Origin of the sequence: Bradyrhizobium sp. WSM3983, assembly GCF_000473045.1 — a bacterium.
GTDB lineage: Bacteria > Pseudomonadota > Alphaproteobacteria > Rhizobiales > Xanthobacteraceae > Bradyrhizobium.
On sequence record NZ_AXAY01000046.1, the window covers coordinates 1 to 48,882 of the forward strand.

Genomic DNA, 48,882 nt, shown 5'->3' on the forward strand with positions numbered 1-48,882 from the left:
AATCGCATATGACTCGTTGCGGCGACCTGCGCGCACGCCTCGTCCTTCGAGACGGCGCTTACGCGCCTCCTCAGGATGAGGCTAACCAGCGTCAGTGCCCCTTTGAAACTGCTGCCGCATACTCCGCCCTCATCCTGAGGAGCCCGCCCAAAGCGGGCGTCTCGAAGGATGGCCGCAGGGACAAGTTTTCATATGCGATTGCCCTGCCGCAAGCGGGGAGAGGGAGTGGAGGGAGCGCACCATGACCGCGTTCCACTCCGTCGCGGTGATCGGCGCGGGTGCCTGGGGTACGGCGCTGGCGACGGTGGCCGCACGCGCCGGACGGAACGTGACGCTGTGGGCGCGTAATGCGGAGCATGCCACACGGATCGCCGCGACCCGTGACAATCCGCGACTGCCCGGCGTGCGGCTCGCGCCGGAGATCGTCGTGACAAGCGAGCTGTCGCTCGCCGCGCGTGCCGACATGCTGCTGATCGCAACCCCGGCGCAGCATCTGCGCGGCGCGGTCAACATGCTGGCCTCGCACGTCACAGGGCCTTTGCCGGTGATCGCCTGCGCCAAGGGCATCGAGCACGGCACCCACAAGTTCATGACCGATGTGATCGCGGAAGCCGCGCCGCATGCGCAGCCCGCAATCCTGTCGGGTCCGAGCTTTGCCGACGACGTCGCGCGCGGCCTGCCGACGGCGGTGACGCTGGCGGCGAAGGACGAAGCCCTGGCCAGCAGCCTGGTGCAGGCATTGGGCTCGGCGACCTTCCGGCCCTATCACACCACGGATGTCCGCGGCGTCGAGATCGGCGGCGCGGCCAAGAACGTGCTCGCGATTGCAGTCGGAATCGCAGTCGGACGCAAGCTCGGCGCTTCCGCCCAGGCGGCGCTCACGACCCGCGGCTTTGCCGAACTGGCACGTTTGGGTCGCGCGCTCGGCGCACGCGGTGAGACGCTCACGGGCTTGTCCGGCCTTGGCGATTTGATCCTGACCTGTTCGAGCCCGCAGTCGCGTAATTACGCGTTGGGGCTGGCGCTCGGACGCGGCGAACAGCCGCCCATGGGCAAACTGGCCGAAGGCGAATTCACGGCGCCAGTGCTGATCGAGCTCGCAGCTTCGCAGAACATCGAGATGCCGGTATCAGAAGCAGTCGCGTCGATTCTGAGCGGGAAGAGCACGATCGACGCCGCGATCTCGGGGCTGATGACGCGCCCCTTCAAGGCAGAGGAATAAACATGGCGTACTGGCTGGTGAAATCCGAACCATCGGTGTGGTCCTGGGACCAGCAGGTCGCGAAGGGCGCCAAGGGCGAGGCCTGGACCGGCGTGCGCAATTACACAGCACGCATCAATCTCGTGAACATGAAGAAGGGCGACAAGGCGTTCTTCTATCATTCCAACGAGGGCAAGGAGATCGTCGGCATCGCGGAAGTCATCAAGGAGGCCTATCCCGATCCGACCGACAAGACCGAAAAGTTCGTCTGCGTCGACATCAAGGCTGACAAGCCCTTGAAGACACCGGTGACGATGGCGGCGATCAAGGCCGAAAAAAAATTCGCCGACATGGCGCTGGTGAAATATTCGCGCCTGTCGGTGCAGCCGGTGACGGCGGAGGAGTGGAAGCTCGTCTGCAAGATGGGCGGGCTGTAAGAGCGCCAAGGCCGACTTGTGACGGCTTTGTGATAGCGCGTCAGGCTCGTCACAACCATTGATATCCGCCGACAGAATTCCTAAATTTGGCGCAGGAATGGACGTTCAACAGGTCTTCTCGCGTCATGGCGATGCAGGAAAGGGACGGCGGCGAGCAATCGCCAGGGTCCACAGACGGCTCCACAGGGGCCTTTCCATTCCGTCCCCGAAAAGATGTTTCATCGATGCTGGCGATGCTGCTGGCCGGCGCGGCGATGATCGGGGCCATCATGGGATGGTTCTTGACCACGCGCGCGGAGCCCGACGCACCCGTCATCGCGCTGGTGCCGCAGGAGCAGGTGGCCGATGCCATTCCGACCCTGACACCGGATGGCCAACGGATCGCGCAATCCGACAACCGGCAATGCCGCTACCCCGTCGCATTCATCACGGTGTCGACGCCGGGCAATCCTGCCGGCGGCACCGTCACGTTCCGCACTAGCAAATACCGATCGCCTTCGTTCCGCGTCACCGACCAGCCGCAGAGGATTGCCCTGCCAAACCCGCTGCCTGACAGCGGCGGGCTCGACCCGCTGACCGCGGACGGCGACGCCAAGGGTTTGCTCGTATCCCTTTATCCGACGGCACGGATGGAGCCGCTAAGCGGCTCCAGCACCGTCACGGTGCGATGGCCTGCGCGCCCGCCGTGCAAGTGAGATTTACGCGCAGGTGAGAGCAGGTGAGATTTGCAAGTGAGTCTTGAATGCAGAATTTTCTGAACGCGCGCTTCATCCTCGCCTTCATCCTGATCGGCGTGGTGACGGCAGGGGTCAGCGCGCTGCTGTTCAATCCGCAGGTCGGCTTTTTCGGCTGGATCGGCTCGCTGCTCTCCGAGATGACCGCGCTGCGCTTCGTCGGCGTCGCGCTGACGATCATCTCTGCGACCGGCGTCGGCTATATCGCCTCCCGCCTCGGAGCCGACCCCACGGCATCGGGCTTCGTCCCGATCGGAAGCGGCTACACCTACGGCCGCAGGCTGACGACCGATTCCGCGACCGGCGAGACCCGGATGGTGACACGCACCGCGGACGATGCACTTGACGACCTCGACATGATGGTCGGGCTCGTCTCGGTCAAGACCGAGATCAACAAGCTGCTCGCGAGCCTGGAGGTCGAGCGCCGGCGGCGCGAGCAGGGCCTGCCGGTGTTCGCCACGAGCCGGCATATGGTGTTCACCGGACCTCCCGGCGTCGGCAAGACCGTGGTCGCGCGCGCCATCGGCGACATCTATCGCTCGCTCGGCGTGCTGCGCAAAGGACACCTGATCGAAGCCGACCGCAGCCAGCTCGTCGCAAGCTATGTCGGCCAGACCGCGCCGAAGACGCTCGACGTCTGCCGCTCCGCGCTCGACGGTGTCCTGTTCATCGACGAGGCCTACAGCCTCAGCGCGGCGGAATGGAAGGGTGATTTCGGCCGCGAGGCCATCGAGGCGCTGCTGAAATACATGGAAGATCACCGCGATCGCTTGGTCGTGATCGTCGCCGGCTATCCCGCCGAGATGCACCGGTTCATCGCCAGCAACCCCGGGCTTGCCAGCCGCTTCACCAAGACGATCGACTTCCCGCCCTACGACGGTATCGAGCTCTGCGAAATCTTCCGTACCATGGCGTCCGAGCAGCAATACCTGCTGCCGATCGGCTTCGAAGCGGCGCTCGCGCCATGGGTCGACGCACAACGCGACGATCCGCAGTGGGGCAACGCACGCTCGATGCGAACGCTGCTCGAAAAGACCCGTGAGGCGCATGCCCTGCGCACGTCGCGAGATCCCAATGCGAGCGTCGCCGAGTTCGAGCTCGGCGACATTCAATCAGCGATCCGGGACAGCTGACCATGAAGCCTGCAGCCCGTATCGTTGCGTTGCACGGCGCATTGTGGAGCATCGATCCCTGGTATCGGTGGTCGTGGTATGCATGGCCCACCGCGATGGCCGTGCTGATCACGGGCTGGATCCTGATCAGCAAGCCGGTCAACACCGGCGCCTGGGGCAACGCCGGAGCCTGGGCCAAGCCGATCGCGCAGAGGGCTACGACAACAGCCCCCGCAACGCCCATCAAGACGACGACCGTCAATCCGGTTGACCTCGAAGTGATGAGCTGCTTTGCCAATCGTGGCGAATCTTCGGAGAGCGCCTGCACGAAGGTGATCGATGACGGCAAGATATCCGGCTCGAGGCTGGCATCGGTCTATACGCAGCGGGGCTTCATGCGACGCGACAAGCAGCCGGACAGCGCGATATCCGACTTCAATGCCGCACTGAAGATTCAGCCTGATTATGCCCCAGCCCTGAACGACCGCGCCTGGATCTACATGAACCGCGGAGATTACGACGCGGCGCTTCTGGACTTGAACAAATCGGCCAGTCCGACCACACCTTGGCTGCAAGCGGCCGTCGCATACTATTATCGCGGCTTCGCTTACCTGCGGCAGAAGGAGTACGCGAAGGCGCTCTCCGATTTGAACGAAGCAATCAGGCGGCAGGCCAACAATGCCGACTACTACCTGGCGCGCGGCGAGGCCCAGCAGGCTCAGGAGAACTATGACGCCGCCTTGCGCGATTTCGACGAATTCGGCAAGCGCGCCCCGAAAGATCCGCGCGGCCTGCTGGCGCGGGCCGTGATCTTCGAAACCACGGGCAAGCCGCGTGACGCCCTGGCGGCACTGGAAAGCGCGGTCACGCTGGCGCCCGACAACGATTTCGCAAGGTCGGAACGCGACCGGCTGCGCGGGCAGGTGAAAGACAATGATCCTGCGAAGAGCAATCCCGGCGAGCTGCCGCCGACCTGATTTCTAGACCGCCGCGGTCGCGACGACCTGCCGAAAAGCTGCTCCGTCCCGGCTACGATGTCCGCCCCTGTATCTCCGGCAACGCGAGGACCTCGCAAGGCGATGCAATGCCGCGCAGCTTGTGCAGTCCGAGCGCGATCAGAGGCATGTCCGTCTCGGCGGCGAGCGCGCCCGACACCAGCACGGTCCTGCCGAGCGGCTTGCACAATCCCTCGAGCCGGCTGGCGAGGTTGACGGCGGGGCCGATCGCCGTGAAATCCAGTCGATTGGCGGCGCCGATATTTCCCCAGAGCATCTCGCCGAGATGAAGCGCGGCACCGAATGCGAGCAGCGGCAGTCCTTGCGCGCCGCGCTCCGCGTTGAGATACGCCATCCCGGCTTCGGCTGCGCTTGCGGCACGCAGAGCAGCATCGCACGCGCGGCGCGGTGATGCCTCCACCACCGGAAAGATCGCGAGCACGCCATCGCCGATGAACTTCAACACCTCGCCGCCGAAGGCGTGAACGGCACCGGCGATTCGATCGAACCAGGCATCGAGCGCGGCGATGACATCGGCCGGCGGACTTGTCTCCGACAAGGTGGTGAAGCCGCGCAGATCGGCATAGAGCAGTGCGGCCTGAATGGTCTCGCCGAGGTCTCGCCGCAACGGCGCCGCCAGCACACGCTCGGCGCTACGCTTGCCGAGATAGGCCTCCAGGGTCGCCCGCAATGTGGCGCGCGCGGCCAGTACGGCAAGGGGCGTTGCGCCAAATCGCGCGGCCTGGCGCAATTGCTCGATTTCGTCGGCGGTGAACTGACGCGGTCCGATCCAGCCGAGGAGCGGGCCGCCGGGCCTGCCGACGATGTCTTCGTGCACCTCGCCGCCTGCGATGTCGCGCAGCCAGCGGCGCCCGGCATCGGTCGGCAGATCCGGTGCCAGTCCGCCGGGTGCGAAGCCGAGCGCCTCGATCACCCGGCCATTCTCCGCGCGCCACAGCCATGTCCGCTCCGCGATCAGCGGATGCGGCACCTCAAGCGTCAGGCTACCTGCCGCAAGCGGCACGCCATCGGCGAGCAGATGGGCACCGAGGTCCGCGAGCAGGCGATCGGCGCTGGGACTGGCCGAGGCGGCGTCGACAAGCCAAGCGAGGGTCGGAGAGAGTTGCATGATCTTATGATGGCGAAAGAGGGCCGCCTTTGTCACGGGCAATCCTTGACGGGCTGCTTTGGCGCCGCCATGTGCCAGTATCAGAGCGTTTTCAAGCGAAGTGGATACCGGTTCGCGTAAGGAAAACGCGTCAAAACAAGAAGCTAGAGCGTCGTTCCGACTCCGTCGGAACGGGGCTCACGCCCAGGGATGATCGCCGATGACCGAGCCGTTCGTATTGCGACGCGAAACCCAGATCGCAGCCCCGCGCGCCACCGTCTTCGCCTATTTGACCGATCCCGAGAAGATCCTGAGCTGGATGGGCTCGGATGCAACCACCGAGCCGCATCCCGGCGGGCTCTATTTGCTGAAGGGCATCGGCCCGCGGGGCGCCGTGGCCCGCGGCGCCTTTCGCGAGGTCGTGCCGGTGCATCGCCTGGCCTACACGTTCGGCTGGGACGGCGGCCAGGAAGTGCCGCCTGGATCGAGCCTGATCGAGATCGACCTGATCGAGCGCGACGGCGGCACGTTGCTGCGCATGACCCATAGCGGGCTGCCGAACGAAGAGCAGGTCGCTGCGCATAGCAAGGGTTGGGCGCATTATCTGGGCCGGCTCACGGTCGCTGCCGGAGGTAGCGATCCCGGTCCCGACAACGGCGTTTCAGACAAAATGTAGCAATGCGGCGGGTTACACCGCCGCGGTCGCGACGACTTGCTGCAGAAGCTGCTCGCGCCGGGCCTGCGATCGCTGGCCCTTCATGGTCGCGGCGAAGCGTTCGAGGATGCCGTCCTCGAAGGCGGTGACGATGGTGTCGTGGACATAGCTCTTGCGGCAGATTGCCGGCGTGTTCGAGAGTTTGTCGGCGGCGGCGCGGATCGCGTCCAGCACCTGCTTCTTGCGGCCGCGCTGGCTGGTTGCCGGCGTAATCCGCGACAAGGATTCGACGACGACGGCCGAGGCCATCAGCGTGCGAAAATCCTTCAGCGAAATCTTGATGCCGGCGATCTCGCGCAGGAACGCGTTCACCTGCGTGGTGCTGACCGCGCGCACGATGCCGTAGGCATCGCGATACTGGAACATGCGCTTGCCGGGAACGCCCTGCAAAATGCCGATGGCGCGCACCAGCTTGGCGGCATCGCACACCTTGCGCACGGCCTTGCCGCCCTTCGCCTTGAAGGTCAGCACGAAGCAGTCGTCTTCCAGCGTGACGTTGGACTTGAGCAGCGTGGTCGCGCCGCGGGTGCCGTTGAGGCGGGCATAGGATTCGTTTCCGGGACGGATCGCGGTGCGCGCGATCAGCTCGATCACCGCCGAGAGTGCGAATTCGCGCGTCGGCTCGTCACCCGACAGGAACGCCGAGACCTTGCGCCGGATTTTGGGCAGCGCCCTGACGAGCTTTTCCAGGCGATGCGCCTTACGGTGCTCGCGGACCTTCTCCCAGTCGGCGTGATAGCGATATTGCAGCCGGCCCGCGGCATCGCGACCCACTGCCTGGAGATGCGTGCTCGGATCGGCCGAATAGCGCACCTCGCGATAGGCCGGCGGCACCGCCATGGCGTGGAGCCGGCGAATGGTGCGGGCGTCACGGATATGGGCGCCGTTCGGGCGGACGAAGGAATAGCCCTTGCCCCGGCGGATGCGGCGGATGGTGAGCTCGTTTTGGTCGCCGAGCCGCAGGCCAAGCTCCTTGGCAAGGGCCTCGACCGTCGCCGCCGGCGCCGAATCGAACATCTTTTTCGGGCTGGGACCGTTGGAACCGGCCGGTTTCGGCCATTGTCCGAGGGCTTTGGCCAGCGCAATGGCAGCAGGATCGGCCGAAGCGGGCCGCATCGTCCCGAAATTCTGCTGATCCATCATAGGTTTAAGCCTTAGCCCTGTCTGTTGCCGGTCAATGCCGCTGTTCTGATTTTTGTTCCAAGGGGTCTCTATGGACCCGGGTTGGCCATTTAGGGTGTTCCGAACCGCATTGCGAGTCCCGAATGAGTGAAAGCGGTTTCTGGATACCTCCTGCGACGCATGGGCGTCCTGCATGGGCCTATTCCGGAGATTTGGGTAAAGAGCCGAATGCCGCCTTCCGGCCTGTTTCAGATTTGCGACAGCCGGCCCGCGCAGCTTGATTCTTCGCATGGCCGGCTGCTCACCGAAGGTCCAGCTTGTGCACCTTGTCGGGCCCGGTTAGCCCGACGCATAATCGGTTCAACGATCAAGTCGGCTTGCGCGTCGCCAGCGTTGGCTTGCCGTATGTGGAGGGAAACATGTCCGAGAAAATTTACGACGTCCCCGCGGAATGGGCCAAGCGTGCCTGGGTCGACCAGGCCAAGTACAAGGACATGTACGCCCGCTCGATCGGGGACCCGAACGCGTTCTGGGCCGAGCAGGCCAAGCGCATCGACTGGATGCACGCGCCGACCAAGATCGAGAACGTCTCGTTCGCGCCCGGCAACATCTCGATCAAATGGTTCGAGGACGGCATCCTCAACGTCGCCCACAACTGCATCGACCGGCATCTTCACAAGCGCGCCAACCAGACCGCGATCATCTGGGAGGGCGACGATCCCACGCAGTCCAGGCACATCACCTACAAGGAGCTGCATGACGAGGTCTGCCGGATGGCCAACATCCTGCGCACCCGTAACGTCAAGAAGGGCGACCGCGTCACCATCTACCTGCCGATGATTCCGGAAGCGGCCTATGCGATGCTGGCCTGCGCGCGGATCGGCGCGATCCACTCGGTGGTGTTCGCGGGCTTCTCGCCGGACTCGCTCGCGCAGCGCATCAACGACTGCCAGTCCAAGGTCATCATCACCGCGGACGAGGGCCTGCGCGGCGGCAAGAAGGTGCCGCTGAAGGCCAATGTCGACGCAGCGCTCGCCAAGGCCGATGGCGTCGACTGGGTCGTCGTCGTCAAGCGCACCGGCGGCAAGATCGACATGAACCCGACGCGCGACCTCTGGTACCACGAGGCAGCGGCGATGGTGACGACCGAATGCCCGGCCGAGCACATGCACGCCGAGGATCCGCTGTTCATCCTCTATACCTCTGGCTCGACCGGCCAGCCCAAGGGCGTGCTGCACACCTCGGGCGGCTATCTCGTGTTTGCGTCGATGACGCATCAATACGTCTTTGACTATCACGACGGTGACATCTACTGGTGCACCGCCGACGTCGGCTGGGTCACCGGCCACAGCTACATTCTCTACGGGCCGCTCGCCAACGGCGCGACCACGCTGATGTTCGAGGGTGTGCCGAATTACCCGGATAATTCGCGGTTCTGGAACGTCATCGACAAGCACAAGGTCAACATCTTCTACACCGCGCCGACCGCGATCCGCGCACTGATGCAGTCGGGCGACGAGCCCGTGAAGAAGACCTCGCGCGCCTCGCTCCGCCTGCTCGGCTCGGTCGGCGAGCCCATCAATCCGGAAGCCTGGGAGTGGTATCACCGCGTCGTCGGCGATGACCGCTGCCCGATCGTCGACACCTGGTGGCAGACCGAGACCGGCGGCATTCTGATCACGCCGCTGCCGGGCGCGACCAAGCTCAAGCCGGGCTCGGCGACGCAGCCGTTCTTCGGCGTGGTACCTGAAATTGTCGATGCCGACGGCAAGGTGCTGGAGGGTGAGACCACCGGCAACCTCTGCCTGACCCGTTCATGGCCGGGCCAGATGCGCACCGTCTATGGCGATCACGCACGCTTCGAGCAGACCTATTTCTCGACCTACAAGGGCAAATACTTCACCGGCGACGGCTGCCGGCGCGACGCCGACGGTTATTACTGGATCACCGGCCGCGTCGACGACGTCATCAACGTCTCCGGCCATCGCATGGGCACCGCGGAAGTCGAGAGCGCGCTGGTCGCGCATGAGAAGGTGTCGGAAGCCGCCGTGGTCGGCTTCCCGCACGACATCAAGGGCCAGGGCATCTACGCCTATGTCACCCTGATGGCCGGCGTCGAGCCGACCGACGATCTGCGGAAGGAGCTCGTCACCTGGGTGCGCAAGGAGATCGGTCCAATCGCCTCGCCCGACCAGATCCAGTTCGCACCCAGCCTGCCCAAGACCCGCTCCGGCAAGATCATGCGCCGCATCCTGCGCAAGATCGCCGAGGACGAACCGGGCAGCCTGGGCGACACCTCGACCTTGGCCGACCCCGCCGTGGTCGACGATCTCGTGAAGAACCGGCAGAACAAGAAGTCGGCGTAGAGCCCGCGCTCGTGCCCGGACGCAGCGCAGCGCACTTAGCGGTGCGCTGCACCGCGTCCGGGACACGAGACGCCCTCCGCCTGCACCACATCCCCACAACACCCCCCGTTCACAACCTCACGCACTTGTCAGGGCGCGCGGCTGCATCTTTCCCCCGAGTGTTGTTTTCAAGTCATTTACTTTATTTCGAACATTTCCTTTGTTCCCCCTGCTGACTGACCCTCTGCGGCCACGCGTGGAAACCATCCGGTTAACAGGCGCGGTTAAGAATGTCTGGGCGAGGCGGCGATTGCCGGTTCCGCGTGAATTTGGACGATCCGTTTTGGGGCTGAGGGGAAAATTGATGTCGATGAAGATTGCACTGGCGCTGGCCGCCACCATCGGGGTCTTGATGTCGACGGCGGCCGAGGCCCGGCCGGAAATGGTGGGGACGCACGTCGCCAACTACTCGCCTGGCACCATCGTGGTCAGAACCAGCGAGCGGCGGCTCTATCTCATTCTCGATGACGGCCACGCCGTCCGCTATCCGGTCGGCGTCGGCAAATCCGGCAAACAATGGGCCGGTACCACCCGCATCGACGGCAAGTACCGCAATCCGGCCTGGTCACCGCCCGCCGAGGTGAAGCGCGACAAGCCGCAGCTTCCTGACGTGATCCCGGGCGGCTCGCCGCGCAACCCGATGGGCGTTGCGGCGATGACGCTGGCCGGCGGTGAATATGCCATCCATGGCACCAACGTGCCGGGCTCGGTCGGCGGCTTCGTCTCCTATGGCTGCATCCGCATGCTCAACGACGACATCACCGATCTCTACAGCCGCGTCTCCGTCGGCACGACGGTGGTCGTGGCGCGCTGATCGAAGGATCAGGGATGAACGGCGAAAGCCGCGCTTCGACGCGGCTTTCTTGTTACCAGAAGCGCCAGCCCCGCGCGCACCAGCGGTCGCGGTGGCCGCCATTGTAGCTGCGCGCGTAGCCGCCCGCGAGCATCGCCGCCGAAACGTTGGCGGTCCGTTTGGTTGCGACGTCGGCGAGAACGCGCCCGTATTTCTCCGAGCCGAGATTGTAGATGATGACGCCGCCCTGGCCGAGCAGATTGCGCAGCGCCCCGGTGGCTGCCTCCGCCTTGTCCAACTCGTCCTGACAGGACGCCTTCATCTCAGGCGCATCGATGCCGCGCAGACGAACCCGCGCCACAAGATCGCGCCCGTCTTGTTGATGCACGCGCGCAAGAAAGGTGTCGCCGTCGATGGTGCGGATGACGTCGACCGGCTGGCGAACGTCGGGACTGGTCGTCTGTTGCAGGATGATCTCGGCATCCCGCGCGCGCTCGTCGGCTGGATGCAGAACGGGCCAGGTGGTGCCATGCCGGACGGTGAGCACCACCGCCGTCACGATGCCGACCACGAACATCCACGGCAACAGTCCGGAGAACCGCCGGCCAAATGGCGAGCCGCCGTACGACGGCCGATAGGAGCTATCTGGGTCGAAGCGCGACATCCGCGCACGCTATGGCTGAGTCGGCCAGATCGGCAAGTAAGCTTGAAAAAGCTGAGCTTGAAAAATCCGAGCCTCAAAAATCCGAGGCGATGCCTTTGCGCTCCCAATCGCCGTAGCGCGTGGGCTCGGGTCCCTTCGGCCCCTGCACTTCCTTCGGTGCCGGCTTTGCATCGTCCTTGGCATTGGCCGCGGCGGCTTGCCGGCGCGCCTCGGCTTCGGCCAGCGCGCGCTGGGCGGCCGGCGGCAGGGGCTTGCGATCGGGATCGGGAGGCTGGTCACTCATCGTCGGCTGTCCTAGCGCAGGATCGAAGGTGGCGCGACGTCCAATTGCGCATTGCTGAAATGGCCGCGACGGACTGAAATCGCCAGAGGCCATTCTTACATTTGGCATATTCGCATGTCACAGCTGGTGTTCTTAAGGCATGCGCCCATATTGGCGGAACTGCCGCTCGCTCAGAACCTTACTTCCGCATGCCATCTCAACGTTTCGCCCCTCCATCCGAAGTGCCCGGTCTCGCGGCGCGGCGGATCGCTGCCGACATCGTCGACGGCGTCTTGCACAAGCACCGCACGCTTGACGACCAGCTCGACGGCTCCGGCGCCCATCCCGGACTGAAGACGCTTGCCGACCGTGACCGCGCGCTGATGAGGCGCCTGGTCGCAACTATCCTGCGCCGCCTCGGCACGCTCGGCCATGTGCTGTCGCGCCTGCTCGACAAGGGAATCCCATCCGACGCACCGCGCGCGCAAAGCGCGCTCCTGATCGGCGCCGCCCAGATCCTCTGGATGGACGTGCCCGATCACGCCGCGGTCGATCTCTCCGTTCGTCTGGTGCAATCCGATCGGCGCGCCGCGCGCTATGCCGGCCTCGTCAACGCCGTGCTGCGCCGCTGTGCGCGCGAGGGCCAGGCGCTGGTCGAGGAGGTCGCGACACAATCGCTGGACCTGCCGCCCTGGCTACTGGCGCGCTGGAGCGCGCATTACGGCGAGGCGACAGCACGGGACATGGCGCTCGCGCTCGGCCACGAACCGTCGCTCGATCTCACGGTGAAGTCCGACGCCGCGCAATGGGCGAGCCGGCTGCACGGCGAAGTGCTGCCGACCGGATCGGTGCGCACGGTCCTGCACGGTGCGGTGACGATGCTGCCCGGCTTCACCGAAGGACAATGGTGGGTGCAGGACGCCGCCGCCGCGCTGCCGGTCCGGCTGTTCGGCGATGTCTCGGGCAAATCCATTGCCGATCTCTGTGCCGCGCCCGGCGGCAAGACCGCGCAGCTGGCGCAGGCTGGCGCGCAAGTCACCGCGATCGACCGCTCGCCCGCCCGGGTGGCGCGTCTGCGCGAAAACCTGAACCGGCTGTCGCTCCAGGCCGAGACCGTTGTCGCCGACGCCGTGGAATGGGCGGGCCCAGCGGATGGCCTCGATGGGATCCTGATCGATGCGCCCTGCACCTCGACCGGGACGATCCGTCGGCACCCGGATGTTGCATGGCTGCGACAGGACTCCGACGTCGCCGCGATGACCGTTCTCCAACAACGGCTGCTGCGCAAATCCGTCTCGCTGCTCAAGCCAGGCGGGACTTTGGTCTACTGCACCTGTTCGCTGGAACCCGAAGAAGGCGAGCAGGCCGTCGCCACGCTGCTGGCCGCGGAGCCTGCGCTTCGCCGCGTGTCGGTCGAGGCCAGCGAGGTCTCCGGGCTCAGCGAGATCATTACCACTGAGGGCGATCTCCGGACGCTGCCGAGCCACCTGCCGCACGCCGACCCGAAGCTCGGCGGGCTCGACGGATTTTTCGCGGCCCGGCTCGTTAAATCCTGATTTTGCACCGGATTTTGCTACCGCTGGACTGATTCGAGGTCATTCAAGGTGGTGTCAGCCGGCCGATTTTGGGATTAATAAGGATTCGTCGGAATCCTCTCCCCTTCAAGGCAAGGCGTGTCGGTCGCTCAACGCAGACGTATCTCGACGCTGGTGATGAACCGCTTCGCGCGGAACATGCTCGCGCGCGCGAGCGGCGGTTCGGTTGCGCTGTCGCGGGTCTGGCCCGGCCGGACCGATCGGCTGATCATCGCGCCGCATGATCTGCGTACCGCGGATGCGACGCGCGCCGCCGAGATCTATGCCGGGCGCTTCGTCTTCGCCGGCAAGATCGTCAACTGCCACGGCCGCTCGATCTTCGATCTCGATCCGCCTTCGGAGGATTGGGAGGTCGCGCTGCTCGGCTTCGGCTGGCTGCGGCACCTGCGCGCCGCCGACACTGCGCTGACCCGGGCGAATGCGCGCGCGCTGGTCGAGGACTGGATCAGCAATCCCGCGAACAAGCGCCGCCCCGTCGCCCGTCGCGCCGACGTGCTGGCGCGGCGCGTGATCTCGCTGCTGTCGCAGGCGCCGCTGGTGCTCAACGACACCGACAACAAGTTCTACCGCCGCTATCTGCGCGCACTGGCACGCGAGATCCGCTTCCTGCGCTACACCATGGTCAATATTCCGGATGGAGTGCCGAAGCTCCAGGTGCTGATCGCGCTGTGCTACACGACGCTCTGCCTCGCCAATCGGGCCAGTCATATCCGCAGCGCATCGAAAAAGCTCTCCGACGAGTTGCAGCGGCAGATTCTCCCCGACGGCGGCCACATCTCCCGGAACCCCGGCGCACTGATCGAGCTCCTGATCGACCTGTTGCCGCTGCGGCAGACCTTTGCCGCGCGCAACATCGCGCCGCCGCCGGCGCTGCTCAATGCGATCGACCGCATGATGCCGATGCTGCGCTTCTTCCGGCACGGCGACGGCAATTTCGCGTTGTTCAACGGCATGAGCGCAACGCCGTCGGACCAGCTTGCAACGCTGCTCGCCTATGATGACGCCCATGGCGCGCCGATGGCGAACATGCCGCATACCGGCTTCCAGCGCCTCGATGCAGGCCCGACCACGCTGATCATCGACACCGGCCCGCCGCCGCCCCCTGGCGTCAGCCACGACGCACATGCCGGCTGCCTGTCATTCGAATTGTCCTCCGGCATCAGCCGGATCGTGACCAATTGCGGCATGCCGACCACGGGCCGCGACAATTGGCGGCCGTTCGCGCGCGGCACCGCGGCGCATTCGACGCTGACCTATCACGAGACGTCGTCCTGCCAGTTCGTCGAGATGTCAGCGATGAAGCGGCTGCTGCGCGGCGCGCCGATCACCAGCGGACCTCATGAGGTTGAAAGCTATCGCGAAATCGTGCAGGATGGCACGCTGCTCACGACCTCGCATGACGGCTATCTCGCCAAGTTCGGCGTGATCCATCGCCGCGTCCTGATGGTCGCCAATGACGGCGCGCGGATCGACGGCGAGGATACGCTGTCGCCGCCGCAGGGCGCGCGCCTCAAGGGTGCTAACGCCGAATTCGCGCTGCGCTTCCATCTGCACCCGGCAGTGAAGGCGAGCCGGCTGTCGGATGCCCGCGGCGTGATGCTGGTGCTGCCGAACCGCGACGTCTGGACCTTTGAGGCCCTCGACGACAAGGTCGATCTCGAGGACAGTGTGTTCCTGGCCGGCAATGACGGCCCCCGTCGCACCGCCCAGATCGTGATCCGCCAGGATGCCCGCCAGGCGCCCTCGATCCGCTGGAGTTTTGTGCGTTCCACGGCCTCGCCGGCGGTCACCAATGCCCGCAGAAATGCGCGGCGCGAGCCGGAACTTCCGCTGTAAACAGGCGCGATCCGGCCCTATCTAGCCGTTGAGGCGAACGCGGAAAGCTGCTATCGAGCGCTCGTTCGCGCGACTGGCGACCTTGGATGGAGCACCATCGGGAAGCGCGAGACATACAAGCCGCGCGCCTGGGCATAGACACTCCTTAAGACAGAGGATCTTGCTCATGACTGACCATCCCCGCCGCGTCACCCGCGCTCTGCTTTCCGTCTCCGACAAGACCGGCCTGATCGAGTTCGCCAAGGCGCTCGCCGCGCATGATGTCGAGCTGGTCTCGACCGGCGGCACCGCGAAAGCAATTGCCGCCGCCGGCCTGAAGGTGAAAGACGTCTCCGACCTCACCGGCTTTCCCGAGATGATGGACGGCCGCGTCAAGACGCTGCATCCGAAGGTGCATGGCGGCCTGCTCGCAATCCGCGACAACAAGGAGCACGCGGAGGCGATGAAGGCCCACGGCATCGCGCCGATCGATCTGCTCGTCGTCAACCTCTATCCGTTCGAGGCGACCGTCGACAAAGGCGCGGGCTTCGAGGACTGCATCGAGAATATCGACATCGGCGGCCCCGCGATGATCCGCGCCGCCGCCAAGAACCACGACGATGTCGCCGTCGTGGTCGAAGCCGACGACTACAAGGCCGTGCTCGACGAGCTCGCCGCCAACAAGGGCGCGACCACGCTGAAGCTGCGCCGGCGGCTTGCCGCGAAGGCCTATGCGCGCACCGCTGCTTACGACGCCGCGATCTCGAACTGGTTCAATCGCCAGCTCGAAATCGATGCGCCTGATTTCCGCGCCTTCGGCGGCAAATTGATCCAGTCGCTGCGCTACGGCGAGAACCCGCACCAGACCGCGGCGTTCTACGCGACGCCCGACAAGCGTCCCGGCGTCTCCGCCGCACGGCAGCTCCAGGGCAAGGAGCTCTCCTACAACAACATCAACGACACCGATGCGGCCTATGAGTGCATTGGCGAGTTCGACACCAAACGCACGGCGGCCTGCGTCATCGTCAAGCATGCCAACCCCTGCGGCGTCTCAGAGGGCTCGAACCTCGTCGACGCCTATCGCAAGGCGCTCGCCTGTGACTCGACCTCAGCCTTTGGCGGCATCATCGCGATGAACCGTGCACTCGACGCCGACACCGCACGCGAGATCACAAAAATTTTCACCGAAGTGATCATCGCCCCCGATGCCAGCGAAGAGGCAATCGCCATCATCGGCGCGCGCAAGAATCTGCGCCTGCTGCTTGCCGGCAGCCTGCCCGATCCGCGCGCACCGGGCCTGAGCGCCAAGACTGTCGCTGGCGGACTTCTGGTGCAGAGCCGCGACAATGCCGTGGTCGACGATATGACGTTTAAGGTCGTGACCAAGCGTGCGCCCAGCGATGCCGAGATGCGCGACCTGAAGTTTGCCTTCCGCGTGGCCAAGCATGTCAAGTCCAACACCATCATCTATGCCAAGGATCTCGCCACCGTCGGCATCGGCGCGGGCCAGATGAGCCGCGTGGATTCGGCGCGGATCGCCGCGCGCAAGGCGCAGGATGCGGCCAACGAGCTGAAGCTCGCCGAGCCACTGACCAAGGGTTCGGTCGTGGCGTCTGATGCGTTCTTCCCGTTCGCCGACGGCATGCTCGCCTGCATCGAAGCCGGCGCCACCGCCGTGGTGCAGCCCGGCGGCTCGATGCGCGATGACGAGGTGATCAAGGCCGCCGACGAGCACGGCATCGCCATGGTGTTCACCGGCACCCGGCATTTCAGGCACTAGAAGCGATCGTGCACTGAACTCTCAACCTGTCGTCCCGGCGAAGGCCGGGACCCATAACCACAGGGAGTAGTTTGGTGCGCGGTACTAGCTTCGTCCCGCCAACGATAGATCACGCGGTATGGGTCCCGGCCTCCGCCGGGACGACGGCGGAGTTTTATTCTTCTCGCACCCGCATCAGCAGCGCGAAGCCAGTCACGAAAAACACGACCAGCACGGCCATGCCGGCCTTCTGGCTCACGGTTGCTGCGGTGATCACGCCGATCAGCAGCGGCCCGATGAAGGACGTCACTTTTCCCGTCAGCGCGAACAAGCCAAAATACTGCGCGATGCGATCCTTCGGCGCGAGGCGGATCAGCAGCGTGCGCGAGGCCGCCTGAAGCGGTCCGCCGGCCGCGCCGATCAGGCAGCCGAGCACGATATAGGCACGCTCGGCAGCGGCAGCGAACATCGGCCCGCCCGGCTGGGGTGGTGCGACCTTGATGAACAGCACACTGTCCTTATCGACCAGAAGGATCGCCGCCACCGAGAGCAGCAGGATCAACAAGCTGCCGGCGATGACGCGCCTCGGACCGAGGACATCGTCGAGCTTGCCGCCAAGCCAGGCACCAAAGGTGCCGGCAATGGCGAGGATGATGCCGAACGTGCCGATCTGGATCGTGTGCCAGCCGAAGGTGCCTGCGGCATAGATGCCGCCGAACGCGAACAGCGACACCAGGCCGTCGGTGTAGATCATGTTGGCGAGCAGAAATGCCGCGAGCGATTTCTGCTGCGGCAAGTCCTTCAGCGATCGCTTCAGATCGGCCAGGCCTTCGTGCAGCGCTTCGTGCATCGGGCGCTTCGCTGGATAATCCGGCGTGAACAAAAACATCGGCGTCACGAAGATGATGAACCACAGCCCGGTCAGCGGGCCGGCAGCACGGTCACCTTCATGGGTGGCAGGGTCGAGCCCGAACAGCGGCGTGAAGCCCAGCAACGTGCGGCCGGTCTCTGGATTGGCGGCGAGGAAGCCGAGCACGATGATCAGGCTGACGATGCCGCCGATGTAGCCCGTGGCCCAGCCGGTGCCGGAGAGCCGGCCGATGCGCTCCGGCGGCACCAGGGTCGGCATCATCGCGTTGTTGAAGACCGTTGCGAATTCCGCGCCGACGCTTGCCAGCGCGACTGCGGTAAGCAGCGGCGGAATGATGGCTTGATCGCCGGGCTTGCCGATCCACAACGTGCAGGAAGCTACCACCAGGAGTGCTCCGAACACGGCGATCCAGGGTTTGCGGCGGCCCGAGGCATCAGCGATGGCGCCGAGCACGGGTGACAACAGCGCGATCGCCATGCCAGCTGCTGCCATCGCAAAACCCCAGAGCGACTGGCCCGTGGCGGGATCCGGCGCGATGCTGGTGGCGAAATAAGGCGCGAACACGAAGGTTGTGATCAGCGTGAAATAGGGCTGCGCGGCCCAATCGAAGAAGATCCAGCTGACGACGGCGGCGCGCGGCGGATAGGTCCGCGGGGCGACGGCCATGCGCGCATCCGGGGCGATCGTCGTCATCACGCAGTCCTCATCACAAACAGTTTTGCCTCTCTTAGCGCAAACCGTATAGCATTACTGCGACGCGTTTGAATTGGCCTGAAGGCCCGGCGGAAATTTGATGATGGCGTCATTTTCGACACGGCGGACTTTTTTCGCACTCATCGCCACTCTGGCGTTTGGCCTTGTATCAGCAACCGCGCAGGATGCGCGGCGGGCTTATGTCCCGCCGACGCTCGACACAGTGCACGCTATCCCCGCCGAGCATGGCATTGTGGTGGCGCAGGAGAAGATATCGGCGCAGGTCGGCGCCGATATCTTGCGGCGCGGCGGCAATGCGGTCGACGCGGCCGTCGCGACAGGCTTTGCGATGGCGGTGACTTATCCGCGCGCCGGCAATATCGGCGGCGGCGGCTTCATGGTGATCCACTCCACCGAGCGCAATGAAGACGTCGCGATCGATTATCGCGAGACCGCGCCGGCGGCGACCACGGCGCAGATATTCCTTGGAGCCGACGGCAAGCCCGATCCCGCCAAGTCGCGCGATTCCGGACTTGGCATCGGCGTGCCCGGCACGGTCGCAGGCCTGGCGCTGGCGCTCGAGAAATACGGCTCAGGCAAGTTCACGCTGGCGCAATTGCTCGAACCTGCGATCGCCCTCGCCCGCGATGGATTTATCGTCACCGACGACATCGCCGATACCCTGCCGGGCTGGTATCCGCGACTCGCTCGCTGGTCAACCTCGGCCAAAGTTTTCGCAAAGCCCGATGGCACGCCGTTTGGCGAAGGCGACAGGCTGGTGCAGAGCGATCTCGCCGACACGCTGGCGAGTGTCGCAGCACAAGGACCGCGCGGCTTCTACGAGGGGCCGGTGGCGGAGAGGATCGCCAAGGCCGTGTCCGACGCCGGCGGCATCATGACGCCGGCCGATCTGAAGGCCTATCAGGCGGTGATCCGCACGCCAGTGCGCGGCACCTATCGCGGCTATGACATCGTCTCGATGCCGCTGCCATCATCCGGCGGGGTGGTGCTGGTGGAATCGCTCAACATCCTCGAAGGCTTTCAACTCGCCGATCTGAAGCAGGGCTCGCCGGCATCGCTGCATCTGCTGATCGAAGCCATGAAGCGCGCCTATGCGGATCGTGCGCGCTATCTCGGCGATCCCGCCTTCGTCAACGCGCCGATCGAAACGCTCACGGCGAAGAACTATGCGACCAAACTGCGTGCGAGCATCTCGACCGATCGCGCGACGCCGTCGAAAGAGATCGTTTCCGCACCGCCCGCGCCGCGCGAAGGCAGCAACACCACGCACTATTCCGTCGTCGATGCCCGCGGCAATGCCGTCAGCAACACCTATACGCTGAACTTCAGCTACGGCGTCGGCCTCGTCGCCGATGGCACCGGCGTGCTGCTCAACAACGAGCTCGACGATTTCACCGCCGCCGTCGGCGCCTCCAATGCCTATGGCCTCGTCGGCTACGAACCCAATCTGCCCGGGCCCGGCAAGCGGCCACTGTCCTCGATGTCGCCGACCATCGTGCTCCGGGGCGGCAAACCGGTGCTGGTGACGGGCTCGCCCGGTGGCAGCCGTATCATCTCGACCGTACTCCAGGTGATCGTGAACGTTCTCGACTACAAGATGGACGTAGCGGCCGCAGTGGCCGCGCCGCGGCTGCATCATCAGTGGCTGCCGGACGAAGTGCGCGTCGAGCGCGGCTTTCCCGACGATGTGCTGTTCGAGTTGAAAGCGAATGGTCACCTCATCGTCGAGCCGATGGGACAAACCTCCGCCAACTCGATTCTCGTGACGCCGAACGGCCCCCTCGGCGCGCCGGATCCGCGCTCGCGCGGCGCGGAAGCAGCGGGGCAGTAGCCCGTCCGCTGCATCCGCGTGTTGTTTCCTGCGACGGGTCCGCGTGACCAGCAATGGCGGCGAAATAGCTATCGTCCCACCTCGTACGGGCCGCCCTTCTCGAGCGCGTGGCTGTACGCCGGCCGTGCATGGATGCGTTCGAGGAAGGCCATCGCCTTGGGATGGCCCTGCTCGAGCCCACCGCGCGCTTGCGCTGCTTCAAGCGGAAAGCTCATCTGGATATCGGCCGCGGTGAACTCGCTGCCGGCGAACCACTCGCTTTTTCCCAGCTCGCCTTCCCAATAATCCATGTGCTGCTTGAGCTGCGGATTGACCAGCGCGGTGAGCGCCTGGTTCGAGACCTTGCGCACCAGCGGACGAAGCAGCGCCGGTGCGCGCTTCGGCATCAGCGTGAACAGCAGTTTTAGCAGCAGCGGCGACATGGCGGATCCTTCCGCATAATGTAGCCAATACGTGAAGCGCAGCCGCTCCGGCGTGTTCGGCGGCGGAATCAGCCGGCCATTGCCGTATGTCGCGATGAGATATTCGATGATCGCGCCGGACTCAGCGACGGTGTTGCCGTTGTCGGTAATGACGGGCGACTTGCCGAGCGGATGGATGGCGCGCAGCTCCTTCGGCGCACGCATGTCCGGCTGACGCTGATAGCGCACGATCTCATAGGGCACGCCCAACTCCTCGAGCAGCCACAATACCCGCTGCGAACGCGAATTGTTGAGGTGGTGGACGGTCAGCATCGCGAGATCCCCAAGGCTAGGCGTGGTCGGTCGATCGCGTACGTGCCAGCCCGGCAACGCAATGTCGAGCCATCCGGATGGATATTTTCACCCGGGCATATTGACGCTGCTAAATTACCCGGGTATTAAATTGACCACTGTCATCAAATACGGCAATGATTTCAATGCAAAAGACTTTCACCGCCTTCCAGGGACAGCGCCGTCTGGTGTCCGGGCCGGCAGGAGAGGTCGCGCTGGTCGTCAAGCGGGTGGCGGCACGGCCAGACGAGCCCACCATCATCTTCGAGGACACCACGGGCCGATCGATCGACTTCGATCTGCGCGGCGGGGATCGCGAGGTGCTGGCGCGTCTGGCGAAGCTGATCCCGCCGCCGGTTGCGGAGACCGCGCCACCGGCCGAGCCGCGCGGCCGCGGCCGGCCGAAACTCGGCGTGGTCGCGCGCGAGGTGACGCTGCTGCCGCGGCACTGGGAGTGGCTCGGCGCGCAGCCCGGCGGCGCTTCGGTCGCGCTGCGAAAACTGGTCGACGAGGCGCGGCGCGCGAGCGGCGACAAGGATCGCGAGCGGCAGGCGCGCGATGCGGCCTATCACTTCATGTCGACCATGGCCGGCAATCTGCCGCAGTTCGAGGAAGCTTCGCGCGCACTGTTTGCAGATGACCGGCGGCGCTTCACCGGACTGATCGCCGACTGGCCGGCCGACATCCGCGACCACATCGTCAAGCTCGCCTATAGCGACCGCGCCTAGGCGCGATCTCCAACAACCCATCAACGGCCAGGCCGCGCGTGCTTCGCGCGGCAACGGCTCTGCTCGTCCTGATGAAAGGCACATCCATGTCCGCTCCAAAACCGCTCTGGAAAACCTTCCAGCGCTTTCTCGCACCGTTGATGCTGGGCAACGCGCTGCAATCGCTGTTCGGCACCGTCAGCAATGTCTATCTCGGCCAGATGATCGGCGTGGACGCACTGGCGGCTGTCTCGACATTCTTTCCGGTGGTGTTCTTCCTGTTCGCCTTCGTCATGGGTCTGAGCACCGGCGCCACCGTGCTGATCGGCCAGGCCTTTGGTGCGGGCGAGCACGGCAGGATCAAAATCGTCGTCGGCACGACGCTCGCGGTCGGCCTGCTGCTCTCGATGTCTGTCGGATTGATCGGCGGGCTCTTCAGCCGGCAATTGATGATGGCGCTCGCGACGCCCGCAGACATTCTCGACCAGGCAAGCCGCTATGCCCGCATCATGCTGCTGACGATGCCGCTCGGCTTCACCTTCCTGCTGATGACGGCAATGATCCGCGGCGTCGGCGACGCGGTGACACCGCTGCTGGCGCTGGCATTGTCGACTGCGATCGGCCTGATCCTGACGCCGATGCTGATCCGCGGCGCGTTCGGATTGCCGGCGCTCGGCATCACCAGCCCGGCCTGGGCGGCCGCGATCTCCAACGCGGTGACGCTGGTCGCGCTGGCCTTCTATTTGCTGCGGAAGAAGCACGCGCTCGCGCCGGACGTCGCATTGCTGCGCCATGTGCGGCTCAATCGTGCCGTAATCGGACAGATCCTTGGCATTGGATTACCCAGTGCGGTCGGCATGGTCGTGATGGCGATCGCCGAGCTGGTTTTGCTCGGCCTTGTCAACGGCTTTGGCTCGAACGCAACGGCGGCTTACGGCGCGGTCAATCAGGTGATGGGCTACACGCAGTTCACGGCGATCTCGATCTCGATCGCGGTCTCGATCCTCGGCGCGCAAGCCATCGGCGGTGGCGATAGAGGCCGGCTCGACGGCATCGTTCGCACGGGCCTTGCGTTCAATCTCGTGCTGACTGGCGGGCTCGTGGCGCTGATCTATCTCGCGCCGCGCGCCGTGCTCGGCATCTTCATCACCGATGGCGCCGTGCTCGATTTGGCGAAAGGTTTACTCTTTGTCGCTTTGTGGAGCTCGGTGCCGTTCGGCCTTGCGACTACGTTTTCCGGCGCGATGCGTGCCGCCGGCGTGGCGCTGACGCCGATGCTGCTGTCGATCTTCGCCATTGTCGCGATCGAGCTGCCGTCGGCAATGATCCTGAGCCGCACGATCGGCCTTGAAGGTGTATGGGCGGCCTATCCGATCGTGTTTTGCGCCATGTTCATTTTGCAGATGGGCTATTACTTGCTGGTGTGGCGCAAGAAGGCGATCCGGCGCCTGATCTGATCATCAAGATATTATGACCGTCATTAAACGGTGGACCTGTGGCGCGCCCTGCGCCACAATGGATGAAAAGCCAGATCAGGGAGAACGATTTTGAGCCGCACAGCCCCGCAATTCCTGTTCGACTTCGGCAGCCCGAACGCCTATCTCAGCCACCTGGCAATTCCGGCGATCGAGCAGCGCATCGGCGTCAAATTTGAATATGTGCCGATCCTGCTCGGCGGCATCTTCAAGTCGACCAACAACAAGTCCCCGGCCGAGATGCTCGCCGGCATCAAGAACAAGCGCGAATTCCAGCAGGTCGAGACCGAGCGCTTCATCAAGCGCTTCAAGGTCCAGCCTTACGTCTTCAATCCCAACTTCCCCGTCAACACACTGAACCTGATGCGCACCGCGATCGCGGCGCAGCTCGAGGGCGTGTTCGAGAAATATGTCGATGCCGCCTTCCATCACATGTGGCGCGAGCCGAAGAAGATGGACGACCTCGAGGTCGCGGCGAAGGCGCTGGCGTCCTCGGGTCTCGATGCCAAAAAGCTGTTCGCCCGCGCCCAGGAGCCCGAGGTGAAGGGCAAGCTGATCAAGAACACCGAGGAGGCGGTCGCCCGCGGCTCGTTCGGCTCGCCGACCTTCTTCGTCGGCAACGAGATGTTTTTCGGCAAGGAACAGCTGCGCGAGGTCGAGGAGATGGTGCTGGGACAATAATCCCGCATCTCCGGCGACAGAATGTGATCGCGGTGACATTCCGGGTTGCTTCGCTTCGCGCGCAAGGGCGACTATAGATAGACCGCCAATAGCAACAATAAGGACTTGCCCATGCGTATCCTCGTGGTCGGCGCCGGCGCCATCGGCGGCTATTTTGGTGGCAGGCTGTTACAGGCCGGCCGCGACGTCACTTTCCTGGTCCGGCCGCGCCGCGCCAGCGAGCTCGCGAGCGACGGCCTCGTCATCAAGAGCCCGAATGGCGACGTGACCTTGAAGAATCCGCCGACCGTGCAGGCCGACGCGATCGAGGACAAATTCGACGTCGTGCTGCTCAGTTGCAAGGCGTTCGACCTCGACGATGCCATCAAATCGTTCGCAGCCGCGGTCGGCCCGAACACTGCGATCATCCCGATGCTCAATGGCATGAAGCATCTCGACACGCTCGATGCGAAATTCGGCAAGGAGCGCGTGCTCGGCGGTCTCTGCGCCATTGCCGCGACCCTGAACGAGAAGCGCGAAGTGGTGCAGCTGCAGCCGATGCAGTCGATCAATTACGGCGAGCGTGACGGCAAATTGTCGGATCGCGTCAAGGCGATCGACGAAGCCTTCAAGAGCGGCATCGTTGGCGCCACTGCCAGCCAGAACATCATGCAGGACATGTGGGAGAAGTGGGTATTCCTGTCCTCGCTCGCCGCAAGCACCAGCCTGATGCGCACCTCCGTCGGCAACATCCTCGCTGCGCCCGGCGGCCGCGACTTTTTGCTCGGCATGCTCGATGAGACCAGCTCGATCGCCACGGCGTCGGGCTACACGCCGGGCGGTCCGTTCTTCGAGCGCGTGAAGGGCAACCTTACGACCGAGGGCTCGCCGATGACGGCCTCGATGTTCCGCGACATCAAGGCAGGCTTCCCGGTCGAGGCCGACCACGTGATCGGCGACCTCATCGCGCGCGCCGATGCCGCCAAAGTCCCGGTGCCGAAACTGCGCATCGCGTACACTCATCTCAAGGCGTATGAGAAGCAACGCGTGGGGTAGGTAGCAGCCCGCATTCCGCTGTCGTCCCGGCGAAGGCCGGGACCCATACCGCGTGATCTATCGAGTACGGACGATAGAAGTACCGAACAACGAGTCTTCGCCAAACCACTCCCTGTGGTTATGGGTCCCGGCCTTCGCCGGGACGACAGCGGAGTTTGCAGCTACACTTCGGCTACTTGAAATATGCGAGGTAGTGCGAGACGGCGGTGATTTCCTCATCGCTCATGTGATAGGCGACATCGGCCATCGCGGCGACGCCGCCGCCGACGCGCTGGCTGCTCTTGTAGTCTTGCAGCGCCTTGACCAGATATTCCTCGCGCTGACCCGCGAGCCGCGCGACGGCCTTGGTGCCGGCGAAGCTATCCGTGTGACATGAGGCGCAGCGGCGGCCGACGGCAACTTGCGCGCCTTTTTTCGACAGGTCCGGATCCTTGTCCTCCGCTGGCTTTGGCGGTGTCATGGCCGCGAAATAAGCGCCGAGACTGCGGACGTCCTCGTTGGTGATCTCCGCGGCAATCGGCTGCATCTGCTCGTTCTTGCGCGAGCCGGCGCGGAAGAAGACGAGCTGCCATTGCAGGAATTGATCGGGCTGGCCCGCCAGCGAGGGGATGTTCTCGGTCTGCGAGATACCGTTCTCGCCGTGACAGCCGGAGCAAACGGCAGCCTTCTCCTGGACGGCAGTATTATCGGCGGCGCTTGCGGAAAGGGCACCAAGCGCGAGGAGCGCAGCCGTGCTGATTGCGTGCGAGATGAACTGCCGGCGCATGGTAGGAATTCCGGATTTGCGCGCAAGTGGCGCGGAACGACAGCGTGAGACTTTGAAATGAAAGAGGCTGCGGCGCCTTGCGGGCCACCGCAGCCTCGTGTCGTCGTGCGTCACTTCTTGCTGTAGCTGATGCGGTAGATCGCGCCGGCCCAGTCGTCGGCGACGAGGATCGAGCCGTCCTTGGCGAGGATGATGTCGTCGGGACGACCGAGATAGCCCTGGTCACCCTCGATCCATCCGGAGGCGAACACCTCCTGCTTGGGGTTCTTGCCGTCTGGTCCGACGATCACACGCATGATGCGGCCGCCCTGGTACTTGTGACGATTCCAGGAGCCGTGCTCGGCGATCAGGATGTTGTTTTTGTACTCGGCGGGGAATTGGTCGCCGGTATAGAACTTCATGCCGAGCGGAGCGACGTGGGCCCCGAGGTTCAGCACGGGCGGCGTGAACTCGGAGCATTTGTGGCCCATCGCGAACTTCGGATCGGGCAGGTCCCCCTGGTGGCAGTAGGGATAGCCGAAATGCTCGCCCATCTTCGAGATCATGTTCAGCTTGTCGGAGGGCAGATCGTCGCTGACCCAGTCGCGGGCGTTCTCGGTGAACCAGTACTTGCCGGTGCGCGGATCGACGTCGCCGCCGACCGAGTTGCGGACGCCGAGCGCCACGGTTTCGGCATTGCCGGTCTTGGGATCGACGCGCCGGATCTGCGAGACGCTGGTCGGCGGGATGCCGACATTGAAGGGCGGTCCGAACGGAATGTAGAACCAGCCGTCCTTGTCGGCCGCGAGGTACTTCCAGCCGTGCGCGGCGTAGGACGGCATGTCGTCATAGACGACCTTGCCCTCGCCGAGATTGTCGAGCTTGTTTTCGACGTCGTCGTAACGGATCAGCTTGTCGACCGCGATGACGTAGAGCGCACCGTCCTTGACGGCCAGACCCGTGGGCATGTTGAGCCCCTTGAGGATGGTCTTGACCTCTTTCTTTCCGTTGTTGTCCTTGATGGCATAGACGTTGCCGAGGCCGAACGAGCCGACGAACAGCGTGCCCTTGTCACCCCAGGCCATCTGTCGCGCGGCCAGCACGTTCGAGGCATAGACCTCGATCTTGAAGCCCGCCGGCAGCTTGATCTTCTTCATCATCGCCGCGAGCTCGGCATCCGAGGCGCCGGTCGGCGGACCCGACGGCGGCGCGAGGCCCTTCTGCGCCTCGGTCTCGTCGCCGAGGAACCAGTCATCCGGCGGATGGGTCCAGAATTCCTTGGTGCCGGATTCGTACTTCTTCAGCGCCCGGCCTTGGTCTTGTTGTGCGTTGACGACGCTGGTCCCGGCAAGAAGGGCCACGGCTGCAAGCGCCAACACGGATCGATGGATCATCGATTTCATCGCGTCACTCCCCTAAGGCAGCCGTGAGGGCTGCGCGTTATTTTGTTTTGCTGTTCGAGTAGGCGAAGTTCGGAGTCTGTCGAGGTGGCAGACGCAAAAAGGTTAGCACATCTGCGAGCCGTGAGAAGCGCGTCGCAGGGACTGCAGTCACGCTGCAACGCGGTATCGCGATCAAGCGCGCCGCATTTGCAGGCAGCAAAATGGTCGACCAATACAAAACCGCGAAAACAACCCCATGCACCGTAGAACGGTCGAGGCCGGATGGTGCGCGGCGACAACGGCCACACGCTTGAAACATCGTGCGAATTGACAAAAGCAGCGGCTAATTGGCGACGGGATACGGTCCATCGTCAAACAGCATGTCGTGATAGAATTTCGCTCCCACCTCGCGCGCCAGGGAGCTGCGGAAATCCTGCCCTTCACGAAGGCTGCGCAGCACATGGGCGAAATCGAATTCCGGATGCCAGCCGAGCTCGCGCCGCGCGCGGGCGTTGACATAGACGCGATCGATCTCGGGGAATAACAGCCAGCCGCGCGCCGCATAGAGCTGCGCACAATCCGGATAGAGCTCGCGCACGACACCGGCAGCATCTTGCGCGAGCGCCGAGAGGTGGCGTTGCGCGAACGGGCTCGTCGCCGAGACGATGTAACGGCCAAAGCCGATCTCCGGCGCGCGGTCGACCGCGAGCAGATGGGCGCTGACCGCGTCCGCTATATCCAGCCGTCTATAGAGCAGCTCATTGGCCTGCGCATTGTCCAGCGGGTAAGCCGACCGCATTGCAGGATCGTCGTCGTCCTCCGGAAAGAACCGCGAGGTCCGCAACACCACGACCGGCAAGCCCCGCTCGCGAAAGAACAGCTCGCACAGATTTTCCGCCATCCATTTTGTGGTGCCGTAGATGTTCTTCGGGATCGCCGGCAGATCCTCGGTGACCCACACCGCCGCCTGCCCGGCCCCGGGGCGGAGCTGCGAGCCGAACGCGCTCGTGGTGCTGGTGAAGACAAAACTCTTCACGCCGGCCGCGACGGCCGCCTCGAGCAGATTGAGCGTGCCAGTGACGTTGGTGTCGACAAAGGCTTGCTTGCTGTGGGTCGCCACATGCGGCTTGTGCAGCGTCGCGGTGTGGATGATCGCGGTGACGCCGTCCATCTGCGCCCGGACGAAGCCGGGATCGACGATCGAGCCAACGGCTTCGGTGAAGGGCGATGGCTTCAGATCGATTCCGCGCGCGGGCGATCCGCGACGCCGGAGCGTCCGGAGAATGGCCTCGCCAAGGTGGCCGGCACTGCCCGTGACCAAAATTGTCATGTGAGATCTAAATGTAACGGCCCCAAGGGGGCGGAGGTGACGGTCCGTCTGAGGTATTTTAGGTAATGCCTACTCCGAATCCGAAGAGCCTTGCCCGCCCCTACGCTTGACTTCTTGCGCTTCGTATTGCGCCTTGAGCATTGGATTGCTCGTCTCGCCTGCGACCGAGTCCGCGTTGCCGCCGTCCAGCCCCGGCGCCGCCTTGATCGCATTCGCAATGCCTTTCATCTCCGAGCCCTTGCGAGTGAATGGCTTGAGGTAAGCGTCAAGTTTACCCTTGCCCGGTTCTTCGAGTTCCTGCGTCAGGGCTGCGAGATATTGGTCTTTGTCCGTGGCGGCCCAGTCGATGCCGATATTTGCCCGGCGTGCAAGCTCCGCATGGATCAGCATGATGGTGCGACCATTGCCGTCGAGGAACGGGTGGCCATAAGCGAGATAGCCCATCACTTCGCCAGGCTTTTCCACCATGAATGCCTTGTCCTGTCCCTTTTCCAGCGCGTAATCGATAGCTTTGCGGATGTCATTGGGGTGGGCGAAGATCACGGCGCCCTTCTTCACGAAGATATGGGACGCGTTCACAAGGCGATCCTCTCCAGCCCACGGGAACATCCCTTCGAAGAGCGTTTTGTGTGTTTGCAGGACGTCGGCGTAGCATAAGGAAGGCCGCGCCTTGAGATAATCCAAGGCTGCATCGATGCCAGTCAGGAAGGAATTGTGCAGGAGACGCTGAACGATTTCGGAATCTTTGGCCTTTGCGACGTTGCGCAAATAGCCGCGCGCTGCGAAATCCCCGAATGGATCAAACGTCACGGACGGCTTTCGCGCAGATAGCGGGCCTGAAGGCGCACTGCCTGAACACGATCCAAAATCCCGGCGCGCTGAAGCGCAATGATCGTATTCTCAATAGGATCGAAATTCACGTCATCGCCGGAGAGCCGCGTCACGTGATGAGCAAAGACGTCGTTCGAGGTCACGACCATCGCTACGTTGTTCGCTGTCGCCAACCGCTGGATTACGCCAGCGGTATAATGGGGCTTGGTCGCGGAACGTTGGGCGGACATGGATTCTCCTCGCGCCAATATAGTACGCCGAGGCCTGAAAATCCATGAAGTTGCGGGCTTTTTAGAGGCCCTTCACGAGCCTGTAAGCCTCTGAAAGCCTTCAAAATTTCTGCCAACTTTCCACTGGTGCGGGGCCTTCCGGAAGGCCGAAACGGACAACAAGAACATCCATCTGAATCAAGGTTTGGGAGCGGGCCGGTGTTGGACGCTTTATTGGAGGCCGCAAAAGGCGCGGACTGCAAAACGCCGGACGAGACAGCCTAAGCCCAACAGTGGCTTGCGCTTTCCCATTGGGAATATTTGGTGATTTCATACGGTGCTCTCCGGAGCTGGAGAGCGCTACACAGTACCGGCCTGGAAGAAAAACTGGAGCGGGCGAAGGGGCTCGAACCCTCGACCCCGACCTTGGCAAGGTCGTGCTCTACCACTGAGCTACACCCGCATCCTGTGTCGGTCGCGTGACGCGCCGGCAACGGCTGTCGTATGCCAAAAGCGGGCGGCGAATGCAACAGCTACCGGCGGCATAGATTCGCTTTCGGAGCCCCATATGGACCCCGAACACGGCCAAATCGGTCGAAAACGCCCCAGAACGGCCGAATCACCGCCGATGGATTGAAATTCGGCCGGCCCGGCCCAATTTTAGGCCGACAGCGAAGCATATGAATCGGCGACGTGCTAAAGACCCGCCATTCCAGACATCAGACGAGGGGATCCCGTGACGATCATCGACCAGGGTAACGGAGCGGCGGGCCCGGCTGCGGCCGACCTGATCAAGGACACCACCACCCAGACCTTCGTGAAGGACGTCATCGAGGAATCGAAGCGCCAGCCGGTGCTGATCGACTTCTGGGCGGAGTGGTGCGGCCCCTGCAAGCAGCTGACCCCCGTGCTGGAAAAGGCGGTGAAGGCGGCCAAGGGCAAGGTCAAGCTGGTCAAGATGAACATCGACCAGCATCCGGCGATTCCAGGCCAGATGGGCATCCAGTCGATCCCGGCCGTGATCGCCTTCGTCAACGGCCAGCCCGCCGACGGTTTCATGGGCGCGGTGCCGGAGAGCCAGGTCAATGCCTTCATCGAAAAGCTGACCAAGGGCGTCACCGCGCCGGGCGAGCCCAACATCGCCGAGATCCTGCAAGAGGCCGAGGCCGTGCTCGCCGAGGGCGATGCCGCCGCGGCCGCGCAGATCTACGCCGAAGTGCTCCAGCACGACGCGACCAACATCGCAGCGCTTGCCGGGCTCGCAAAATGCTACGCCACCTCCGGTGCGATGGAGCAGGCCAAGCAGACGCTGGCCATGGTGCCCGAATCCAAGCGCAACGACCCCGCGGTGAAAGCGGTGCAGACCGCGATCGATCTCGCGGAGCAGGCGGAATCGCTGGGACCGGTGACCGAGCTGGAACAGAAAGTCGCCGCAGACCCGCTCGATCATCAGGCACGATTCGACCTCGCCACCGCGCTCAACGCGCAGGGCAACCGGGCGGCCGCCACCGAGCAGCTGCTCGCGATCATCAAGCGCGACCGCAAATGGAACGACGACGGCGCCCGCAAGCAGCTCGTGCAGTTCTTCGAGGCCTGGGGCGGCACGGATGATGCAACCGTCGAGGGACGAAAGCGCTTGTCGACCATCCTGTTTTCGTAAGGAAGACGTACGGCGACGTCAGCGGGGACCAGATGCCGATCAACATCGAATATCGCGGGCCCGCCGACCTTCCGGAGATCATTCCGGTGTTTCCGCTGCCGGGCGCGCTGCTGCTGCCGCGCGGCCAGATGCCGCTCAACATCTTCGAGCCGCGCTATCTCGCGATGGTCGACGATTCCTTCCGCGACGGCCATCGCCTGATTGGCATGATTCAGCCGGACGCGGCGCACTCGCCGAAGAATTCGGACAAGCCGACGCTGTTCCGCGTCGGCTGCGTCGGCCGCATCACCCAGATCGCCGAATCCGGCGACGGCCGCTACATCCTCGAGCTCACCGGGGTTGCGCGCTTCAGGGTGCTCGAGGAGCTCGAGGTGCTGACCGCGTACCGGCAGTGCAAGGTGGACTTCTTCGCCTTCGTCGACGACTTCACCGCGCGCAAGGGCGAGGACGAGGTCGATCGCGAAGCGCTGCTGAAGGTGCTGGCGGATTTTTTGAAGGCCAACAATCTCAAGGTTGACTGGGAAGGCGTCGAGAGTGCGCCCAACGAGGCGTTGGTCAATGCGCTGGCGATGATGTCGCCCTATGGTCCGGCCGAGAAGCAGGCGATGCTGGAAGCGCCTGATCTGAAGACCCGTGCCGAGATCCTGATCGCGGTCACCGAGATGGATCTCGCCAAGAAGCGCACCAGCGGCGATCCGCCGTTGCAGTGATTGCACGGCTGAGCTTCAGCGAAGACGGTGCGCTCCCGCTCCCTCTCCCGCGAGCGGGAGAGGGTCGGGGAGAGGGTGTCTCCGCTGGAGAGACTCCCACAGAGGAGAAAGCCCTCACCCGCCGCGCTCTCCGAGCGCGTCGACCTCTCCCGCAAGCGGGCGAGGTTGACCGCGCCCGCGGCTCGATCGTTCTAGCTCAACCTTACGGGCGATTGCTGATGTGCTTGCGGCCGGTGATCATGGCGCGGATCAGGTTCTCGCGCTGAAGCATGCTCATCCCCACCACGCCGACGATGTGCAGCACGACGAGAACAATCACGGCGTCCGATGCGTAAGCGTGGGTGTCCTCGATCCACCAGACGCCGAAGAAGGTGACGGTCACTGACAGGGCACCCGTGATGGCTGAGACGGCGAGGGCCACGAGCAGCGCGATCAGCATCGAGGTGCCGGCGGGATTGAGCCCGATATAGTGGCCGGTGATGCCGCGGCGCAGATTCCAGAGATAGAAGGGCGCAGCGCGAAGCCTGACGCCGATCATGCGAAAGCGCGAATAGCGGCTGCCCCAAAATCCCAGGATCAGGCGGAAGACCAAAAGCCCGATGATCGCATAGCCGACGATGCGGTGAAGGCTGTCGTGGACGGTGGGCGTGAACCACGCGACCAGGACGCTGACCGCGAGGGCCCAGTGCCACAGACGCAGCGGGAGGTCCCAGACCGCAATCGTCCGATCCGCGGGGGGCCGGTCGGACACCCCGCGCGTATCTCGCATCGCTTCGTCGTTCAAACCTAGCCTTTACTTCGCAATCGTGTGCTTCAGGCTGAGATCTTCCGGGCTGAAGAACAGCTCATAGAGCTTGCCTTCCTTGACGCCGTAGACCTCATAGCACGAGCCTTCGATCTTGGAGCGGCGGACTTCATAGCCCGCAGCCTTGGCCTTGGCTTCGGCATCGCCCGCCGGCTTCCACGAGGCCTTGTCGAGCTTGGTGCAATTCTTGAAACCGTCGGCCATCGCCGTCGACCCCATGCCGATCCCGACCGTCAGTGCGATGGCAAGAACACGAATGACTCTCACGAATGTCTCCTCCTCTGTCGTGTGCGCGAAGCGCGTCCGAAAGAAGCAAAGGGGAGGGTGAAGTCAATCGTGGTTCCTGCGCGCTTAGAGATATTCTAACGGTAGCCAAAACATCGGCGCGGTCCGCATGCAGCGCATGTTTTGCGGCGCGCTGCGGCCTTAAGCTTCACGGATTCGACGGCGCACAATTTCCATCCGCCCTCAGCACCCGGCCACCGCCATCGCCACGACCGCGCTCAGCGCCATCCAGCCAAAATGCCGGCCACGGGTCGCCCAGGCGTTGGCGCAGGCGGAGAAGCCGAACACGCAGGCCATGGTGATGACGATCCAGTGGCGCGCCGCGCCTGAGTCCATCCAGGGCGTCGCGACCAGCAGCACACCGCAACCGATCCAGGCGACGGTCGAAGCCTGCCAGACCAGGCGGATCAGGGTGCGGAGCCGTTCCGGCTCGATGCGGGCACGGGCAAAGACCTTGGTCTCGCCGAGAATGCCATGGATGAGGGCCACCACGATGGCCCCGACGCCGGCGCACTGGAGCAGGAGATCACGCATCGTTAAAGCCCTCTGAAGCTCTGCCCATACATATGTGTATGGTGAGATAGGCGCTGGCCTGCCGCCTGTCAATACACTAGTGTATGGTCAAGATCTCGGAACCTGACATGACCGAACAGCTCTCCGCCGACGACTGGATCAGCCAGGGCATCAAGGCGCTCACCAAGAACGGCTTCACCGCACTGAAGGCCGATCCAATGGCAAAAACGATGGGCGTCTCCCGCGGCAGTTTTTACTGGCATTTTGCCGATCTCGGCGCGTTCCACGCGGCCGTGCTGAAACGCTGGCGCGAGATCGCCGCCGAGGAGATCATCGCCGGCGTCAAGGCCGACAGCGACGAGCCGCTGAAAGCGCTGCTGCGGAGGACCTTTGGCGCCCGGCTCGATCTGGAACGCGCCGTGCGCAACTGGGCGGCGTTCGATCCGGCGGCGCAAGCGGCTGTCCGCGCCATCGATCGCCGCAGGCTCGACTATATTGAGGGGCTGCTGGAACGACGCGGGTTCGCCGCGGCAAGCGCGCAGGCGCGGGCGCAGATCCTGTACTGGACCTTTCTCGGCTTCGCGCTGTCGGGCTCGCCGGTGCCGCCCGCGCGGCTGCAGGGCCTGCTCGACGAGATCCAGAAGATGGTAGCGTCCTAGCGGACCGCGATGGGCGGCCGCGATTATATATGCTACAGGCAGCCGATCGCCGGAGACCATGATGAACGCGCCCACCGAACGCCCCGAACCCAGCGTCGACCCCAAGCTGCTGGAGATTTTGGTCTGCCCGCTGACCAAGGGCCCGCTGGAATTCGATTCCGCCAAGCAGGAGCTGATCTCGCGCAGCGCCAAGCTCGCTTATCCGATCCGCGACGGCATCCCGATCATGCTGCCGGAAGAGGCGCGGAAGATCGATTGAGGTGAGTGGCCCGGAGAAACACAGCTGATTGTTTGGCACGATGCCCGCGCAACACTCGCAGTGTCATCCCGGCGAAGGCCGGGATCCATAACCACAGGGAGTGGTGTAGGGCGAGGTTGGTAACTCCGAGTCTTCGCATAACTATTGCTGCGGCGTATGGGTCCCGGATCTGCGCTGCGCTTGTCCGGGACGACGGCGGAGTATGGAGCGCTAGCTAGACTCCCTTACAACGCCTCGCCCTTCAACAGCTTCGGTATCTCACCCGTCAAACCCGCCGCCTCGCGGATGAAGAGATTCTTCAGCGGCGGGGTGCGGTCGACGATGCCGAGGCCGATGTCGCGCAACGAGCGCAGCAGCGTCGACTGGTTGGAGAACAGGAAGTTCAGCGAATTGGTGGCGACGCCCATCGCCATGGTGTCGAAGCGGCGCCAGCGCTGATAGCGCTCGAGCACGTCGGCTCCGCCGAGATCCATGCCGAGCCGCGCGGCATCGACCACGACTTCGGCCAATGCGGCGACATCCTTCAGCCCCATGTTGAGACCCTGTCCGGCGATGGGATGGATGACATGGGCGGAATCGCCGACCAGCGCGAGGCGCTCGGCGACGAAGGAGCGCGCCACGAAATAGGACAGCGGGAACGCGCGCGGCTTGTCGAGCGCTTTCACCTCGCCGAGATGCAAACCAAAACGCTGCTCGAGCTCGCCGTGAAACTCTTCTTCGCTCAGCGCAATGATGCGCGCGGCCTCACTGCGGCGCTCGGTCCACACCAGCGACGATCGCTTGCCGGTGAGCGGCAGGATCGCAAAGGGACCCGCGGGCAAGAAGTGCTCTTCGGCGCGGCCTTCGTGATCGCGCTCGTGGCCGACGGTGACGACGATGCCGGACTGGTCGTATTCCCAGCCATGGGTGGCGATGCCGGCGCGCTCGCGCAGCCTGGACTTGGCGCCGTCAGCCGCGATCAGAAGGCTTGCAGCAATCTTGCTGCCATCGCCGAGTGTCACGTCAACGCCGCCGGCGCTCGCATCGTAAGACGCAACGATGGTCGCGCGGAGATCGATGCCTTCAGCTTCGGCGCGAACGACCAGCGCATCGATCAGGCGGCGGTTCTCGACCATATGCGCGAAGGGTTCGCCGGGCGCGACATCGCCGGCGAAATTCAGGAACGCCGGACGCGTGGCGTCCTCGAGCTTGGAATCGGTGACGACCATGTCGAGGATCGGCTGGGCCTCGGCCTTGACATCGTCCCAGGCGCCGAGCGCCTCGAACAGGCGGCGGCAGGCGGCCACGATCGCGGTCGCGCGGGGATCGCGGCTCGGCCGAATGCTAAGCGCAGGATCGGCGACGATGACCGGGATCTCGGGTCCGAGCCCCTGGCGCAGCGCAAGTGCGAGCGCGAGGCCCGCAAACGCGCCGCCGCCAATGACAATGCTACCCTGTACCGACATGCTCAACTTTTCCTGCCCAGACTGTCCGGCCAAATCTTGGTCTTGCTAGCAGACTTGAGGTGGGCGAAACAGTGCGGTGAAACAAGGGCGGAGCGCCGCCATTGTGTCATTCCGGAGCAGCGAACCTGGAATGACGATGCGAAAGCTGAATTCCATGTCCAAGAGCCTGATCGACCTGATTTCGATCCTCGACCTCGAGCAGCTCGAGGTGAATTTGTTCCGCGGCAACAGCCCGAAGACGAGCTGGCAGCGGGTGTTCGGCGGGCAGGTGATCGGACAGGCGATGGTGGCGGCCTGCCGCACCGTCGAGGGCCGCCTGCCACATTCGCTGCACTGCTATTTCATCCTGCCGGGCGATCCGCAGATCCCGATCATCTACCAGGTCGAGCGCCTGCGCGACGGCAAGAGCTATTCGACGCGCCGTGTCACCGCGATCCAGCACGGCAATGCAATCTTCTCGATCATGGTCTCGTTCCACGCCGAGGAGGAAAGCGCATTCGATCACCAGGAAAAAATGCCTGACGTGCCGCCGCCGGAAAAGCTCACGGCGGAGGAGATGGCGAAGCAGCCGACGTTCCGCGAGATGCCGGACTTCATCCGTCGCTACTACGAGTCCGATCGTCCGATCGAGCTGCGCCCGGTCGAGCTCGGCCGTTACTTCGGCCAGAAGATCGAGGACGGCCGCATCCATGTCTGGATCAAGACGGCGGCAACGCTTCCGGACGATCCGGCGCTGCACATGTGCGCGCTGGCCTATGCCTCGGACTTCTCGCTGCTCGATGCGATCATGGCGCGCTATGGCCGAACGCTGTTCGACAAGCGCATGATGCCGGCGAGCCTCGACCACGCGATGTGGTTTCACCGCCCGTTCCGCGCCGACGAGTGGCTGCTCTACGCGCAGGATTCGCCGAGCGCGCAAGGCGGCCGCGGCTTGACCCGCGGCTCGATCTTCAAGCCCGACGGCACCCTGGTCGCCTCTGTCGCGCAGGAAGGCTCCGTGCGCGAGCGGAGGACCTGATCGCCCCAAGCGCGCGACTCAGGGCCTTTTGAGTCGTGCTTACATCGAACCGCGCGGTGCGAGCTCGGTCTGCGATGCGAACCAGTTCATGATCCAGCGATACACCCACGGAATCGGGATGATGAAGCCGCACAGGATCGCCGCCGCAATTCCGCGCCAGAGGATCCCGAGCCCGCTGCCCCGGAAGGTGATCTCTCGCCGCGTGCCCTGAATGTTGCGATAGGTCCAGCGCAGCTGGGCTGCGGCGACCCAGGCCCATCCGATGATGGTGATGATGGAGATCGCAAACAGCAGGTTCCAGCCGATATAGCCCAGGGCCGAGCCGGTGAAGCTGAGGCCGAGCGGCTGCCCGTTGGAGGCGATGTTGGCGATCATCCATTTCAGCAGCATCCAGTAGAGCACGATCTGGACGATGTAGAGCGCGGTGCTCAAAATCTGGATGCCGGTGTAGCCGACGACAATCGCCAGAACGATGAACCCGAAGAACCAGGGCACGATCGCCATGGCATTGCCGGTGAAGGAGAGGTTCGGCCGCCCCGGAACCTTCACGCAGGACACGATCCATTGCGTGTACCAGACGAACAGCCACGGAATCGGGATGATGAAGCACGAGCCGATCAGCATCACCAGTGTTCGCCAGGTGAAGTCGACGATGCCGAAATCGACCGACAGCGATCCGCCGGCAGCGCTGCCTGCACCGGTGTAGCCACCGCCGCCCATCATCGGCGGGGCCCCGGCGGGAATGATCGGCGACGCGCCGCCGCCCGACATCAGACCGGGAATTTCGGCGGCCTTCTGCCAGCCGGCCATGCCCTCGGACCACACCAGGGTATCGCCGCGCACGACGCCCTGGGCGATCAGGTCGCGGAATTGGCCCTCCGGATAGGGCCCCTGCTGCTTGCCCTCGGATGCGTAGAACCAGCTCGCCATGACGCGTCCCCCAAAATACTTATGTACCGCTCGGCAGGCGCGGGTTCACCGCATCCATGCCAAAAATGCATTGTGAAGGATGAACGGCTGCCCTGTACAGAGGCGGCCGTTCACAACGCCAGACGTTTTTCCGCTTCAATCTGCAAGTTTTTTGTGCCATTTGCCCGGAAAGATGCCAGATTGACGCAGCGCCGGGGACATGCGGCGCTGCGCATCCCCGGGGAATAGGCCTGACCATGAAACTCGTCGTCGCGATCATCAAACCCTTCAAGCTCGATGAAGTCCGCCAGGCCCTGACGGCGATCGGCGTCCACGGCATGACCGTGACCGAGGTGAAGGGCTACGGCCGCCAGAAGGGTCACACCGAGATCTATCGCGGCGCGGAATATGTCGTGAACTTCCTGCCGAAGCTGCGGATCGAGATCGCGGTCGCCTCCGACATCGCCGACAAGGCGGTCGGCGTGATCACCGCGTCGGCGCGTACCGGGCAGATCGGCGACGGCAAGATCTTCGTCACGCCGATCGACCACGCGCTGCGCATCCGCACCGGCGAAACCGACAGCGACGCGCTCTAAACACATCTATCCGATCGCAGCCGGCAACGACGCCACGCGTGCGACGCCATCACTATGCCGGGGGGAAATGACATGGCGGGATTGTTGCGCCGCGCAGCCGTAATGGCTGCGCCGATCGGATTTGTGTCGCTTATGGCAGCGCCCGCGCACGCCGCAGCCTCCGAGATCAGCACCGCCGACACCGCCTGGATGATCGTCGCCACCGCACTGGTGCTGATGATGACGATCCCGGGACTTGCGCTGTTCTACTCGGGCATGGTGCGCAAGAAGAACGTGCTCGCCACCATGGCGCAGAGCCTTGCCGCGGTGACGATCATCTCGATTCTCTGGGTCGCGTTCGGCTATTCGCTGTGCTTCGTCGGCGACGGCCCGTGGATCGGTTCGCTCGACCGCTGGTTCCTCGCCGGCATGACCATGGACAGCGTCAACCCGGCCGCGAAGACGATCCCGGAAGCGCTGTTCATGCTGTACCAGATGACGTTTGCGATCATCACGGTGGCGCTGGTCGCGGGCTCGGTCGCCGACCGGATGCGGTTCTCCGCCTATCTGCTGTTCTCCGTCGCCTGGTTCATATTCGTCTACATTCCGCTGGCGCATTGGGTGTGGGGCGGCGGCTTCCTCAACAGCATGGGCGTGCTCGATTTCGCCGGCGGTCTCGTCGTGCATCTGTCGGCCGGCACCGGCGGCCTCGTCGCCGCCAAGGTGATGGGGCGCCGTCACGGCTACGGCACCGAAAATCTCTCGCCGTTCGATCTGTCGCTCGCCGTGATGGGCACCGGCCTGTTGTGGGTCGGCTGGTTCGGCTTCAACGGCGGCTCGGCCGGTGCTGCCAATTCGCGCGCGGTGATGGCGATCATCGCCACACATCTTGCGGCCTGCTCCGGCGCGCTGACCTGGGGCGCGATCGAATGGTCGACGCGGCGCAAGCCTTCCGTGCTCGGCATGATCTCGGGCGCGGTGGCCGGCCTCGGCACCATCACACCAGCTTCGGGCTTCGTCGCGCCGTGGCACGGCATCGTCATCGGCATCGCCGCAGGCGGGATTTGCTACTGGGCCTGCACCTGGCTGAAGCACCGCTTCAACTACGACGACTCGCTCGACGTGTTCGGCGTCCACGGCATCGGCGGGCTGACCGGCACGTTGCTCGCCGGCGTGTTCGCGACCAGCGCGATCGGCGGCACGGCCGGCCTGCTCGAGGGCCATCCGCAGCAATTGCTGATCCAGCTTTACGGTGTCGCCGTCACCTTTGTCTGGTCGGCGGGCGTGAGCTTTGTTCTGCTCAAGCTGGTCGGCCTGTTCGTGCCCCTGCGCGTGTCGCGCGAGCACGAGCTCGAGGGGCTCGATATCTCGCAGCACGGCGAAGCGCTGCAGTAATCGGGGCTTGCGCAATATATAAGTACATGCTTATGTATTGCCATGATCGAAGCCGACATCTTCAAGGCGCTGGCCGACCCGACGCGCCGAAAGGTCTTTGAGAAGCTCGCTGGCGGAAGCTTGAATGCCAGCGCTTTGCGCGACGGTTTGGAGATCAGCCAGCCGGCGATGTCGCAGCATCTTGCGGTGCTGCGCGCGGCAGGCCTCGTGCGCGAGCAGCGGCAGGGCCGCTTTGTGAATTACGAAGTCGACCCCGAAGGAATCGTCGCCATCGGGGCATGGCTTGCGCGTTATCGCGCCTATTGGCCGAAGCGCATGGACGCACTCGCCGATCTTTTGAAGGATATGGATCAATGAGCGACGCAGCGAAGCCCGATCCCTCCGATGCAGAACTGGTGCTCGAATATGAATTCGATGCGCCGCCGGCAAAGGTCTGGCGTGCCGTGACCATTCCGGCCTTGCGCGAGCGCTGGCTGCCGGATTGCGACCTTGCGGGCGCCGAGCCGGAATCATCGATCGCGGGCGAGGAGGTACGCTACCGGCTTCGTGATTCAGAGCCGCCGTTTCGCGAGAGCCACGTCATCTTCCGGATCGAGCCGAACGAGGACGGCGGCACCCGCTTCCGCATCATCCAGCAAGCCTGCGACGACCTCGCGAAGCTGCCGCAGCCGGCCAACAGCAATTGCTGCCTGATGCTGGCGGCCTGACACCAAACAAGACTTCATCACCTGCAGACATGGAGGTCGCCGATGCGCGACATGCTTCAGCTCGTCCCTATGGTCGTCGAACAATCTGCCCGCGGCGAACGATCCTTCGATATCTACTCGCGGCTCCTGCGCGAGCGCATCATCTTCCTCAACGGCGAGGTCAATGACGCCATGTCCGGACTGGTCTGCGCGCAACTGCTGTTCCTGGAGGCGGAGAACCCGAACAGGCCGATCAATCTCTACATCAATTCCTACGGCGGCGTGGTCACCAGTGGCCTCGCCATGTACGACACCATGCAGTTCATCAAGGCGCCGGTTCATACGCTGTGTATGGGCACCGCGCGCTCCATGGGCTCGTTCCTGCTGATGGCCGGCGAACCCGGTCACCGCGCCGCGCTGCCCAATGCGAGCCTTCACGTGCATCAGCCGCTCGGCGGCTTCCAGGGCCAGGCGTCCGACATCCTGATCCATGCCAACGAAATGCAGGAAACCAAGCGGCGTATCACCCGGCTCTATGCGCAACATTGCGGGCGCTCCGCGGCTGAGGTGGAACGGACCCTGGACCGCGACCACTTCATGACCGCGCAGCAAGGGGTCGAGTGGGGATTGATCGACCGGGTCTTTACGGAGCGCCAGCCGTCCGATCGCGAGGCTAGTCAATAGACCGCCTCCGTAATTAGATACCCTCCAACTGCCCGACGCGTGAGCAGCAAATGTGTCGGCAGCCTGTCATGCCTGCTTTTTGATCAGGCCTGACCATGGATTGAGCGCGACGTAATAGCGCACTGCACCGCAATACCCGTCAAACGCGAAAACCCCCGTTTTCATAGTCCGTTAGGCAACGCGGCCGATCTGGCACGGCATTTGATTCTAAGGGTCCCGGCTGTGCCCGCGTAGTGAACTTCTCCCTCGTGGCGAACCAGTCGAGAAACGCCCGGCCATGTCCGGACCGGGCCCAAGCGGGGATAGGACCCATGAAAATTGTTATGGCGATTATCAAGCCATTCAAGCTGGAAGAAGTCCGTGACGCCCTGACCGCCATTGGCGTTCACGGTCTCACGGTGACGGAAGTCAAGGGATATGGCCGTCAGAAAGGCCACACGGAAATCTACCGCGGCGCCGAATATGCCGTGAGCTTCCTGCCCAAGATCAAGATCGAAGTCGCCGTCGCCTCCGAGCAGGTCGACAAGACCATCGACGCCATCACGTCCGCCGCCAAAACCGGACAGATCGGCGACGGCAAGATCTTCGTCATCAACCTCGACCATGCGGTCCGCATCCGCACCGGCGAGGCCGACGCCGCGGCACTTTGATTTCGCGCTCAACCAAAATCCAATCAGGAGTAAATGAAATGACGTTTAAGCGTCCCTATGGCGCGGGATTGGCGGCTCTCGCAGTCGGCCTGTTCGCTGCAACCGCAGCCTATGCCGAGCCAACGGTCAACAAGGGAGACAACGCCTGGATGCTGACATCGACAGTGCTCGTGCTGTTGATGACGATCCCGGGTCTTGCGCTGTTCTACGGCGGCCTCGTCCGCTCCAAGAACATGCTCTCGGTCCTGATGCAGGTCTTCTACACCGTCTGCGTCGTCACCGTGATCTGGGCCGTGTACGGCTACAGCCTCGCCTTCACCGGCGGCTCCGACTTCATCGGCGGCTTCTCCAAGGCCTTCATGATGGGCGTCACCACCGACTCGAAGGCCGCGACCTTCTCGGTCGACGCCAACATCTCGGAGCTCGTCTATGTCTGTTTCCAGATGACCTTCGCGGCGATCACGCCCGCCCTCATCGTCGGCGCCTTCGCCGAGCGTATGAAGTTCTCGGCGATCGCCCTGTTCATCCCGCTCTGGGTCACGCTGATCTACTTCCCGATCGCGCACATGGTCTGGTACTGGCCCGGCCCGGACGCGATCCAGGATGCGGCCAAGGCTCTGGCTGCTGCGGCTGATGGAGCGGCGAAGACTGCGGCTCAGGCCAAGCTCGACGAGATCAACGCCGACGCCGGCTGGATCTTCAAGAAGGGCGCGATTGACTTCGCTGGCGGCACCGTGGTGCACATCAACGCCGGCATCGCAGGGCTCGTCGGCGCTCTGCTGATCGGCAAGCGCACCGGCTACGGCAAGGACCTGATGGCTCCGCACTCGCTGACCATGTCGATGATCGGCGCCTCGCTTCTCTGGGTCGGCTGGTTCGGCTTCAACGCCGGCTCCAACCTGGAGGCCAACGGCGGCGCAGCCCTCGCCATGACCAACTCCTTCGTCGCCACCGCAGCCGCCGCGCTGTCGTGGATGTTCGCGGAGTGGATCATCAAGGGTCATCCGTCGGTGCTCGGCGTCATCTCCGGCGCTGTCGCGGGCCTCGTGGCCGTCACGCCTGCCGCCGGCTTCTCCGGCGTGATGGGTGCGATCGTCCTCGGTCTCGTGGTCGGCGTGGTCTGCCTGTTCTTCTGCACCGTCGTGAAGAACGCGCTCGGCTACGATGACTCGCTCGACGTGTTTGGCGTGCACTGCATCGGTGGCATCGTCGGCGCCCTCGGCACCGGCATCCTGGTCAACCCGGCCCTCGGCGGCGCGGGCATCATCGACTACACCGCGATCCCGCCCAAGGTTGCCGATTACGACTTCGCGGCGCAGATGATCTCCCAGATCGAAGCCGTCTGCACCACACTGGTGTGGTCGGGTGTCGGTTCGGCGATCCTCTACAAGGTCGTCGATGTGATCGTTGGCCTCCGCGCCAATGTCGAGAGCGAGCGTGAAGGTCTCGACATCACCGACCACACCGAGCGCGCCTACAACATGTAACGACTCCTCCCGGGCGCGATCTCTCCTCGGCGATCGCGTCCACGACTACGGTTTGGGCACATACCCGGCAATGCCCCGACCGTTGAGGGGCTCCAGCGCAAGTTGGAGCCCCTTTCTTTTTGGTCTTTTTGGCGGGATTCTTTTTGACTGCGCAAAGAAGAAAAGGATTGCCATTCCAGATTGCCGGCGCAGAAATAACGACCACAACGAACAACAACACGGGAGGTCGTCATGCGTTTGGAAGGCGGATGCTATTGCGGCGAGGTGCGCTACGTGGCCGAGGGCGATCCGATGATGCAGGCCCAATGTCACTGCCGCGAGTGCCAGTACATCTCGGGCGGTGCGCCCAACACCTTCATCGCGATGCCGGCGAACGGCTTCACCTACATCACCGGACAACCCAAGCAGTTCACGCGCAAGGACCTCGCCCGCGCCGTCACGCGGGAGTTCTGTGCCGAATGCGGCACCCATCTGGTGACCAAGGTTCCGGGACTGCCGGCTGCGGTCCTGAAGGTCGGCACGCTGGACGAGCCGGAAAAATTCAAGCCGCAGTTGGCGATCTACACCTGCGACAAGCAGGAGTTCCACATGATCCCAGCGGGGATGACGACGTTCGAGAAGCTGCCGGCGCACTGAGAGCAAGCCAGGAAATTGGTTCGCTCCCTCTCCCGCTTGCGGGGGAGGGCTGGGGTGGGGGTGCCTCCGCAGAGAGGCTCCCCAAGAGGAGAGAACCCTCACCCGCCGCGCTCTTAGCGCGCCGACCTCTCCCGCAAGCGGGAGAGGTAAGAACAGCCCATGCATCCCGTTGTTATCCGGCCTCACTATTCCCGCTCTGGACGGGCCGGCCGGCCGATGGTTAATCGCGTCTTAACCTCGCCCTATCTATGGTGAACTGAACCGCTTCCCGCCGGCACCTTGGTGCGACCGGCTGTTCCAAGAGTGCTGGCGCCCAGAATGGCTATGACCGCTTCATCCCGTGCGCCGCTAGCCGGTGGAAGCTCCGACAACGAACGCTCGCCCTTTGTCCGGCTGAACGAGCTGCTGGCGCCGCATCAGCCCGGCAAGCCCTTGATTTCGCTCGCGGTCGGCGAACCGCAGCATCCGGTTCCGGATTTCGTCGGCCCGGTGCTGGCCAAGCACATCGCCGATTTCGGCCGTTACCCGATGAACCAGGGCACCGAGCCGTTCCGCCAGGCAGCCAGCGCCTGGTTGTCGTCGCGCTTCAGGCTGCCGCGACCGCTCGACCCCAAGAGCGAGATTCTCGTCCTCAATGGCAGCCGCGAGGGGCTGTTCCTCGCCGCGATCGCAGCAGCGCGCTATGTCGGCCCGCGTCCCGGCAAGCCCGCCATCCTGATGCCGAACCCGTTCTATCCGGTCTATGGCGCCGGTGCCGGCGCGGCGGCCTGCGAGCCGGTCTATCTGCCGACCACCGTCGAAAACGGCTTCCTGCCCGATCTCGATGCCATCGACGAAGCGACGCTGGCGCGCACGGTGGCGTTCTATCTGGCCTCGCCCGCCAATCCGCAGGGCTCGGTCGCGTCGCGCGATTATTTCACGCGCCTGAGGAGCCTCGCCGATCGCTACAATTTCGTGATCCTCAGCGACGAGTGCTACTCCGAGATCTACACCCGCGAAGCGCCGGGCAGCGCGCTCGAATGTGCCGGCCCCGATTTCACCCGCGTGGTTGCGTTCCAGTCGCTGTCGAAGCGCTCCAACCTGCCGGGCCTGCGCGTCGGCTTCGCCGCCGGTGACAAGAAGCTCATCGGCATGTTCCTGGAGCTGCGCAACATCGCGGCGCCGCAGGTGCCGGTGCCGCTCCAGCATGTCGCGACCGTTGCCTATGGCGACGAGGCGCATGTCGAGGAGAACCGCAGGCTCTACCGGATCAAGTTCGATCTCGCTGACCAGATCATCGGCAATCGTTACGGCTATCGCCGGCCCGACGCCGGCTTCTGCGTCTGGCTCAATACATCCGAGATCGGCGACGACGTGTCCGTGACTCTCAAGCTCTTCAAGGAAGCCGGCGTGCGCGTGGTGCCCGGTTCCTATCTGGCGCGGCGTCAGCCCGACGGCTTCAATCCCGGTGCCGGCTACATTCGCCTGGCGCTGGTGCAGGATAGTGAGACCACGGCGCAGGCGCTGCACCGGCTGGTCGAAACTCTGGGTTAGGCGGGCCCATGAGCATGTCGACAATCGAACGTGTGATTCCCCTGGTCGGCCATCTGCCGCCCTCGATCCGCGAGGCGCTGAGCCGCCGCGTGCGCGAGCTCACCGGTCTCGGCCTGGTTACACTCTCGGGCGTCGCATCCGCCGCGCTGATGACCTGGTCGGTGCAGGACCCGAGCCTCAGCCACGCGACCTCGCGACCGATCCGCAACATTCTCGGCTATGCCGGCGCCATCGGCGCCGACCTCGCAATGCAGATCCTCGGGCTCGGCGCGATCATGCTGATCCTGACGGTCGCGGTGTGGGGCTGGCGCATGATGACCCATCGCCCGTTCGACCGCGAGGCCCTGCGGCTCGGCTCCTGGATTCTCTGCACCGTGATCGCGGCGGGCTTTGTCAGCTGCTGGCCGCATGGTGGCGCCTGGCCGCTACCGACCGGGCTTGGCGGCGTGGTCGGCGATGCGCTGGTGCGCGCGCCTGCGGTAATCTTCGGGCCACCCGGCGCGATCTATCGCATGTTGCTCGGCGTCATCCTGTTCGCCGCGCTGGCCGCGACCTTCCTGATCGCCTGCGGGCTCGGCGCACGCGAGCATGACGAAGAGCCCGCGGAGATCGAGGACGATGACAAGCCGCTCGACGAAGACGAGGACAGCGATCGCGGTTCGGTGTCGCTGGGCTGGCTGTTCCACGCGCTGATGAGCACCAAGGCACGGCTGATCTGGCTGTTCGGCACGGCCTATCGTTCACTGGTCTCGAGCGGACCAAAGACCAGGGCGGTTGCTTTCAGCCGCCAGGAGCCCAATCTCGGCGGCCGCGCCGCGCCTTCGATCTCGCCGCAATCCGAAGACGAGGACGACGAGCACGAGGACGAAGAGGAAGACGAGGAGGAGGAAGAAGAGGAGCCGGCCGCGCGCGCTCCGCGCAAGAAGGCGGCACCGAAAGCCGCTTCCAAGAAATCCTCCGACAAGTTCGAGCTTCCATCCGTGTCCGTGCTGGCCGCGCCCAAGGCCGGCGATCGCCAGCCGCTCAGCAAGGCTGAGCTGGAGGCCAATTCGCGCGCGCTCGAAGGCGTGCTGCAAGACTTCGGCGTACGCGGCGAGATCGTGAAGGCCAATCCGGGTCCCGTCGTCACGCTGTACGAGCTGGAGCCGGCACCCGGCATCAAATCGTCGCGCGTGATCGGGCTTGCCGACGACATCGCCCGTTCGATGAGCGCGTTGTCGGCGCGCGTCGCTGTCGTGCCCGGCCGCAATGCCATCGGCATCGAGCTGCCGAATGCGCATCGTGAAAAGGTCTATCTGCGCGAGCTGCTGGTCGCCAAGGAGACTGTCGACTCAGTCGCCAAGCTGCCACTCTGCCTCGGCAAGACCATCGGCGGCGATCCTGTCATCATCGACCTCGCTCGCACACCGCACATGCTGATCGCCGGTACCACCGGCTCCGGCAAGTCGGTTGCGATCAACACCATGATCCTCAGCCTGGTCTACCGGCTGCGTCCGGACCAGTGCCGGCTGATCATGGTCGATCCGAAGATGCTCGAACTCTCCGTCTATGACGGCATTCCTCATCTGCTCACCCCCGTCGTGACCGATCCGAAGAAGGCGGTGGTCGCGCTGAAATGGGCCGTGCGCGAGATGGAAGAGCGCTACAAGAACATGGCCAAGCTCGGTGTCCGCAACATCGACGGCTACAACACGCGCCTCGGCGAATTGAAGGCCAAGGGCGAAGAGCCGACGCGTACCGTGCATACCGGCTTCGACAAGGAAACCGGCAAGGCGATCTACGAGGAAGAAAAGCTCTCGCTCGATCCACTGCCCTACATCGTCATCATCGTCGACGAAATGGCCGACCTGATGATGGTTGCCGGCAAGGACATCGAAGGCGCGGTACAGCGCCTCGCGCAAATGGCGCGCGCCGCCGGCCTGCATGTGATCCTCGCGACGCAGCGTCCGTCGGTCGACGTCATCACCGGTACCATCAAGGCGAACTTCCCCACCCGCATCGCCTTCCAGGTCACCTCGAAGATCGACAGCCGCACGATTCTCGGCGAGATGGGCGCCGAGCAGCTGCTCGGCCAGGGCGACATGCTCTACATGGCCGGCGGCGGCCGCATCAGCCGCGTGCACGGACCGTTCGCCTCGGACGATGAAGTCGAGAAGGTGGTGCGCCACCTCAAGACGCAGGGCCAGCCCGAATATCTCGAGGCCGTCACCGCCGAAGAGCCGACCGAGGACGAGGACGGCGCCGTGTTCGACGCGACCGGCATGGGCGGGGATGGCGGCGGCGATCTGTTCCAGCAGGCCGTCGCCATCGTCAAACGCGACCGCAAGGCCTCGACCAGCTACATCCAGCGCCGCCTGCAAATCGGCTATAACCGCGCCGCATCGCTGATGGAGCGCATGGAACTGGAAGGCATCGTCGGACCCGCCAATCACGCCGGCAAACGCGAGATTCTGGTCGAGGAAGAAGACAGCCATATGTGAGGCGAGCGGCCTCAAAGTCCTATTTCACGCGAAATCGTTATCTGCTTTTGCCCGAAATCACGTTAAAACGACGCCCAGCCACACAGGACGACGCGTTGACCAGACATCCGGACATTGGATTAGCCGCCTCATTCGCTGCGCGCAGCGCGCGCGTGGCGGGCGTGCTTCTCGTCACCGCCGCGATGGTGACTGCGGCGGCGTTTGCGCAAACCGTTCCTGTGCCGAAGCCCGCGCCGAAGGGCCGCGACGCTGCTCCGCCCTCGGGGGGGCCGTCGATCACCGGCGCGACGCAGGCGCCGCCGAATCCGATCATTCCCGATCCGCGCCGCAACGTGCCGAGCAGCATCTTCCAGACCTTCGATGCGAATCAGAAGGCGCAGGCGGCCAAGGTCAGCGCGTATCTGTCCTCGCTGTCGACGCTGGTCGGGAATTTCGTCCAGGTCGGCCCCGACGGCAGTAAGACGCAAGGCGATTTCTACATCCAGAAGCCCGGCAAGATGCGCGTCGAATACGATCCGCCGAGCCCGATCGACATCGTTGCCGATGGATCCTCCGTCGTGGTGCGCGATCGCAAGCTCGCGACGCAGGACGTCTATCCGCTGTCACAGACACCGCTCCGCTTCCTGCTGTCCGATCGCATCGACCTGATGAAGGACACCAACGTCGTCAGCGTCACGGCCGACGACCTCTTCATCAGCGTCACCATTGAGGAGAAGCAGGCGCTGGTCGGCACCAGCCGCCTCTTGCTGATGCTCGGCGCCAAGGACGGCCAGTTGAAGCAATGGACGGTGACCGATCCTCAGGGCTACGACACCACGTTTGCGGTTTATAATCTGGACACGAGCAAGAAGCTCGATCCCAATATGTTCAAGATCGACTTCACCAATTACAGCGTGCCGTCACCGGGGTAGGTCCCGTAGGGTGGGTTAGTCTTACTGCGTCATGGGCGTCGTCGTCCATTGGATGCTGCGCCGATGCCACAGCATGGACATCGCGGCAAGGTTTTAATGAGCATGCGGATCAATCGGGCGCGCATGGTTGCGATCGAGTTCGGGACGTGGCGTTCAGGCCGCGTGGGCGGAGCCTCTCGGTCGATAATCGTCGGGTAAGCGAGGTACCGGGACTGACGGGGCGGAACGTGGTCCTGAGGGGGGAATCGTCGCCTGCTCGGCGATCAGAAAGCCATAGGCTGCGATGCACAGGGTTGCGTGGT

General features: G+C 64.1%; 48 protein-coding genes, 1 tRNA gene, 1 pseudogene and 1 riboswitch. Of the genes and pseudogenes, 32 read left to right on the forward strand and 18 right to left on the reverse strand.

Annotated elements, in window-relative coordinates:
• Positions 1 to 241 precede the first annotated feature (241 nt).
• From YUA_RS0137940 to YUA_RS0137960, 5 genes are all read left to right on the forward strand, one after another.
• On the forward strand, positions 242 to 1,222 hold the full coding sequence (locus YUA_RS0137940) for an NAD(P)H-dependent glycerol-3-phosphate dehydrogenase (protein ID WP_027535322.1): 981 nt from the start codon (positions 242 to 244) through the stop codon (positions 1,220 to 1,222).
• Positions 1,223 to 1,224: 2 nt separating this feature from the next.
• Entirely contained in the window at positions 1,225 to 1,638 is a 414-nt protein-coding gene (locus tag YUA_RS0137945) for an EVE domain-containing protein (RefSeq protein WP_027535323.1), read from the forward strand.
• Between the two features lie 224 nt (positions 1,639 to 1,862).
• Complete coding sequence (locus YUA_RS47340; RefSeq protein ID WP_027535324.1) at positions 1,863 to 2,333, forward strand: hypothetical protein; 471 nt, start codon at positions 1,863 to 1,865, stop codon at positions 2,331 to 2,333.
• Between the two features lie 47 nt (positions 2,334 to 2,380).
• Positions 2,381 to 3,505, forward strand: coding sequence for an AAA family ATPase (locus YUA_RS0137955; RefSeq protein ID WP_051383612.1), 1,125 nt, complete (start codon positions 2,381 to 2,383; stop codon positions 3,503 to 3,505).
• Between the two features lie 2 nt (positions 3,506 to 3,507).
• A complete protein-coding gene (locus YUA_RS0137960; protein ID WP_035972816.1) occupies positions 3,508 to 4,461 on the forward strand; it encodes a tetratricopeptide repeat protein in 954 nt (317 codons plus the stop codon).
• A 52-nt stretch (positions 4,462 to 4,513) separates the two neighbouring features.
• Here YUA_RS0137960 and YUA_RS0137965 read toward each other — a convergent pair whose 3' ends face one another.
• Complete coding sequence (locus tag YUA_RS0137965; protein ID WP_027535327.1) at positions 4,514 to 5,608, reverse strand: adenylate/guanylate cyclase domain-containing protein; 1,095 nt, start codon at positions 5,606 to 5,608, stop codon at positions 4,514 to 4,516.
• Positions 5,609 to 5,807: 199 nt separating this feature from the next.
• Between YUA_RS0137965 and YUA_RS0137970 the strand changes: the two genes are divergently transcribed.
• Positions 5,808 to 6,263: an SRPBCC domain-containing protein gene (locus tag YUA_RS0137970; protein WP_027535328.1), complete on the forward strand. Its 456-nt coding sequence runs from the start codon at positions 5,808 to 5,810 to the stop codon at positions 6,261 to 6,263.
• 12 nt (positions 6,264 to 6,275) lie between these two features.
• On the opposite strand, the gene YUA_RS0137975 is transcribed toward YUA_RS0137970, so the two are convergent.
• Complete coding sequence (locus YUA_RS0137975; RefSeq protein ID WP_027535329.1) at positions 6,276 to 7,445, reverse strand: DNA topoisomerase IB; 1,170 nt, start codon at positions 7,443 to 7,445, stop codon at positions 6,276 to 6,278.
• Between the two features lie 398 nt (positions 7,446 to 7,843).
• On the opposite strand from YUA_RS0137975, the gene acs reads away from it, so the two are divergent.
• Positions 7,844 to 9,790: an acetate--CoA ligase gene (gene acs / locus YUA_RS0137980; protein WP_027535330.1), complete on the forward strand. Its 1,947-nt coding sequence runs from the start codon at positions 7,844 to 7,846 to the stop codon at positions 9,788 to 9,790.
• Between the two features lie 343 nt (positions 9,791 to 10,133).
• Positions 10,134 to 10,643 carry a L,D-transpeptidase gene (locus tag YUA_RS0137985; protein ID WP_027535331.1) on the forward strand — a complete coding sequence of 170 codons (510 nt, stop codon included), beginning with the start codon at positions 10,134 to 10,136 and terminating at the stop codon, positions 10,641 to 10,643.
• Between the two features lie 52 nt (positions 10,644 to 10,695).
• Here the strand turns inward: YUA_RS0137985 and YUA_RS0137990 are convergent, their stop codons facing one another.
• Positions 10,696 to 11,286 carry a thermonuclease family protein gene (locus YUA_RS0137990; protein WP_027535332.1) on the reverse strand — a complete coding sequence of 197 codons (591 nt, stop codon included), beginning with the start codon at positions 11,284 to 11,286 and terminating at the stop codon, positions 10,696 to 10,698.
• A gap of 73 nt (positions 11,287 to 11,359) precedes the next feature.
• Complete coding sequence (locus YUA_RS0137995) at positions 11,360 to 11,569, reverse strand: DUF1674 domain-containing protein (RefSeq protein ID WP_027535333.1); 210 nt, start codon at positions 11,567 to 11,569, stop codon at positions 11,360 to 11,362.
• Between the two features lie 188 nt (positions 11,570 to 11,757).
• Here YUA_RS0137995 and YUA_RS0138000 point away from each other — a divergent pair, with 188 nt between their 5' ends.
• The 3 genes from YUA_RS0138000 to purH all read left to right on the forward strand — a co-directional run bounded on the left by YUA_RS0138000 (position 11,758) and on the right by purH (position 16,738).
• Complete coding sequence (locus tag YUA_RS0138000) at positions 11,758 to 13,104, forward strand: RsmB/NOP family class I SAM-dependent RNA methyltransferase (RefSeq protein ID WP_027535334.1); 1,347 nt, start codon at positions 11,758 to 11,760, stop codon at positions 13,102 to 13,104.
• Positions 13,105 to 13,260: 156 nt separating this feature from the next.
• Entirely contained in the window at positions 13,261 to 14,979 is a 1,719-nt protein-coding gene (locus YUA_RS0138005; protein ID WP_027535335.1) for a heparinase II/III family protein, read from the forward strand.
• A gap of 59 nt (positions 14,980 to 15,038) precedes the next feature.
• A riboswitch (ZMP/ZTP riboswitch) is annotated at positions 15,039 to 15,120 on the forward strand.
• Positions 15,121 to 15,145: 25 nt separating this feature from the next.
• Positions 15,146 to 16,738 carry a bifunctional phosphoribosylaminoimidazolecarboxamide formyltransferase/IMP cyclohydrolase gene (purH, locus tag YUA_RS0138010; protein WP_027535336.1) on the forward strand — a complete coding sequence of 531 codons (1,593 nt, stop codon included), beginning with the start codon at positions 15,146 to 15,148 and terminating at the stop codon, positions 16,736 to 16,738.
• Positions 16,739 to 16,892: 154 nt separating this feature from the next.
• Here purH and YUA_RS0138015 read toward each other — a convergent pair whose 3' ends face one another.
• Positions 16,893 to 18,281 (reverse strand): MFS transporter, encoded by a 1,389-nt coding sequence (locus tag YUA_RS0138015; protein WP_027535337.1) that lies wholly within the window; start codon positions 18,279 to 18,281, stop codon positions 16,893 to 16,895.
• Positions 18,282 to 18,381: 100 nt separating this feature from the next.
• Here YUA_RS0138015 and ggt point away from each other — a divergent pair, with 100 nt between their 5' ends.
• The gene (gene ggt, locus YUA_RS0138020) at positions 18,382 to 20,133 is read left to right on the forward strand and encodes a gamma-glutamyltransferase (RefSeq protein ID WP_027535338.1); all 1,752 of its coding nucleotides are present in this window, start codon (positions 18,382 to 18,384) and stop codon (positions 20,131 to 20,133) included.
• A 68-nt stretch (positions 20,134 to 20,201) separates the two neighbouring features.
• Here the strand turns inward: ggt and YUA_RS0138025 are convergent, their stop codons facing one another.
• Positions 20,202 to 20,867 carry a glutathione S-transferase family protein gene (locus YUA_RS0138025; RefSeq protein ID WP_027535339.1) on the reverse strand — a complete coding sequence of 222 codons (666 nt, stop codon included), beginning with the start codon at positions 20,865 to 20,867 and terminating at the stop codon, positions 20,202 to 20,204.
• Positions 20,868 to 21,031: 164 nt separating this feature from the next.
• On the opposite strand from YUA_RS0138025, the gene YUA_RS0138030 reads away from it, so the two are divergent.
• The 4 genes from YUA_RS0138030 to panE all read left to right on the forward strand — a co-directional run bounded on the left by YUA_RS0138030 (position 21,032) and on the right by panE (position 24,783).
• Positions 21,032 to 21,613: a DUF2239 family protein gene (locus tag YUA_RS0138030; protein ID WP_027535340.1), complete on the forward strand. Its 582-nt coding sequence runs from the start codon at positions 21,032 to 21,034 to the stop codon at positions 21,611 to 21,613.
• Between the two features lie 86 nt (positions 21,614 to 21,699).
• Positions 21,700 to 23,049 (forward strand): MATE family efflux transporter, encoded by a 1,350-nt coding sequence (locus tag YUA_RS0138035; RefSeq protein ID WP_027535341.1) that lies wholly within the window; start codon positions 21,700 to 21,702, stop codon positions 23,047 to 23,049.
• A gap of 90 nt (positions 23,050 to 23,139) precedes the next feature.
• Positions 23,140 to 23,748 carry a 2-hydroxychromene-2-carboxylate isomerase gene (locus YUA_RS0138040; protein ID WP_027535342.1) on the forward strand — a complete coding sequence of 203 codons (609 nt, stop codon included), beginning with the start codon at positions 23,140 to 23,142 and terminating at the stop codon, positions 23,746 to 23,748.
• 111 nt (positions 23,749 to 23,859) lie between these two features.
• Positions 23,860 to 24,783 carry a 2-dehydropantoate 2-reductase gene (gene panE / locus YUA_RS0138045; RefSeq protein WP_027535343.1) on the forward strand — a complete coding sequence of 308 codons (924 nt, stop codon included), beginning with the start codon at positions 23,860 to 23,862 and terminating at the stop codon, positions 24,781 to 24,783.
• A 172-nt stretch (positions 24,784 to 24,955) separates the two neighbouring features.
• Here the strand turns inward: panE and YUA_RS0138050 are convergent, their stop codons facing one another.
• From YUA_RS0138050 to YUA_RS0138075, 6 genes are all read right to left on the reverse strand, one after another.
• Complete coding sequence (locus YUA_RS0138050) at positions 24,956 to 25,549, reverse strand: c-type cytochrome (protein WP_027535344.1); 594 nt, start codon at positions 25,547 to 25,549, stop codon at positions 24,956 to 24,958.
• A gap of 110 nt (positions 25,550 to 25,659) precedes the next feature.
• On the reverse strand, positions 25,660 to 26,931 hold the full coding sequence (locus tag YUA_RS0138055) for a sorbosone dehydrogenase family protein (protein WP_027535345.1): 1,272 nt from the start codon (positions 26,929 to 26,931) through the stop codon (positions 25,660 to 25,662).
• A gap of 322 nt (positions 26,932 to 27,253) precedes the next feature.
• A complete protein-coding gene (locus YUA_RS0138060) occupies positions 27,254 to 28,240 on the reverse strand; it encodes an NAD(P)-dependent oxidoreductase (RefSeq protein ID WP_027535346.1) in 987 nt (328 codons plus the stop codon).
• A 69-nt stretch (positions 28,241 to 28,309) separates the two neighbouring features.
• Positions 28,310 to 29,050 carry a Fic family protein gene (locus tag YUA_RS0138065; protein ID WP_027535347.1) on the reverse strand — a complete coding sequence of 247 codons (741 nt, stop codon included), beginning with the start codon at positions 29,048 to 29,050 and terminating at the stop codon, positions 28,310 to 28,312.
• Positions 29,047 to 29,301: a hypothetical protein gene (locus YUA_RS0138070; protein ID WP_027535348.1), complete on the reverse strand. Its 255-nt coding sequence runs from the start codon at positions 29,299 to 29,301 to the stop codon at positions 29,047 to 29,049. Before YUA_RS0138070 ends, YUA_RS0138065 begins: the two co-directional genes overlap by 4 nt.
• Before the next feature lie 367 nt (positions 29,302 to 29,668).
• Positions 29,669 to 29,743: transfer RNA gene (locus YUA_RS0138075), tRNA-Gly, on the reverse strand.
• A 273-nt stretch (positions 29,744 to 30,016) separates the two neighbouring features.
• Between YUA_RS0138075 and trxA the strand changes: the two genes are divergently transcribed.
• Together trxA and YUA_RS0138085 are read left to right on the forward strand one after the other, a co-directional pair.
• Positions 30,017 to 30,940 carry a thioredoxin gene (trxA, locus tag YUA_RS0138080; RefSeq protein WP_027535349.1) on the forward strand — a complete coding sequence of 308 codons (924 nt, stop codon included), beginning with the start codon at positions 30,017 to 30,019 and terminating at the stop codon, positions 30,938 to 30,940.
• A 32-nt stretch (positions 30,941 to 30,972) separates the two neighbouring features.
• On the forward strand, positions 30,973 to 31,650 hold the full coding sequence (locus YUA_RS0138085; RefSeq protein WP_027535350.1) for an LON peptidase substrate-binding domain-containing protein: 678 nt from the start codon (positions 30,973 to 30,975) through the stop codon (positions 31,648 to 31,650).
• Positions 31,651 to 31,852: 202 nt separating this feature from the next.
• On the opposite strand, the gene YUA_RS0138090 is transcribed toward YUA_RS0138085, so the two are convergent.
• The 3 genes from YUA_RS0138090 to YUA_RS0138100 form a co-directional block, all read right to left on the reverse strand.
• Positions 31,853 to 32,419 carry a cytochrome b/b6 domain-containing protein gene (locus tag YUA_RS0138090; RefSeq protein ID WP_051383613.1) on the reverse strand — a complete coding sequence of 189 codons (567 nt, stop codon included), beginning with the start codon at positions 32,417 to 32,419 and terminating at the stop codon, positions 31,853 to 31,855.
• 24 nt (positions 32,420 to 32,443) lie between these two features.
• Positions 32,444 to 32,722 (reverse strand): PepSY domain-containing protein, encoded by a 279-nt coding sequence (locus YUA_RS0138095; RefSeq protein WP_027535352.1) that lies wholly within the window; start codon positions 32,720 to 32,722, stop codon positions 32,444 to 32,446.
• A 201-nt stretch (positions 32,723 to 32,923) separates the two neighbouring features.
• Positions 32,924 to 33,274: a hypothetical protein gene (locus tag YUA_RS0138100; RefSeq protein ID WP_027535353.1), complete on the reverse strand. Its 351-nt coding sequence runs from the start codon at positions 33,272 to 33,274 to the stop codon at positions 32,924 to 32,926.
• 107 nt (positions 33,275 to 33,381) lie between these two features.
• On the opposite strand from YUA_RS0138100, the gene YUA_RS0138105 reads away from it, so the two are divergent.
• Positions 33,382 to 33,912, forward strand: a complete 531-nt coding sequence (locus YUA_RS0138105; protein ID WP_027535354.1) for a TetR/AcrR family transcriptional regulator — start codon at positions 33,382 to 33,384, stop codon at positions 33,910 to 33,912.
• A gap of 61 nt (positions 33,913 to 33,973) precedes the next feature.
• On the forward strand, positions 33,974 to 34,171 hold the full coding sequence (locus YUA_RS0138110) for a Trm112 family protein (protein ID WP_027535355.1): 198 nt from the start codon (positions 33,974 to 33,976) through the stop codon (positions 34,169 to 34,171).
• A 224-nt stretch (positions 34,172 to 34,395) separates the two neighbouring features.
• On the opposite strand, the gene YUA_RS0138115 is transcribed toward YUA_RS0138110, so the two are convergent.
• Positions 34,396 to 35,616: a ubiquinone biosynthesis hydroxylase gene (locus YUA_RS0138115; RefSeq protein WP_027535356.1), complete on the reverse strand. Its 1,221-nt coding sequence runs from the start codon at positions 35,614 to 35,616 to the stop codon at positions 34,396 to 34,398.
• 154 nt (positions 35,617 to 35,770) lie between these two features.
• Between YUA_RS0138115 and tesB the strand changes: the two genes are divergently transcribed.
• Entirely contained in the window at positions 35,771 to 36,634 is an 864-nt protein-coding gene (gene tesB / locus YUA_RS0138120; RefSeq protein WP_027535357.1) for an acyl-CoA thioesterase II, read from the forward strand.
• Between the two features lie 39 nt (positions 36,635 to 36,673).
• Here the strand turns inward: tesB and YUA_RS0138125 are convergent, their stop codons facing one another.
• On the reverse strand, positions 36,674 to 37,564 hold the full coding sequence (locus YUA_RS0138125) for a DUF4339 domain-containing protein (RefSeq protein ID WP_027535358.1): 891 nt from the start codon (positions 37,562 to 37,564) through the stop codon (positions 36,674 to 36,676).
• Between the two features lie 236 nt (positions 37,565 to 37,800).
• Between YUA_RS0138125 and YUA_RS0138130 the strand changes: the two genes are divergently transcribed.
• From YUA_RS0138130 to YUA_RS0138180, 11 genes are all read left to right on the forward strand, one after another.
• Positions 37,801 to 38,139 carry a P-II family nitrogen regulator gene (locus tag YUA_RS0138130; protein ID WP_027535359.1) on the forward strand — a complete coding sequence of 113 codons (339 nt, stop codon included), beginning with the start codon at positions 37,801 to 37,803 and terminating at the stop codon, positions 38,137 to 38,139.
• Positions 38,140 to 38,211: 72 nt separating this feature from the next.
• The gene (locus YUA_RS0138135) at positions 38,212 to 39,513 is read left to right on the forward strand and encodes an ammonium transporter (RefSeq protein ID WP_027535360.1); all 1,302 of its coding nucleotides are present in this window, start codon (positions 38,212 to 38,214) and stop codon (positions 39,511 to 39,513) included.
• Positions 39,514 to 39,555: 42 nt separating this feature from the next.
• Positions 39,556 to 39,870 (forward strand): helix-turn-helix transcriptional regulator, encoded by a 315-nt coding sequence (locus YUA_RS0138140; RefSeq protein WP_027535361.1) that lies wholly within the window; start codon positions 39,556 to 39,558, stop codon positions 39,868 to 39,870.
• On the forward strand, positions 39,867 to 40,220 hold the full coding sequence (locus tag YUA_RS0138145; RefSeq protein ID WP_027535362.1) for an SRPBCC domain-containing protein: 354 nt from the start codon (positions 39,867 to 39,869) through the stop codon (positions 40,218 to 40,220). The genes YUA_RS0138140 and YUA_RS0138145 overlap by 4 nt, the downstream gene beginning before the upstream one ends.
• 42 nt (positions 40,221 to 40,262) lie before the next feature.
• A complete protein-coding gene (locus YUA_RS0138150) occupies positions 40,263 to 40,883 on the forward strand; it encodes an ATP-dependent Clp protease proteolytic subunit (protein WP_027535363.1) in 621 nt (206 codons plus the stop codon).
• A gap of 311 nt (positions 40,884 to 41,194) precedes the next feature.
• Entirely contained in the window at positions 41,195 to 41,533 is a 339-nt protein-coding gene (locus tag YUA_RS0138155; protein WP_027535364.1) for a P-II family nitrogen regulator, read from the forward strand.
• Between the two features lie 38 nt (positions 41,534 to 41,571).
• The gene (locus tag YUA_RS0138160) at positions 41,572 to 43,020 is read left to right on the forward strand and encodes an ammonium transporter (protein ID WP_027535365.1); all 1,449 of its coding nucleotides are present in this window, start codon (positions 41,572 to 41,574) and stop codon (positions 43,018 to 43,020) included.
• A 231-nt stretch (positions 43,021 to 43,251) separates the two neighbouring features.
• Positions 43,252 to 43,656: a GFA family protein gene (locus YUA_RS0138165; protein ID WP_027535366.1), complete on the forward strand. Its 405-nt coding sequence runs from the start codon at positions 43,252 to 43,254 to the stop codon at positions 43,654 to 43,656.
• Positions 43,657 to 43,974: 318 nt separating this feature from the next.
• Complete coding sequence (locus YUA_RS0138170; protein WP_027535367.1) at positions 43,975 to 45,189, forward strand: aminotransferase class I/II-fold pyridoxal phosphate-dependent enzyme; 1,215 nt, start codon at positions 43,975 to 43,977, stop codon at positions 45,187 to 45,189.
• Positions 45,190 to 45,197: 8 nt separating this feature from the next.
• Positions 45,198 to 47,669: a DNA translocase FtsK gene (locus YUA_RS0138175; RefSeq protein ID WP_027535368.1), complete on the forward strand. Its 2,472-nt coding sequence runs from the start codon at positions 45,198 to 45,200 to the stop codon at positions 47,667 to 47,669.
• Positions 47,670 to 47,821: 152 nt separating this feature from the next.
• On the forward strand, positions 47,822 to 48,580 hold the full coding sequence (locus tag YUA_RS0138180; protein ID WP_027535369.1) for an outer membrane lipoprotein carrier protein LolA: 759 nt from the start codon (positions 47,822 to 47,824) through the stop codon (positions 48,578 to 48,580).
• 153 nt (positions 48,581 to 48,733) lie between these two features.
• On the opposite strand, the pseudogene YUA_RS52180 reads toward YUA_RS0138180, so the two are convergent.
• Positions 48,734 to 48,882, reverse strand: a pseudogene (locus tag YUA_RS52180) (IS701 family transposase); the annotation flags it as partial.

Bases quoted from the DNA above. Each gene is read 5' to 3' on its own strand.
- YUA_RS0138060 (WP_027535346.1), bottom strand. From the start codon at position 28,240: ATGACAATTTTGGTCACGGGCAGTGCCGGCCACCTTGGCGAGGCCATT.
- YUA_RS0137970 (WP_027535328.1), top strand. From the start codon at position 5,808: ATGACCGAGCCGTTCGTATTGCGACGCGAAACCCAGATCGCAGCCCCG.
- YUA_RS0138015 (WP_027535337.1), bottom strand. From the start codon at position 18,281: ATGACGACGATCGCCCCGGATGCGCGCATGGCCGTCGCCCCGCGGACC.
- ggt (WP_027535338.1), top strand. From the start codon at position 18,382: ATGATGGCGTCATTTTCGACACGGCGGACTTTTTTCGCACTCATCGCC.
- YUA_RS0138140 (WP_027535361.1), top strand. From the start codon at position 39,556: ATGATCGAAGCCGACATCTTCAAGGCGCTGGCCGACCCGACGCGCCGA.
- YUA_RS0138025 (WP_027535339.1), bottom strand. From the start codon at position 20,867: ATGCTGACCGTCCACCACCTCAACAATTCGCGTTCGCAGCGGGTATTG.
- YUA_RS0138155 (WP_027535364.1), top strand. From the start codon at position 41,195: ATGAAAATTGTTATGGCGATTATCAAGCCATTCAAGCTGGAAGAAGTC.
- YUA_RS0138005 (WP_027535335.1), top strand. From the start codon at position 13,261: ATGAACCGCTTCGCGCGGAACATGCTCGCGCGCGCGAGCGGCGGTTCG.
- YUA_RS0138125 (WP_027535358.1), bottom strand. From the start codon at position 37,564: ATGGCGAGCTGGTTCTACGCATCCGAGGGCAAGCAGCAGGGGCCCTAT.
- YUA_RS0137990 (WP_027535332.1), bottom strand. From the start codon at position 11,286: ATGTCGCGCTTCGACCCAGATAGCTCCTATCGGCCGTCGTACGGCGGC.
- YUA_RS0137945 (WP_027535323.1), top strand. From the start codon at position 1,225: ATGGCGTACTGGCTGGTGAAATCCGAACCATCGGTGTGGTCCTGGGAC.
- YUA_RS0138175 (WP_027535368.1), top strand. From the start codon at position 45,198: ATGAGCATGTCGACAATCGAACGTGTGATTCCCCTGGTCGGCCATCTG.
- YUA_RS0138035 (WP_027535341.1), top strand. From the start codon at position 21,700: ATGTCCGCTCCAAAACCGCTCTGGAAAACCTTCCAGCGCTTTCTCGCA.
- YUA_RS0137960 (WP_035972816.1), top strand. From the start codon at position 3,508: ATGAAGCCTGCAGCCCGTATCGTTGCGTTGCACGGCGCATTGTGGAGC.
- purH (WP_027535336.1), top strand. From the start codon at position 15,146: ATGACTGACCATCCCCGCCGCGTCACCCGCGCTCTGCTTTCCGTCTCC.
- YUA_RS0137940 (WP_027535322.1), top strand. From the start codon at position 242: ATGACCGCGTTCCACTCCGTCGCGGTGATCGGCGCGGGTGCCTGGGGT.
- YUA_RS0138130 (WP_027535359.1), top strand. From the start codon at position 37,801: ATGAAACTCGTCGTCGCGATCATCAAACCCTTCAAGCTCGATGAAGTC.
- YUA_RS0138100 (WP_027535353.1), bottom strand. From the start codon at position 33,274: ATGCGTGATCTCCTGCTCCAGTGCGCCGGCGTCGGGGCCATCGTGGTG.
- YUA_RS0138070 (WP_027535348.1), bottom strand. From the start codon at position 29,301: ATGTCCGCCCAACGTTCCGCGACCAAGCCCCATTATACCGCTGGCGTA.
- YUA_RS0138165 (WP_027535366.1), top strand. From the start codon at position 43,252: ATGCGTTTGGAAGGCGGATGCTATTGCGGCGAGGTGCGCTACGTGGCC.
- panE (WP_027535343.1), top strand. From the start codon at position 23,860: ATGCGTATCCTCGTGGTCGGCGCCGGCGCCATCGGCGGCTATTTTGGT.
- YUA_RS0138030 (WP_027535340.1), top strand. From the start codon at position 21,032: ATGCAAAAGACTTTCACCGCCTTCCAGGGACAGCGCCGTCTGGTGTCC.
- acs (WP_027535330.1), top strand. From the start codon at position 7,844: ATGTCCGAGAAAATTTACGACGTCCCCGCGGAATGGGCCAAGCGTGCC.
- YUA_RS0137955 (WP_051383612.1), top strand. From the start codon at position 2,381: ATGCAGAATTTTCTGAACGCGCGCTTCATCCTCGCCTTCATCCTGATC.
- YUA_RS0138000 (WP_027535334.1), top strand. From the start codon at position 11,758: ATGCCATCTCAACGTTTCGCCCCTCCATCCGAAGTGCCCGGTCTCGCG.
- YUA_RS0137985 (WP_027535331.1), top strand. From the start codon at position 10,134: ATGTCGATGAAGATTGCACTGGCGCTGGCCGCCACCATCGGGGTCTTG.
- YUA_RS0138050 (WP_027535344.1), bottom strand. From the start codon at position 25,549: ATGCGCCGGCAGTTCATCTCGCACGCAATCAGCACGGCTGCGCTCCTC.
- YUA_RS0138150 (WP_027535363.1), top strand. From the start codon at position 40,263: ATGCGCGACATGCTTCAGCTCGTCCCTATGGTCGTCGAACAATCTGCC.
- YUA_RS0138145 (WP_027535362.1), top strand. From the start codon at position 39,867: ATGAGCGACGCAGCGAAGCCCGATCCCTCCGATGCAGAACTGGTGCTC.
- YUA_RS0137965 (WP_027535327.1), bottom strand. From the start codon at position 5,608: ATGCAACTCTCTCCGACCCTCGCTTGGCTTGTCGACGCCGCCTCGGCC.
- YUA_RS0138105 (WP_027535354.1), top strand. From the start codon at position 33,382: ATGACCGAACAGCTCTCCGCCGACGACTGGATCAGCCAGGGCATCAAG.
- YUA_RS0138085 (WP_027535350.1), top strand. From the start codon at position 30,973: ATGCCGATCAACATCGAATATCGCGGGCCCGCCGACCTTCCGGAGATC.
- YUA_RS0138090 (WP_051383613.1), bottom strand. From the start codon at position 32,419: ATGCGAGATACGCGCGGGGTGTCCGACCGGCCCCCCGCGGATCGGACG.
- YUA_RS0138055 (WP_027535345.1), bottom strand. From the start codon at position 26,931: ATGAAATCGATGATCCATCGATCCGTGTTGGCGCTTGCAGCCGTGGCC.
- YUA_RS0138160 (WP_027535365.1), top strand. From the start codon at position 41,572: ATGACGTTTAAGCGTCCCTATGGCGCGGGATTGGCGGCTCTCGCAGTC.
- YUA_RS0138115 (WP_027535356.1), bottom strand. From the start codon at position 35,616: ATGTCGGTACAGGGTAGCATTGTCATTGGCGGCGGCGCGTTTGCGGGC.
- YUA_RS0137995 (WP_027535333.1), bottom strand. From the start codon at position 11,569: ATGAGTGACCAGCCTCCCGATCCCGATCGCAAGCCCCTGCCGCCGGCC.
- YUA_RS0138135 (WP_027535360.1), top strand. From the start codon at position 38,212: ATGGCGGGATTGTTGCGCCGCGCAGCCGTAATGGCTGCGCCGATCGGA.
- YUA_RS0138110 (WP_027535355.1), top strand. From the start codon at position 33,974: ATGAACGCGCCCACCGAACGCCCCGAACCCAGCGTCGACCCCAAGCTG.
- YUA_RS47340 (WP_027535324.1), top strand. From the start codon at position 1,863: ATGCTGGCGATGCTGCTGGCCGGCGCGGCGATGATCGGGGCCATCATG.
- YUA_RS0137975 (WP_027535329.1), bottom strand. From the start codon at position 7,445: ATGATGGATCAGCAGAATTTCGGGACGATGCGGCCCGCTTCGGCCGAT.
- tesB (WP_027535357.1), top strand. From the start codon at position 35,771: ATGTCCAAGAGCCTGATCGACCTGATTTCGATCCTCGACCTCGAGCAG.
- YUA_RS0138170 (WP_027535367.1), top strand. From the start codon at position 43,975: ATGGCTATGACCGCTTCATCCCGTGCGCCGCTAGCCGGTGGAAGCTCC.